The sequence below is a fragment of the Paenibacillus sp. MZ04-78.2 genome (assembly GCF_024213375.1).
GTDB lineage: Bacteria > Bacillota > Bacilli > Paenibacillales > NBRC-103111 > Paenibacillus_G.
Genome location: NZ_JANAVJ010000023.1, coordinates 1 through 57671, shown reverse-complemented (window position 1 = coordinate 57671; position 57671 = coordinate 1). Strand labels below are relative to the sequence as shown.

Annotated in this window: 51 protein-coding genes, 1 tRNA gene and 3 pseudogenes (1 of these 55 running past the window's edge); 33 read left to right on the top strand and 22 right to left on the bottom strand. The window is 53.8% G+C overall.

Annotated elements, in window-relative coordinates:
• Positions 1–272, bottom strand: partial view of a hypothetical protein gene (locus tag NLX71_RS16630; RefSeq protein ID WP_254364930.1) — the 5' end (the start) only. It extends 5671 nt beyond the left edge of the window; only the first 272 of its 5943 coding nucleotides appear in the window; the start codon lies at positions 270–272; its stop codon lies off the left edge, out of view.
• A gap of 384 nt (positions 273–656) precedes the next feature.
• Between NLX71_RS16630 and NLX71_RS16625 the strand changes: the two are divergent.
• Positions 657–722, top strand: a pseudogene (locus NLX71_RS16625) (histidine kinase dimerization/phospho-acceptor domain-containing protein); the annotation flags it as partial.
• A gap of 43 nt (positions 723–765) precedes the next feature.
• Here NLX71_RS16625 and NLX71_RS16620 read toward each other — a convergent pair.
• From NLX71_RS16620 to NLX71_RS16595, 6 genes and pseudogenes are all read right to left on the bottom strand, one after another.
• The gene (locus NLX71_RS16620; RefSeq protein ID WP_254364929.1) at positions 766–1365 is read right to left on the bottom strand and encodes a short chain dehydrogenase; all 600 of its coding nucleotides are present in this window, start codon (positions 1363–1365) and stop codon (positions 766–768) included.
• Between the two features lie 125 nt (positions 1366–1490).
• Positions 1491–3299, bottom strand: a complete 1809-nt coding sequence (locus NLX71_RS16615; protein ID WP_254364928.1) for a cadherin-like beta sandwich domain-containing protein — start codon at positions 3297–3299, stop codon at positions 1491–1493.
• A gap of 382 nt (positions 3300–3681) precedes the next feature.
• A pseudogene (locus NLX71_RS16610) lies at positions 3682–4762 on the bottom strand (RNA-guided endonuclease InsQ/TnpB family protein).
• Positions 4734–5132: an IS200/IS605 family transposase gene (gene tnpA, locus NLX71_RS16605; RefSeq protein ID WP_254364927.1), complete on the bottom strand. Its 399-nt coding sequence runs from the start codon at positions 5130–5132 to the stop codon at positions 4734–4736. The pseudogene NLX71_RS16610 and the gene tnpA overlap by 29 nt, the downstream one beginning before the upstream one ends.
• A 372-nt stretch (positions 5133–5504) precedes the next feature.
• A complete protein-coding gene (locus NLX71_RS16600; protein ID WP_254364926.1) occupies positions 5505–5849 on the bottom strand; it encodes a spore coat protein in 345 nt (114 codons plus the stop codon).
• 24 nt (positions 5850–5873) lie between these two features.
• A complete protein-coding gene (locus NLX71_RS16595) occupies positions 5874–6170 on the bottom strand; it encodes a ferritin-like domain-containing protein (protein ID WP_254364925.1) in 297 nt (98 codons plus the stop codon).
• Between the two features lie 192 nt (positions 6171–6362).
• Between NLX71_RS16595 and NLX71_RS16590 the strand changes: the two genes are divergently transcribed.
• Together NLX71_RS16590 and NLX71_RS16585 are read left to right on the top strand one after the other, a co-directional pair.
• Complete coding sequence (locus tag NLX71_RS16590) at positions 6363–6677, top strand: MGMT family protein (protein WP_254364924.1); 315 nt, start codon at positions 6363–6365, stop codon at positions 6675–6677.
• Between the two features lie 49 nt (positions 6678–6726).
• Positions 6727–7365: a TVP38/TMEM64 family protein gene (locus NLX71_RS16585; RefSeq protein ID WP_254364923.1), complete on the top strand. Its 639-nt coding sequence runs from the start codon at positions 6727–6729 to the stop codon at positions 7363–7365.
• A 52-nt stretch (positions 7366–7417) separates the two neighbouring features.
• Here the strand turns inward: NLX71_RS16585 and NLX71_RS16580 are convergent, their stop codons facing one another.
• Complete coding sequence (locus tag NLX71_RS16580) at positions 7418–8002, bottom strand: PspA/IM30 family protein (protein WP_254364922.1); 585 nt, start codon at positions 8000–8002, stop codon at positions 7418–7420.
• A gap of 44 nt (positions 8003–8046) precedes the next feature.
• Complete coding sequence (locus NLX71_RS16575; RefSeq protein WP_254364921.1) at positions 8047–8271, bottom strand: PspC domain-containing protein; 225 nt, start codon at positions 8269–8271, stop codon at positions 8047–8049.
• 245 nt (positions 8272–8516) lie between these two features.
• Between NLX71_RS16575 and NLX71_RS16570 the strand changes: the two genes are divergently transcribed.
• Positions 8517–9884 (top strand): sodium-dependent transporter, encoded by a 1368-nt coding sequence (locus NLX71_RS16570; protein ID WP_254364920.1) that lies wholly within the window; start codon positions 8517–8519, stop codon positions 9882–9884.
• A gap of 241 nt (positions 9885–10125) precedes the next feature.
• Here NLX71_RS16570 and NLX71_RS16565 read toward each other — a convergent pair whose 3' ends face one another.
• The 5 genes from NLX71_RS16565 to NLX71_RS16545 form a co-directional block, all read right to left on the bottom strand.
• Positions 10126–11073 (bottom strand): iron-hydroxamate ABC transporter substrate-binding protein, encoded by a 948-nt coding sequence (locus NLX71_RS16565; RefSeq protein ID WP_254364919.1) that lies wholly within the window; start codon positions 11071–11073, stop codon positions 10126–10128.
• 250 nt (positions 11074–11323) lie between these two features.
• Positions 11324–12385 carry an NAD(P)/FAD-dependent oxidoreductase gene (locus NLX71_RS16560; protein ID WP_254364918.1) on the bottom strand — a complete coding sequence of 354 codons (1062 nt, stop codon included), beginning with the start codon at positions 12383–12385 and terminating at the stop codon, positions 11324–11326.
• Between the two features lie 23 nt (positions 12386–12408).
• Positions 12409–13413 (bottom strand): ABC transporter substrate-binding protein, encoded by a 1005-nt coding sequence (locus tag NLX71_RS16555; protein WP_254364917.1) that lies wholly within the window; start codon positions 13411–13413, stop codon positions 12409–12411.
• Between the two features lie 70 nt (positions 13414–13483).
• Positions 13484–14335 carry a helix-turn-helix domain-containing protein gene (locus NLX71_RS16550; protein ID WP_254364916.1) on the bottom strand — a complete coding sequence of 284 codons (852 nt, stop codon included), beginning with the start codon at positions 14333–14335 and terminating at the stop codon, positions 13484–13486.
• 326 nt (positions 14336–14661) lie between these two features.
• On the bottom strand, positions 14662–16152 hold the full coding sequence (locus NLX71_RS16545) for an RtcB family protein (RefSeq protein ID WP_254364915.1): 1491 nt from the start codon (positions 16150–16152) through the stop codon (positions 14662–14664).
• A gap of 267 nt (positions 16153–16419) precedes the next feature.
• On the opposite strand from NLX71_RS16545, the gene NLX71_RS16540 reads away from it, so the two are divergent.
• The 10 genes from NLX71_RS16540 to abc-f all read left to right on the top strand — a co-directional run bounded on the left by NLX71_RS16540 (position 16420) and on the right by abc-f (position 29209).
• Positions 16420–17100, top strand: a complete 681-nt coding sequence (locus tag NLX71_RS16540; protein ID WP_254364914.1) for a futalosine hydrolase — start codon at positions 16420–16422, stop codon at positions 17098–17100.
• Positions 17097–17936 carry a 1,4-dihydroxy-6-naphtoate synthase gene (locus tag NLX71_RS16535; RefSeq protein ID WP_254364913.1) on the top strand — a complete coding sequence of 280 codons (840 nt, stop codon included), beginning with the start codon at positions 17097–17099 and terminating at the stop codon, positions 17934–17936. The genes NLX71_RS16540 and NLX71_RS16535 overlap by 4 nt, the downstream gene beginning before the upstream one ends.
• 63 nt (positions 17937–17999) lie before the next feature.
• The gene (locus tag NLX71_RS16530) at positions 18000–18584 is read left to right on the top strand and encodes a YdeI/OmpD-associated family protein (RefSeq protein WP_254364912.1); all 585 of its coding nucleotides are present in this window, start codon (positions 18000–18002) and stop codon (positions 18582–18584) included.
• 348 nt (positions 18585–18932) lie between these two features.
• On the top strand, positions 18933–19607 hold the full coding sequence (locus tag NLX71_RS16525; protein ID WP_254364911.1) for a YceI family protein: 675 nt from the start codon (positions 18933–18935) through the stop codon (positions 19605–19607).
• Between the two features lie 314 nt (positions 19608–19921).
• Positions 19922–22084 carry a LuxR C-terminal-related transcriptional regulator gene (locus tag NLX71_RS16520; protein ID WP_254364910.1) on the top strand — a complete coding sequence of 721 codons (2163 nt, stop codon included), beginning with the start codon at positions 19922–19924 and terminating at the stop codon, positions 22082–22084.
• A gap of 199 nt (positions 22085–22283) precedes the next feature.
• Positions 22284–23858: a methyl-accepting chemotaxis protein gene (locus tag NLX71_RS26855; protein ID WP_254364909.1), complete on the top strand. Its 1575-nt coding sequence runs from the start codon at positions 22284–22286 to the stop codon at positions 23856–23858.
• A 10-nt stretch (positions 23859–23868) separates the two neighbouring features.
• On the top strand, positions 23869–24297 hold the full coding sequence (locus NLX71_RS16510) for a chemotaxis protein CheW (protein WP_254364908.1): 429 nt from the start codon (positions 23869–23871) through the stop codon (positions 24295–24297).
• Positions 24298–24333: 36 nt separating this feature from the next.
• Positions 24334–26901 carry a chemotaxis protein CheW gene (locus NLX71_RS16505; protein WP_254364907.1) on the top strand — a complete coding sequence of 856 codons (2568 nt, stop codon included), beginning with the start codon at positions 24334–24336 and terminating at the stop codon, positions 26899–26901.
• A gap of 113 nt (positions 26902–27014) precedes the next feature.
• A complete protein-coding gene (locus NLX71_RS16500; RefSeq protein WP_254364906.1) occupies positions 27015–27158 on the top strand; it encodes a hypothetical protein in 144 nt (47 codons plus the stop codon).
• A gap of 101 nt (positions 27159–27259) precedes the next feature.
• Positions 27260–29209, top strand: coding sequence for a ribosomal protection-like ABC-F family protein (abc-f, locus tag NLX71_RS16495; protein WP_254364905.1), 1950 nt, complete (start codon positions 27260–27262; stop codon positions 29207–29209).
• Between the two features lie 259 nt (positions 29210–29468).
• Here the strand turns inward: abc-f and NLX71_RS16490 are convergent.
• A tRNA-Asp gene (locus NLX71_RS16490) sits at positions 29469–29545 on the bottom strand.
• A gap of 443 nt (positions 29546–29988) precedes the next feature.
• Here NLX71_RS16490 and NLX71_RS16485 point away from each other — a divergent pair.
• Positions 29989–30423, top strand: coding sequence for a DUF1641 domain-containing protein (locus NLX71_RS16485; RefSeq protein WP_254364904.1), 435 nt, complete (start codon positions 29989–29991; stop codon positions 30421–30423).
• A 36-nt stretch (positions 30424–30459) separates the two neighbouring features.
• Positions 30460–31638 (top strand): NAD(P)/FAD-dependent oxidoreductase, encoded by a 1179-nt coding sequence (locus tag NLX71_RS16480; protein ID WP_254364903.1) that lies wholly within the window; start codon positions 30460–30462, stop codon positions 31636–31638.
• A gap of 187 nt (positions 31639–31825) precedes the next feature.
• Here the strand turns inward: NLX71_RS16480 and NLX71_RS16475 are convergent, their stop codons facing one another.
• The 3 genes from NLX71_RS16475 to NLX71_RS16465 form a co-directional block, all read right to left on the bottom strand.
• Positions 31826–33358, bottom strand: a complete 1533-nt coding sequence (locus NLX71_RS16475; RefSeq protein WP_254364902.1) for an MDR family MFS transporter — start codon at positions 33356–33358, stop codon at positions 31826–31828.
• Positions 33359–34018: 660 nt separating this feature from the next.
• Positions 34019–34705, bottom strand: coding sequence for a queuosine precursor transporter (locus tag NLX71_RS16470; protein WP_254364901.1), 687 nt, complete (start codon positions 34703–34705; stop codon positions 34019–34021).
• Positions 34706–34930: 225 nt separating this feature from the next.
• Positions 34931–35284 (bottom strand): c-type cytochrome, encoded by a 354-nt coding sequence (locus NLX71_RS16465; protein ID WP_254364900.1) that lies wholly within the window; start codon positions 35282–35284, stop codon positions 34931–34933.
• A 229-nt stretch (positions 35285–35513) separates the two neighbouring features.
• Here NLX71_RS16465 and lplA point away from each other — a divergent pair, with 229 nt between their 5' ends.
• The 5 genes from lplA (at position 35514) to NLX71_RS16440 (ending at position 41531) form a co-directional block, all read left to right on the top strand.
• Positions 35514–36500, top strand: coding sequence for a lipoate--protein ligase (gene lplA, locus NLX71_RS16460; RefSeq protein WP_254364899.1), 987 nt, complete (start codon positions 35514–35516; stop codon positions 36498–36500).
• 128 nt (positions 36501–36628) lie between these two features.
• The gene (locus NLX71_RS16455) at positions 36629–37504 is read left to right on the top strand and encodes a GNAT family N-acetyltransferase (protein ID WP_254364940.1); all 876 of its coding nucleotides are present in this window, start codon (positions 36629–36631) and stop codon (positions 37502–37504) included.
• A 329-nt stretch (positions 37505–37833) separates the two neighbouring features.
• Positions 37834–39054 (top strand): multidrug effflux MFS transporter, encoded by a 1221-nt coding sequence (locus tag NLX71_RS16450; protein ID WP_254364898.1) that lies wholly within the window; start codon positions 37834–37836, stop codon positions 39052–39054.
• Between the two features lie 246 nt (positions 39055–39300).
• Positions 39301–41181, top strand: a complete 1881-nt coding sequence (locus NLX71_RS16445) for a hypothetical protein (protein ID WP_254364897.1) — start codon at positions 39301–39303, stop codon at positions 41179–41181.
• Positions 41182–41384: 203 nt separating this feature from the next.
• Entirely contained in the window at positions 41385–41531 is a 147-nt protein-coding gene (locus NLX71_RS16440) for a dockerin type I domain-containing protein (RefSeq protein WP_254364896.1), read from the top strand.
• A 267-nt stretch (positions 41532–41798) separates the two neighbouring features.
• On the opposite strand, the gene NLX71_RS16435 is transcribed toward NLX71_RS16440, so the two are convergent.
• Together NLX71_RS16435 and NLX71_RS16430 are read right to left on the bottom strand one after the other, a co-directional pair.
• Complete coding sequence (locus tag NLX71_RS16435) at positions 41799–42464, bottom strand: NAD(P)H-dependent oxidoreductase (RefSeq protein WP_254364895.1); 666 nt, start codon at positions 42462–42464, stop codon at positions 41799–41801.
• Between the two features lie 146 nt (positions 42465–42610).
• Positions 42611–43450 (bottom strand): annotated as a pseudogene (locus NLX71_RS16430) (sensor histidine kinase); the annotation flags it as partial.
• Between the two features lie 166 nt (positions 43451–43616).
• Between NLX71_RS16430 and NLX71_RS16425 the strand changes: the two are divergent.
• The 11 genes from NLX71_RS16425 to NLX71_RS16375 all read left to right on the top strand — a co-directional run bounded on the left by NLX71_RS16425 (position 43617) and on the right by NLX71_RS16375 (position 54979).
• Positions 43617–44009 carry a Fur family transcriptional regulator gene (locus NLX71_RS16425; RefSeq protein WP_254364894.1) on the top strand — a complete coding sequence of 131 codons (393 nt, stop codon included), beginning with the start codon at positions 43617–43619 and terminating at the stop codon, positions 44007–44009.
• Positions 43988–44824, top strand: coding sequence for a response regulator transcription factor (locus tag NLX71_RS16420; protein WP_254364893.1), 837 nt, complete (start codon positions 43988–43990; stop codon positions 44822–44824). Before NLX71_RS16425 ends, NLX71_RS16420 begins: the two co-directional genes overlap by 22 nt.
• 133 nt (positions 44825–44957) lie before the next feature.
• Entirely contained in the window at positions 44958–46415 is a 1458-nt protein-coding gene (locus NLX71_RS16415; RefSeq protein ID WP_254364892.1) for a catalase, read from the top strand.
• Between the two features lie 337 nt (positions 46416–46752).
• Positions 46753–47532, top strand: a complete 780-nt coding sequence (gene pdaA / locus NLX71_RS16410) for a delta-lactam-biosynthetic de-N-acetylase (RefSeq protein WP_254364891.1) — start codon at positions 46753–46755, stop codon at positions 47530–47532.
• Positions 47533–47800: 268 nt separating this feature from the next.
• Entirely contained in the window at positions 47801–48148 is a 348-nt protein-coding gene (locus NLX71_RS16405; protein WP_010500265.1) for a hypothetical protein, read from the top strand.
• A 215-nt stretch (positions 48149–48363) separates the two neighbouring features.
• Positions 48364–49446 carry an ABC transporter substrate-binding protein gene (locus NLX71_RS16400; protein WP_254364890.1) on the top strand — a complete coding sequence of 361 codons (1083 nt, stop codon included), beginning with the start codon at positions 48364–48366 and terminating at the stop codon, positions 49444–49446.
• Between the two features lie 140 nt (positions 49447–49586).
• Complete coding sequence (locus NLX71_RS16395) at positions 49587–50519, top strand: nucleoside hydrolase (protein ID WP_254364889.1); 933 nt, start codon at positions 49587–49589, stop codon at positions 50517–50519.
• A gap of 30 nt (positions 50520–50549) precedes the next feature.
• Positions 50550–51371, top strand: a complete 822-nt coding sequence (locus NLX71_RS16390) for an ABC transporter permease (RefSeq protein WP_254364888.1) — start codon at positions 50550–50552, stop codon at positions 51369–51371.
• A gap of 5 nt (positions 51372–51376) precedes the next feature.
• Complete coding sequence (locus tag NLX71_RS16385) at positions 51377–52165, top strand: ABC transporter permease (RefSeq protein ID WP_254364887.1); 789 nt, start codon at positions 51377–51379, stop codon at positions 52163–52165.
• A gap of 15 nt (positions 52166–52180) precedes the next feature.
• Positions 52181–53242 carry an ABC transporter ATP-binding protein gene (locus NLX71_RS16380; RefSeq protein WP_254364886.1) on the top strand — a complete coding sequence of 354 codons (1062 nt, stop codon included), beginning with the start codon at positions 52181–52183 and terminating at the stop codon, positions 53240–53242.
• 21 nt (positions 53243–53263) lie between these two features.
• The gene (locus NLX71_RS16375; protein WP_254364885.1) at positions 53264–54979 is read left to right on the top strand and encodes an adenine deaminase C-terminal domain-containing protein; all 1716 of its coding nucleotides are present in this window, start codon (positions 53264–53266) and stop codon (positions 54977–54979) included.
• Between the two features lie 191 nt (positions 54980–55170).
• On the opposite strand, the gene NLX71_RS16370 is transcribed toward NLX71_RS16375, so the two are convergent.
• Both NLX71_RS16370 and NLX71_RS16365 read right to left on the bottom strand, forming a co-directional pair.
• Positions 55171–55782: a DUF4062 domain-containing protein gene (locus NLX71_RS16370; protein ID WP_254364884.1), complete on the bottom strand. Its 612-nt coding sequence runs from the start codon at positions 55780–55782 to the stop codon at positions 55171–55173.
• A gap of 141 nt (positions 55783–55923) precedes the next feature.
• On the bottom strand, positions 55924–56502 hold the full coding sequence (locus NLX71_RS16365) for a DUF3238 domain-containing protein (protein WP_254364883.1): 579 nt from the start codon (positions 56500–56502) through the stop codon (positions 55924–55926).
• 496 nt (positions 56503–56998) lie between these two features.
• On the opposite strand from NLX71_RS16365, the gene NLX71_RS16360 reads away from it, so the two are divergent.
• Positions 56999–57415, top strand: a complete 417-nt coding sequence (locus NLX71_RS16360; RefSeq protein WP_254364939.1) for a hypothetical protein — start codon at positions 56999–57001, stop codon at positions 57413–57415.
• The last annotated feature ends 256 nt before the right edge of the window (positions 57416–57671 follow it).

Genomic DNA, 57671 nt, shown 5'->3' with positions numbered 1-57671 from the left:
TCCTGAAGCAGGGAGGATGAACTTTTACTTGAGGGTCTAATAAGATCACTTAAGGTTAAATTATTTTCCGCTCTCGTATGCTTAACTTGAATACAAAGTGAGCGACCATCCTTATATTTCACAACAACATCATCTAATTTGTTAATCGTTCTGGCTTGAAAGACGACCGCCTCAATACCCGAATCTGTGTCGAGCATTTCCAGAACATACTTGAGACCTAAATAAGACTCATACCAATAAGGATCGTGTGAACCCGAGTCGTAGTTTTTCAATTAGTAGTCACCTCATTAATGTCAAAACCCTATAATTAAATTCAACAATAACTGGACCAATCCTCCAAAATTTCCTTATATACTGGTGAAAAATACATTTCGGCTGCAAAAAAACAGCTTTGATGATAATGACTTAAAGCCAGAAAAATGAAAAAGACGTTGGGTGGTCAGGACCAGCGTCTTTCTAAGTTCTTTAATCTTTACATCATCAGTCATATTTTTACGGCAACCAACTGCAAACTCCCTTATTGCACTCTTACTTAAGAATTCGTATTGGCCTACGATCCCTTATATATTAAGGCTTGGCGCTCTTAGTTTCATTTAAAACCAGCAAGCAAAACATTTTCGATATGACTCGTATGCGGGAACAGAACGCCGAGCGACAGCAAAGATCAACTGGTCCTGAATTTGGCGCATGATTTGCGCACACCGCTGACTTCGGTGATCGGCTAAGCCAAACGCTATCTATTTTTGCAATCGATGTGAAATAGAGTTAATACACTTCGTAGCACTGGCCGGTCTGTTTGCCTTCGATGCTCTTCTGATACGCGGCGGCCGCTTTGCTGGCGGGAACGGGCACGAATCCGGCGAAATAACCGGCATAAGCGTTCCACGATTCTTCCAGCACATTCGGACTGACGGTGTTAATCCGGATGCCCCGCGGCATTTCAATCGCAGCCGACTTGACGAACGCCCGGATGGCGCCGTTGGCCATCGCGGAAGAGGCTCCTTGCGGGATGGGGTCATCCATTAAAATGCCTGACACCAGCGTAAAGCTGCCGCCGTCATTGAGATATTCCAATCCGAGCAGAACGATGTTGATCTGGCCCTTGAGCTTGCTATCAATGGCAACCTGATTATCCTCCGGGGTCATATCGGTTAGAGGAAGAAACTTGGCGCTTCCCGCCGTGACAACGACCGCATCGACTTTTCCTACCGCTTCGTACATCGCCGCGATGCTCTCCGTTGATGTCATATCTACGGTCACATCGCCACCGCGCCGCGCCGCTTTTATAATCTCGTGGTTATCCTTCAATCTGTCGACAACAGCTTTGCCAAGCGTGCCCGTAGCGCCAACAACTAATATTTTCATCGGTTAACCGCCTTTCCAGACATATTTGTGTAAATTTTACCATGCCCTTCATTCAATTGCACGCTTCCGGATGATCACAAAAACAGCCGCCCCCGATGCCGGGAAACGGCTGCTTTCTATGGTTGCTACGGCGAAACGAATTTCGCCCCGATCTGTCTCAATACGATCGCCACATCTTCATGGGTAAATTGACCGTCTCCGTTCAAGTCATTGTGCCCGTACGGCGAGTTCAAATACGCCAATACTTCACGGATGTCAATCCCGTCGCCGTCAGTATCCAGATCGGCCAGTCTGCGCAGCATTTGCTGCATGGCGTCTCCGTAGACGACCCTAAGGCTTACGGCCGCATTTGTCTCCCCGCTAAAGCTGCTTACCGCGCCCGCTTGGATTCGGAGTTTCAGATCATCTCCCGGCTGGAACAGGCCGCTCGCGGTGAAGCCTACTTCAGCGGCTCCCGGCGTGTAGACGACATCGGTTACCGACAGCGCGGCGTTGCGGCTCATATTGGTGACGCTGAAATAGGTCGCATCCGCGACGGACCGCAGCGGCTCGGAAAAGGTCAGCCGCACCTTCATTCCGTCCATGACCATCTTCGTCAGCATCGGCGTTCCGGCTTGAGTCACGCGAATGGTGTACAGCCGGGTCGTCCCGTCCTGTGCGGTGACCAGCACTTCGATGACATTCGGTACGCCGGAGATTAAAGGCAAGGCCGGGCTATCCATGCCGCTCTGAACGGAAACGTAGCTGCCGCCGTTGACGCGGACCTGAATCTTAGCGACCGGGTTGCCATCCGGCAGGACGGGCTTCACCGTGAGCGATGGGACGGAGCGGCTCACCGTCATGGAATAGTCCGTCACCTGGCTGGAAAAGTCAAGGTGTCCGGGCGAAACGGATAAGCCGGACAAGCTCGCGTCGCTATTTTTTAGTCTCGTTACGCTGAGCGTATATATTTTTTCCTCGGACGGGTCCTCGGCCACTACCTTGATCTCCAGCTTATTGCTGCCCACCTTCAGAGGCAGCAGGGCAGTCGGAGAGCCGCTCACCGCCTGTATGTAGCTTCCTCCGTTGGCGCGAACGTAGACGGAGGCGTTCACATCGGATAACACGGGCGCGACCGCCAAGCTGGACGTGGAGTACGGGACATCCGCCAGAACATACCCCATGAGATGCGGTTGAAAAGGCAGACTTAACGTGCTCCCGAATATGGTTAAGGCGCTCAGCTGTGCATTCGTGCCGGGGGCAGCCCGCACGACCGTTATCGTATACGTTTTATTGGCCGTTTTATCGTACGATGTAGTCTGCACGGTGATCGTATTGCTTCCGACGTTCAAAGGAATGGGGCCGAATGCGGCTCCGTCGGATGCCGCCGTTCCGTTGATCAGGAAGGTGGCAGCGGGGTCGTTTAACAACCCGGTGAGCGACAGGCTGTTCGTTGCGTAAGGCACGCTTGCCGTGTAATTCGTTGTCGTAGACTGGAAAGGCGGGATTAACGCCGCTCCGCTTACACGCAAATCGCTCAAATCCGCATCGCTCGTCGCCGGGAAATATACATGGACCTTATACGTTTTGATCGTGGATGAATCGGCCGAGGTGACTTTGATTTGAAACGTGTTCTCTCCCCGGTTCGTCGGGATATAGCCGGTCGACGTATTGTTGGCCAGCGTGATCCAAGCGCTTCCGTTCATCGAGTACGCCATCGTTGCCTTGGAATTCGCAGGGCTGGCGGCCGTGTAGAAGCCTTGTTCGGAGCTGCGCATCTTCAGCCGATATTCCGTCACGGACGGGGAAAAATCGGGCGAGAGCGCCCCTGCGCCCTGTTGCATGCTCATCAGATCGGCATCTGCATCGCTAACCGCCGCCTGCGTCTGCCAAGGGAAAATAACAATAAGCATCATGGCCGTAAAAACGAACATCAAAAGCTTTGCAATTCGCACAAAACGTCCTCCTTCATGATGACAACCACCATTGTAAAAAAATGTATGGCATTCTCGTTGCCGCGTTTCGAATGATTAGGAAAGCAGGAGGTTTCCATACTATGACCGGGTCAGCCTTCCCGGTAGTCCTCAGCAACGAATGTCTTATTGAATTCCATTAAGCTCGGGACAATTGACATTTGTCTACGGCCTCCTTGCCGCACGCTAGATTCTTATGTTTAAGTCTAGCATCAAATGCAGGAGAATGAATATTGAGCCTCCGACACGGCTAAAGCCGTGGGATTCTTAGCTAGTTAACGCACGCAGGCCATTTCTGTTTTGTGCTGACTGCTAAGTTAAGAGCTAGCTCATTAGCTCATCCTAGATCAGAGCGTATAGCTATCTAGGCTGATAGACTGTTACCATCTATCACAGGTTGGCGCATAATGTTGATGGCTCCAACTCTGTCGCGGTGTGCGCGATACCCGCATGAACACTCATACGTCCGATCCATTGCCTTGTTCCGTTTCTCGCAGTTGGGACACGTTTGGGAGGTGTACGCTGGATTGACTTCGATGATGTTAATCCCGGCCAATGCCGCCTTGTATGCGATAAACGTTTGCAATTGATAGAACGTCCAATTATGCAAGTTTTTTGCGTTTTTACGACTTGTTCTTGTCGTTTGGCGAAGGTTCGTCAGCTTTTCCAGCTTGATGACCGATACTTGTTCTTCGATCGCCATGTTCACGATCTTACGGCTGATTTTGTGGTTTTGGTCTTTCATGTAGCGATGTTCTTTATTTTCTTGCTTACGGATCGCAGACAGCTTCTTTAACTTGCCCATCTTTCTTCTGCGCTCTTTGTATTTGCGGCGTATGTACTTGTTCTGTCTGCCGTTGCCAACAAATTTCATCTTCCCTGTTGAGGTGACAACAACGGCAGGGACTTTTAAGCCCAAGTCTATGACATCGCCGGTTGCTTGTTCTGTCTTACTTTCAACAGAAATTTGTATGTACCACTTGCCCGACTTCTCAACCACTTTTTAAGAGGCCCAGCTTCCCGCTGGATAGCAACCGTTGTTCGCGTTCCGTTACATGAGCCGAAATCTTGAGCCGCTGTACGTTCCCATCCAACATCACAGGAAATGCAACGCTATGGTCCCCAAGTGAATAGTTCTGGTTATTGACGTAGTAGGCTCTGCGCTTTAGAAGCGGACGTTTTCCTTGCTTTTTCGTCTTGTTATGAATGCTTCGCGCATCTCGAATGGCTTGGTTCTTTACGGCGGATGGAAGTTTGGCATCGACATCCTTGGAGGTGAGCTTTGGAAATGCGCCCGATGCTTCCGCTTGTTCGGTGAGGAGATTGACCGTTTTGATGTATTCGTCCCCCATCTTCTTCAGCAGGGAAACATCGTTTGGGCATATTCGAATTTGAGCGGTTACGGTTTGCACGGTTTCACCCCCTTTTCTTTTGTTCTTCAACATAACGCCGGATGGTTTCACTCGAAACATTCCCTGCCGTGCTGACAAAATACGAACGTGTCCAAAGGCTTGGCAGATGCTCCAAGTGCTTAAATTCTTGACGCAAACATCGCGAGGTCGTACCTTTCAATTTTGCCATAACGTCCGCTGGAGAATCCGTTGGCAGCACGTTTAAGAATAGGTGCACATGATCTGGCATGACTTCCATCGCAACAATAAGCCAATCGTTTTTCTGGCATAGCTCTTGCACAAGCTCTTTAAATCTCGCTTCGACTTGACTCACAAATACCTTTCTTCGGTATCGCGGGCAAAACACAAAATGATAGTTGATGAGTGATACGGTTGTGGTCGTTCTTCTATATTCTTGTCCCATATACCAATTGTATCAATATTAACAAAAAACTGCAACAACATGAAGAAATGTAGGACAATGAAGCTGTCTAAAGACAGCCCTTGTCCTAAGCCGATTCATCCCATGCCTAAAGGCAAGGGCTTTCTCGGCTAAAATCTGTTTAGCATTGCTGTAAAAGTCTTATATTTTTTATTCGGTTATTGTAATACTATGAGCAGTAGAGCCATAATAGCTTTCGATAGCATTCAATCCTAGAGGAGAGGACGCGGATCATCCACCGGGACATCCAAGCGCCTAGTGAGGCGGGCGCGAAGCTGTATCAATTTCTCAAGTAAACAAAAATGAAGCTCCCGCCGCAAAAGGCAGGAGCTTTCCTGACTCATCTGGTACACGTTAGTAAGGGAACTGCGAGGAATACCCGCTAAACTGCTGCTGCGTTTGCTGAAGCTTCTGCTGCTCCTCGGCCTCCAGCTTATACCATCCGTTCTGAAACATCAGATTAAACAACTCGCGGGCGCTTTGATGCGTTTCCGTCAAAATCTGGAGCATATCAGCATGAAGCTGCTCGTGGCTGGCCTCGCGGACGGCCACGTTGAAGTTGTCGGTCAACAATTTGCATGTGGCCAGTCCGTCGTTGAGGAAGTCCCGGTCGTTCATCTCCGGTCCTTTGACCTGCGGCAGCTGTCCGGTTTGCGGGTTGGCGATTTCGTTAGGGTTCTGGACTTGCTGGCTTGGCATTGGCTCTATCCTCCTTACTTGAGATTATTGGGACGCCTGCTGCGGACGGGGCAGATTGGCCATCGCGGCGGTATTGTCCACCTGCAGATGAGTAAGCAGCTTTTCATAATGACGCTGATGCATCTGACCGGCTTTGTCGAGCGCTTGTTTGATTTGCGGGTTGGTCGCCTGCTGGGCAAAAAAGTGAAATTTCTTAAAAGCCGAGAGCTCCCAAGACAGCGCATCCTTCAGGTAGAGCAAATCTTTCGTTGTAATCACGCGCGGCGGAGCGGGAATCGGCGGCTGTGTCTGCTGAGCGGGAGGGGTCATCGTCGCTGGCATAAGATCACTCCTTTTCGGGTCAATTGGCGTACATGGTATAGAATGAGCTATTCAGGGCCAAATATGCTTGGCGGAAAATGGAGGTTTTTCGCGACGAACTTGCTTCAAGGAGGCATTTCCATTAACATTTGACTTTAAGGAGAAATCGGCCGGTTGATTCCATGATGTGAGGTCCGTGAAGGGAGGTAGCGGATGAGCCCTTTTACGCAGCGGGTCCTTGAGATCATTCAAGAGATTCCGGAAGGACAGGTGATGACTTATGGTCAAATCGCCGGGCTGGCCGGCAGTCCGAGAGGCGCCAGACAAGTCGTGCGCATTCTTCATTCGTCAAGCGGCAAATACGGGTTGCCCTGGCACCGGGTGGTCAACGCCCGAGGAGAAATTGCGATCCGGCAGGAGGAAAGCCGCATGCTCCAAATGTTGTATCTGCGGGATGAAGGCGTCGAGGTCGCCGATAACGGACAACTGGACTTGGACCGGTGGCGCTTCATTCCGCATGGCGAATGACAGCTAATGCGGCACAGATCATCATCATGCCATTTACGGGAGAAGGTTCATGTTCAAAAAAATAAGTTTAGCCCTCCTCTACGCCGTCGTGGCTTATCTTATTTACAGGTACGGCGAAGAGATCGTGGCGTGGTTTCAAGCCCCCAACCATATCGCCCTGGTCATCGTTGCGGCAACGGCTATGGCCTTGTTTCCGGTCATCCCCTATCCGGTTGTCGGCGGGGTCATTGGCGCGGCATTCGGGCCGGTGCTCGGTGCGGCGATCACATGGACGGGCTCGACGGCGGCTTCGATCCTCATGTTTTTATTTGTCCGTTACGGGTATCAGGAATGGGGCGAGCGGATGCTGTACCGCTACGAGCGTCTCAGCAAGCTCACCGTTCTGTTCGAGCGAAACGCCTTTCTGACCATTCTTTTCACAAGGCTCGTTCCTTTTATTCCGTCCATTATCATCAATGCGTATTCCGCCTTGAGCCGCGTTTCCTTTGGGTCTTATGCTGTGGCGTCCGCGTTGGGCAAAATCCCGTCCATGCTCTTGTTCGCATTCGTGGGCAATACTTTGATGTCGGAGCCGGGAGCGGTAGCGCTCACCATTGCCATTTACGGGGGTTTCCTCGCGGTCACGCTATGGGTTTATCGGCAATGGAAGCGAAGCAAGGAGCCGGTTCAGAGCAACCGGGAGGCATGAAAAAGAGAGGCGCCGCTTGCATTGCGGCCCTCTCTTTGTGGTCTATTAACGATTACCGATGAGCGGCAGGCCGGCGGGTAAGCTCAGCCAGCGCTTCCGACTGCATAATTCTTTCTTCGATCCGCTCGAAGCCGCGAACGGCAGTGCCGCCCTCGAAGCTGTACAGGAAGCGGGGCGCCGAAGGCTTGATACGGGCTTCCACTTTCTGTGCGCGGGCTACAAGCTCCGTCCGCTTCTCCTGCATAGCCGCATAGGCCGCTTTCGTTTCTTCCAACTGCTGCGAGAGCTCTTCCAAGCGCTGCTTGGTGGCTTCGTACCACTCCGAGCATTCCAGCGATTTGTCCAGATAATGCAGCTTCGTTTCGACCGCTTGGCGGGCTTCCGCTTCGCGACCGGCGGCCATCGCTTCAGCCGCATTTTTCTCGCATTGGGCGGCCAGCCGGTTATAGGCGTCGATTTGCATTTTCAGCGACCGTTCCGCGCCGGACTGCTTGTTCAGCGTCCGCTGGACCGCGTCGATTTCCTCTTTCATGGTACGGAGGTAATGATTCAGCATCATTACCGGGTCCTCCAGCTTGCTCAGCGCTTCGTGTGCGGCGGCTCTCGATAGATCGGATAGTCGCTTTAAAACTCCCATAATTGTTCATGCTCCTTTTGTTGTATTTTATCGTTTGGCGTAGATTAGTAGTTAGAATAAGAGTTGACAGCGTAGTCGTCGTAAGGCGCTTTCGGGACAAGCAGGCTAAGGATAAAATAAATCAGCGTGATAGTCCCGAAGCTGCAGAAGGCAGCGATAACGACCAGCAGGCGGACGAACGTCGCGTCCAGGCCGAAATATTGCGCGAGGCCTCCGCAAAGGCCGGTCAGTCTGCTGTTACTGCGAGAGCGGAATAATTTTTTGTTCATAAAACATGCTCCTTTCGAATTATATATCTTTCATTTTCATTTGTTGTTTGGTCTGTGCTTGCTTCATGTCTTTATTGTAGTCCGCTCGCGTTTTTGTGAAAACCGACCTGTGGCGGTTTTTAAACTGGACCTAAGGAGGGGGAGCTATTCTACCTAAGTCGAAATAAATGTAAAATTTTTCCTTTAGACATTGCACGTAATTTGTTTATACTAGTGCTATCCTATAATAGTTGGGGAGTAACAATATGAGAAATGATCAAGGTTCTGAAAACGTTCCTAAAGTCAAGGGGGAAAAGGGGGAAAGGTTTACGTCAAGCGGCTTCATTCTGGCCGCGATCGGGAGCTCGGTAGGGCTCGGCAACATGTGGAAGTTTCCTTACATTACGGGCAAGCATGGGGGAGCCGCATTTTTTCTGTTATTTATTGTTTGTTTGATCATCGTAGGGCTGCCGGTGCTGCTCGCCGAGATGACGATTGGGCGGGGGGGCCGGGCGAACGCTTCGCTTTCTTTCTACAAGCTGACCAACAAAAAGATATGGGGCTACTTCGGATTTTTGTCCGTCTTTACCGCTTTTTTGATCATGACCTACTACGCGGTCGTTGCCGGGTGGACGCTGCATTATACTATGGAATCGTTTACAGGATTGTTGTACCAGCCAGGCGCAGATTATAAAGACAAGTTCGTCACGTTCGCGGCCGGGTACTGGCCCGTGTTCTGGCAAGCCGTCGTCATCATCCTCAGCGGCTGGGTTATCGCGAGGGGCGTCTCCGGGGGGATCGAGAAGTTCAATAAGATTTTGATCCCGGGCTTCCTGATCATTTTGCTGGTACTGATGTTCCGTTCGCTTACGCTTCCGGGCTCCGGCGAAGGGGTACGGTTTTTCCTCGAACCGGATTTTTCCAAATTGGATGCGGAGTCCGCTCTCATTGCATTAGGGCATGCTTTCTTCTCGTTGTCGCTCGGGATGGGCTGCATGCTCACATACGGATCGTATGTCGACAAGAGGCAGTCCCTCGGCACCGCGACGCTGGCGATCGGCTTCGGGGATCTTGTATACGCTTTTATTGCCGGGCTCGTTATTTTCCCGACCGTGTTCTCTTACGGACTGAAGCCCGGCGAAGGCGTGGGGCTGGCGTTTATGGCGCTTCCTGCCGCATTTGCCCAGATGCCGATGGGTGCTATTTTCGGAGGGTTGTTCTTCCTGCTGCTCGCAATCGCCGCGCTGACTTCGGCTGTCTCCATCCTGGAGGTTCCGGTCGCGTATGCGATGCACCGCTGGGGCTGGACCCGGAAGAAGGCGGCTATCCTCATTTCTGTCACATGCTTTGTACTTGGCATTCCGTGCGCCCTCTCGGTCGGCGGCGTGCTCGGGTCCTTCACTCCCGGCGGAAAGTCCATCTTCGATTGGGTTGATTTTGTGACGGCTTACGTATTTATGCCGATCGGCGGCTTGGTCGTTACGCTGTTTACCGGCTACGCGTGGAAATTGGCTGGGGAAGAAGCGGGTCTAAACGGCTTCTGGTACCGCGCTTGGATGTTCCTGCTGAAGGTCGTAGCGCCGATTATGATCATTCTGGTGTTCCTGTATTCCGTCGGCCTGCTGTCCTTTTAGGGTGTTATACAAACAAAGAAGAGGAGGGCGTCTGCTCTCCTCAGGCTGTCGAGAAATGTAGAGTAACAAATTAGAGGGAGCAGAACTTAACAGAGGCGATTCTTATGGATACGAATCGTTAAGTAGACGTTGGTGCGGGTGAATAAACGATAACTCCTGAGCTCTGTTTCTTAACAAAGTAGAAGGACACCCGCATAAAGGTGCCCTCTAAAGATTTCAACGTCTTGTAGTTTTCGGCGGGCTACTCTTTACCCAGGAAGCCTTTCTTGAAAATACCCAGCAAATGCTCAAGTGTTATCGGATCACTATAGGTAGAGGCCTTAGCGTCGATCTCAATGATACGGTTGTTCTTGACGGCCGGGATACTCCTCCATAGTTCCGAATCCATGAACGATTTATCACCCTCCAGGTCTCTGCTAATAACAATGTAATCGCCTGCATATTCCGGCAGAACTTCTTGAGATAGCATATGGTAGCCGGGCCCAAGCGCATCTTTCTTGACACTCTCTGGCATACGCAACCCCATCGCTTGATACAGGATTTCTGTGCCGCGCGCCCACTTATCCCCAAATACATAAAAGGTTTTCGTATCCGTCTCAAGCACCGATACGGTGATGTTATCGCCGAGCCTGGATTTGATTTCCTTGCCTGTCGCTTCCGCACGCTGCTTGAAATCGTCGATCCACGCTTTCGCTTCCTTTTCTTTGTTAAGCAGCTTTCCGATCTCTAGTTGTTGTGCCAAATAATCCCGCTTGCCCCACGTATAAGCAACGGTAGGCGCAATTTTACTTAGCTCAGCGTTATTTTTCATTTGTGTGCCCATAATGATCAGATCCGGGTTCAGCGCTGTGATTTTCTCCAAGTTCTCGTCCGATACGTCCTCAATAACCTCCAGCTTCTTCGTAAACAAAGGATTCTTGTGCGTCCATTGATCCACTCCGACCAGTGCTCCGCCGAGCGCGAGCACATTCGGCGCATTCGTCAAGGCTACAATCCGCTGCGGATTCGCTGGAACCTCCACAGGACCCAATTCGGACTGATACGTTACCTTTCCAGACTCCTTGGAGTCTGCCGCCGGTGCAGCGGCATTTTTAGTATATGCGCTCTCCTTATTATTGGCTTGGCTGCCGCATGCGCTGGATATGACCATCAACAGCAGGATGATGGGGATTAACAGCTTCTTATTCATGTTCAGTTCTCCTTGTGTTGGATTGCAGAAAACAAGCATTGATAATGGGTATCTATTGAATTGGTACAGTTCATTACAAATGCTGGTACCATTATTATAGAAGCCGGATTTCTGCATCGTAGAAATCCGGCTTGAAATTTTCTGGTACAAATCTGCGATCTGCTGAAACTTCCGAAGCTGGGATGGGTGCGCTTTGCCAAGTCCCGTGAAATCGAAGGACGGATCTTGTCTGCTACGGTGCGCCATTAGCTCAGGTGGTGGGAGTGTTCAACAATTGCTTAATCAGATCACGGTTTCTACTCTGAAAAATGTCATTGTGGGAAGAAACCATTCCGCTTGCCTTCGCTTCCGGCTGAATGTACAGCTTGGCCTGGTTGACTGCATTTGCCGCGTCATGAAACGCTCCGGCAATCAAATGCACTTTCCCTTCGTACGAAATAATATCTCCCGCCGCAAAAATCCCCGGCTCGGTTGTAGCGCTGTTTGTCTGACCGGCCAGAAAGTATTCATTCGCCATCTCAAGCTTCACCTGGCTATTTTCCAACAACGATCTGTCCCGTTCATAGCCGTGATTGATAATCACTTCGTCAATGTTCAGCTCCTGTACTTCGCCCGTCTCATGGTTGGTCAGTTCTACCCGCTCAATCTTCTCCTGGCTTGAGGCCGCAATCAGCTTTGTTATCGTCGTGTTCAAGAAGCATTTGGCCGAGCTGTTCAGCAGTTGCTTCACTTGCGCCTCATGCCCGGAGAGCGTGTCTTTGCGATAAGTCAAATACACCTGCTTGGCGATCGGTTCCAGCTCGTTTGCCCAGTCGACGGCCGAGTTACCTCCGCCAGAAATGATGACGATTTTATCCTTAAACCGTCTCAGTGATTTGACGGTATAGCTCAGGTTGGATACCTCGAATTTCTCGGCGCCCTCCAAATCAATTCTTTGCGGCTCCAATATTCCCCCGCCGATGGCAAGAATGACGGTTTTGGTGTAATGCTGCTCGCCCGCAGAAGTATGCAGGACGAATACGCCGTTTTCGCCACGTTCAATCCGCTCTACTTTTTGATTCAACACGACGGCAGGATCGAAGGTTAACCCTTGATGGACGAGCTGCTCGATCAGCTTCTCACCGAGCGTTGGCGTCAGGCCGCCGACATCCCAAATCATTTTTTCCGGATAAACGTGGACTTTCCCGCCCAGTCTTGGCTGATATTCGATCAGCTTGGTTTTCATTTCTCTTAGGCCGCTGTAAAAAGATGCGAACAGCCCAGCCGGCCCTCCGCCGATAATCGTGACGTCAAACAGTTCCTCGTTTTTCATCCGTGACCCTCTCCCTTGCTTCCCTATTTTGCCAAAATATTTTTCACGATCGTTTTGACCCCCAGCTCTATTCCCAACGGCCCACCCGCCGCAATCGAACTGTCCAGGGCGTACTTATGCCCGTTCTTAACTGCTTGAAGCGAGTTCCAGGCAGAATCGCTTTCCAGGTTTTTCAGATAGCCTTGCAATTTTTTCGACGAGCCTCCGATGTCGGCAACAAACATATAATCGGGGTTCATCGCTGCCAGCCCTTCCAGAGAGATCTGCTCCCCTTTTGTCGACATGTTTACGTATTTGCTTGGCGGGTTTAAAGCAAGACCGCTTTCCTTGTTGAAAACAAACTGTGTGGTAAAGCCCCAGAATTGCTTGTCACCCAGCATAATCACACCAAAGGTTTTGTCGCTGAATGTTTTCAGCTGTTCTTTGGAATCGGCAATCAATGTTTCAATCCGTGAAATTTCATTCTCAGCCTTTTGCTCTTTGCCAAAAATTTTTCCGTATTCTCGCAGCGCGCCTTGCCAATTGTTTTCATTGCTGTCCACCGTTACAACCGGGGCTATCTTCTCCAGCTTGTCGCCGTAGCTCCCGTACCGACCCGAGACCATGATGATGAGATCGGGGCCGATTTCCACCAGCTTTTCCAGATTGGGACTCGTCATGGAGCCGATATCGGTAATCTGTTTGTCCTTGTATGGAGCGAGGGACTCCCATTCCTTCAGAACATTCAGGTCTGTCGCCGCTACAGGAGATTCATCCAGCAAAAACAAATGCTCAAAATTGCGGAAGAACAAAAGAGCCACTTTCACAGGTTTCTTTTCCAGTACGATCTCGCGTCCAAGAGCATCTACATACGTTCTCGGCCATTTTCCCGTTTCCTGATCGGCTTTTTTGGGAGTGGCAGTTCCCTCTTTTGCTGGGGCTGTGCTGTTTACTGCTGAACTGTTGTTAGGCTCCGGCGTTGCGGCACAACCGGCTAAAATACCTGCCAAAAGTGCGATAGAGACGAACAGTCTCATGAGTGTTTTCATTCTGACTCCTCCGTTGTGACTTGAGTTTTGCTTGACCAATTAAGCTATGGTCAGTTTAGCAAAACGCATTTTAGAGAGGAATGGAGCCATCCTGAAATCCATATGGATTATTCCTGAATCGCCCCCGGAACTCGGCCGGAGAGACGCCCACCTGTTTTTTAAAGATACGGCTGAAATATAATGCATCTGCATAGCCGACGCTATTCGCCACCTCGCCGATCGGCGCGTCGTTAGCCAGCAGGCATTCCTTCGCCCGATTCAGACGATAGGCCATCAAATACTTCCCGGGGCCCATGCCCGCGTACTTCTTGAAGACATAGAACAAGCGATTTTCATTGATGTCATTTTGTTCAGCCAAAGCACGTACGCTAAGCCCGTCCATATAATGCTCGTGTATGTAGCAGGATACTTGCTCGAATAACGCTTGCTCGCCATCGTTGCTTTGGTTGCGTACACAGACAAACAGTTCCTCCAAGACGCAGCGAAACAACGTTTCGGTCTGAAAGGCGGAAATCCCGCCCGGCTCACCCGAAGAGCGCCACAAAAGCTCAAGCAGCTCCGTCAACCGGGGGCTTTGTCCCGGGGTAAGCTGAAAATGCGCTTTGGACAAGGAAAATCCGGACGGCTCGGGCGCGCATACCCGGTATAAAACAAGCAAGTACTCCCATCCGGTGTTGCCGAGAACCTTCCGATTCAGTGGCATACGGGCGCCGCCGTGCACTACATGGCCCAGAGCAAGCGTATAGGACGTTCCGCTGAAATCAAACTCGGCCTTTCCTCTTAATGGGAAAACAAAGCCTGGGAAAGGCTCCGTATAGTCATCGCAGCTCATGCCCGGATCACGCACATAGCGACAGACTTGTTCCACTTGAAAAGAGGTCCGTGCAAAATGCTCGGCAAGCTTGTTGATGTCCATCTTCATTTCACACACCTCCTGCAATCAAGTGCCACTGCTCCATGTGCTCATCTGCTCCACTCCGCTGGGACGAACGATTGCGTTCCTCCTGCTAAAGTCACACAACTTCATTATACTTGCGTTGATATTGATAATCAATCTCATTGTAGGCCCCAACGAAACAAACCCAAAGAGAGCCAAAAGCCAAAGAACGCGGAGAGACGTATTGCACGCCTGACCGCGTTCGTAAATTCGTTATCGCAAAGCCCAGGAATTTCCCCCATGATCGGGGAGATTCGAACGGGCCGGGAAATCGTACATCTATGTTGTTCCCTCCGGTTTCAGTTGAGGGATTATCCTTTGATCGTAAGCACAGGTTCAACCTCGGCAACGATGGTAGCCATGCCATGCTCCTCGTGAGTCTCGATAATCGGATTGATGTCCTTATAAGCGTAGGGTGCTTCCTTCTTGAGTTCATCCTCCCATTTCTTGAGAATATCCTGGCGCGACTTGATATCATTACGGTTAGGATCAATGGGTGTTATGACATGGAAATTATCCAAGAAGTCGCGAAACGCTGCATCGTCCACTTTGAGCGAGTTGCCGCGCGAAAGTTTTCGACCGGCACCGTGGCTCGCGCTAAACAGACTATCGCGATTGCCCATTCCTGACAGAATGTAGCTCTTAGCGCCCATGGAGCCGGGAATGAATACAGGCTCTCCGGTATAATGAAAAGGTGTATTCGCCATCTGCTCGGCAGACTTTGCCGTGCATGAGCCTTTGCGATGAATGAACCCTTCGACTCCATCTACATTTTCTTGCCAAACAAAGTTATGAGGCGCATCGTAGAGTAGCTTGAAATCGAAGTCGCCGATCACCCCTCGAAGCGCTTTGTTAAACATAAGACCCAAAAAAAGTCGATTGGCGAAAGCGAAGTTGGCGGCGTTGTGCAAAAGTGACCAGGTTGTGATCCATTCCGTCATAAAACGCTCCGAATGAGGCAGCACATAAATGCCGTTATCGGGATGCTTCAGTGAATTAGGGTAGATGCTCTTCAGAATTTCCCGAATGTTCAAGCCTGCATGATGTCCGATAGAGACGGAACCCGTATGAATCATGACGACAATCTGGTCTCTCTTCAATCCCCAAGCGTTAGCGATGGCATGGTTGCGAATGTTGACGACCTTCTGAACCTCGACGAAATGATTGCCTCCGCCGATCGATCCGATTTGACTATCATAGGAGATATCGTCGCTGCCCAAGTAGCTTTCCAAGCCAACGACCTCTTCCGTAATAAACGAGCCTAACCGATTTACTTTGTGAAGATCCTCTTCCTGCTGTCTCGCATCGTAGAAGGCCCACAGACCGTTGTCTCCCAGCGACTTATGCGTATCGAGAATGCCGATAAGCCCTTCCTTCAAAATGGACTCGCGATGCTTCTTGGTCATCGAAATATGGCGTCCGCCTTCGAAAAAAACATGGCGAAGCTCTTTCTCGATCTGCTTCCTCTGACATCTGATGTCGTCCTCGTTCAACGAAGTGGTATACAGCCGCATGCCGCAATTAATATCGTTACCAACGGCTTGGGGGATGATGAACCCTTTCGTAAACATCGTCGTGCCTATCGGAATTCCGCTGCCTTTGTGGAAGTCGGGCGTAATGGCTACTTCCTGCATGGCGGCCGCATCGTCGCTAAAGTAGTCAGGGACGTACGCTTTAAGCGTCGCGACCGATTCATTAACCTTGAGCAATTGATCAAGCTGCTCGATCGCGTTTTTTTCAATCTTCATTTCATCGCTAACGAAAAACTTGACGTTCATATTGTTGCTATTGTGAATTTTCAAATGTTCCATCCTTTGTCCAAGAATTTGTGATATGGGGTACTTCGTTAATATGCATATACATAGGGCATCATCCTTTTTCTTGTAATGGGTAGAGTATAACATCCAACAGGGATTCTTGGGAAACCTGTTCGGGTTGACACTGCCGCCGACTACGGTAGAAAGTTTACTTCATTCCATATTAGTATTAAAGTAAACAGAAGAAAGACTGAACGTTTTCGGAAAACAATTGCCCCATGGAAAAAGGGTGTCGTGAAGGAGAAGGTAACGATGGGTCATGAAATCAACGCCAGCCGGGAACAGGCGGGGCTGCGCGTATTAGTGATAACGGCCGTTCCGGCCGAGAGGGATGCCGTGCTGCGCGGGCTGCGCGGCGACGCGAGGTTCGATGTCGTGGCCGGAGGCGTCGGCCCGGCCGCGGCGGCGGCAAGCGCCGCGAAGGCTTTGGCTGCGGTCGAGTACGGCTTGGTCGTCAGCGCTGGGATCGGCGGCGGCTTTCCCGGCCGGGCGGAGATCGGCTCGCTGGTGGTGGCCGACGCAATCGTCGCCGCCGATCTGGGCGCCGAGACGCCCGAAGGCTTCCGCAGTGTAGACGAGCTAGGCTTCGGCTCCAGCCGGATCGCGGTCGACGCCTCTCTCGCTGCGCGGTTGACGGAGGCGCTGCAAAGAGCCGGGCTGCCGGCGCATACGGGACCGGTGCTCACGGTGTCCACCGTGACCGGCACGGCGGCGACCGCCTCGGAGCTGGCGGCCCGGGTGCCGGGGGCGGCGGCCGAGGCCATGGAGGGCTTCGGCGTAGCGGTCGCCGCCCGAGATCGCGGGATACCGGCGCTTGAGCTTCGCGCCATCTCGAATGCGGTTGGCCCGCGCGACCGCGAAGCTTGGCGGATCAAAGAGGCCCTGGACGCGTTGGAAGCGGCGGGCGCAATTTTACGGGAGGTGCTACGATGAAGATCGCTTTTTCCCCTTGCCCGAATGATACGTTTGTGTTTCACGCTTGGGTTCACGGGCTGGTGCCTGGGGCGCCGAAGCTTGACGTGACGTACGCGGATATCGATATTACCAATCGGCTCGCGGCGGAGCCGGGAGGGCCGGACGTGCTCAAAATTTCGTTCGCGGCGCTGCCTTGGGTGCTGTCCGAATACGCGCTGCTTCCGTGCGGAGGCGCGCTCGGACGAGGCTGCGGGCCGCTGGTGCTCACGAACAATCCGGCGGTCAGCGCTGAAGGCCCTGTCGCTTTGGCCGGCCGACGGGTCGCGGTGCCGAGCGACCGCTCGACCGCGTACTTGTTGTTCCGCTTGTGGGCGGCGCAGCAGGTTCCGGGCGGGGTGGGCGAAATCGTCGTGATGCCGTTTCACGAGATCATGCCTGCGGTGCGGGACGGTCAAGTGGATGCCGGGCTGGTCATCCATGAAGCCCGGTTCACGTACCCTTCGTACGGCTTGACCCTGCTCTCCGACCTTGGCAACTGGTGGGAGGCGGACACGGGCCTGCCTATTCCGCTAGGAGCGATCATCGCCCGCCGGTCGCTGGATCGCACGGCGATCGCCGAATGGACCCGCGCCTCGGTCAAGTACGCCTGGGCGCATCCTCAAGCCTCCCAAGACTACGTGATGAGCCATGCGCAGGAGCTGTCTCCGGAAGTGGCCCGCGCGCATATCGATCTGTATGTGAACGAGTATACGGCGAATTTGGGCGAGAGCGGCCACGGCGCGGTGGAGGCCCTGCTTGGCCGGGCGGCCAAGGAAGGGCTGGTTCCGTCCTTCGACTTGTCCCTGCTGCGCTAAGGCGCGGGCGCGGGGCGAACGAACCGACGGATACATTACATGGCCCGGGAGGCGAAAGACGTAATGTCCAAGAAAGAGAGCGAACTGCCGATCTTATTATTTGCAGACCAGCCGTCTTGGGAAGCTTGGCTGGAGCAGAATCATGCCGCATCGACCGGAGTAAGGCTGCGCTTGGCGAAGAAGCAAGCGGATGTCGTGACGTTAACGTATCAGGAGGCGCTGGAAAGCTCCTTGTGCTACGGCTGGATCGATAGCCGGAAGGAAGCTTACGACGAGAGCACCTGGCTTCAGCGGTTTACGCCGCGCGGGGCGAAGAGCATCTGGTCCAAGGTCAATAAGGACAAAGCGGAAGCGCTGATCGCCAGCCGCCGGATGCAGGCTCCCGGCCTCCGGGCCATTGAAGCCGCGAAGCAGAACGGGCAGTGGGACAAGGCGTACGAGTCGCAAAGCCGCGCCACGGTACCCGACGATTTGCAAAGCGAATTGGACCGTAATCCGCAAGCCAAGGCTTTCTTCGAATCGCTCGACAAGCAGAACCGGTTCGCCGTGCTGTTCCGAATCCACAGCGCGAAAAAGGCGGAAACACGGGCGAAACGAATTCAGCAATTCGTAACGATGCTGGAGCGCGGCGAGAAGATTTACCCGTAGAAGCGAATGAGCGAGGCCTTCGGACCCCGAGGGTCTCAAAATTTTTAATTTTATTTTAATGTTCGCTTCAGTTAAAATTAAGGCAGACCGGATACGATAGGCCACGAGAACGGAGAAGGTGTGTTTTTTCGCTCAATTACACTACGTAATGTAGTGCAATTGGTGCCAAAGATGCTATACTGATGAAGCGGACTCGATGTTTTTTTTGGCATCAGGCGAACGGGGATTTTTATCATCAATTACACTACGAATTGTAGTGTGACTTAGGAGGCCGAGGAGCCAAGCGAATCTGCCCATGAAGGAAACGGGCTGCATTGCAGCTAATATGACAGAGGAGGAATAATCATTATGAAACTGAAGTTGGTCGCTTTTGCCGTAGGTGCTGTCGTCATTGTCGGAGGAGGCTATGCCGCTTACGATTATTATGCCGGGAACCATGTGGCGGTACAGAACGTGATTCCTGCGAACGCTTCGGCGTCGGCCGCCGGGGGAGCCGTTGAAGCAGGCAAGCTGGACGGGCAATGGAAGATTAGCCCGGATTCCAAAGCATACTTCTCGGTAACGACCTCCAAGGAAACCGTGAACTTCGAAGGCAGCGCAGTGAAGGGAAGCTGGACGCTCCATTCGTCCGATCCGTCCAAGATGAAAGCCGAAGCGGCGCTCGACCTCCAATCGATCTCGTCCGGCAACTCGCAGAGGGACGAGCATGTCAGAGGGGAGAAGTTTCTGAACGCTGCTGCGAACCCCGAAGCCAAATTTACATTAAAGTCAATCGAGAACTTCCCTAAGACGTGGAAAGAGGGAGAGAAGGTTTCTTTCGACATGGCCGGCACGCTTACCGTGAATGGCAAACCCAAGGACGTCACGTTCAAGAGCGATGCGGTTTACAGCCAAGACGCCATTCGCATGGAAGGCAACACGGTCGTTACCTTCGAAGATTTCGGCTTGAAAAATCCTCACGCGGTTGTCGTATCCACTGAGAACAACGTGACCGTGCAATTAAGGCTCATCTTGAAAAAGTAGACTGCCCGTACACCGCAATCGCGCATTCGTTGGCTGCAGGACACAAGCTAAAACGGCCTGCAGCCACGAATCGGCGCGTTTTTTTGTGCTCACGTATCCGTTCTCAGCAGCTGCCTTCCACCGTTGTCTTCATCCTCCATAAAACATGGAAGATATGCTTTTAGACCATCCAAAATATGACCGATTTGTGTCCTTTTCATCTTGTCAGAGCGATTTCCTTTGATTATAGTGTGAGCATACCGGAGAATAAGAAACCTAGACGATCTTGCCTTTCACTACATACAGCATGAAGACGCAGATAGGACGGATAATCGATGTGGAAAACGCAAATCAAGAAATTGCAACGTGTACAGGATACTTATTCCTCAATCTGCGGACTTTCGATATTCATTACCGATGCGGACGGCGCTCCGCTGACCCGGATTTCCGGGGATCAGGCGCTGGCGCGTAAAATATGGGGACAGCCGCAGCCCCCCCTACAGGAGCGGCTTGCCGCGATCATTCGCGAAATCGGCTGGAAGCTGAGGCCGGTCGTGTATCAGTATTTGCGGGGGCCCAAGATGATCGTCATGCCCTTCAGGGTCGGAGAGCAGCCGCCTTTTTACGTCTGGTCCGGCATGATCGTTGAGAAGTCAAGCCGGGACTTGATCAGACGCATTATTGAAACCGATTTCGCAGACGACGCCGACGATTGGCGCCGGGTCTTGGACCTGGTTCCCGATACCCCGGAATCGTTAAAAGACGAGCTGGTCGATAAGGTAGCGCAGTTTGCGGACATCGCCTCCACATGGCTCGAACAAGCCAATAGCGGCGAAGCGCATGCCCGCGACTTGGAGCGGCTTCACGACTTGTTCGGGCAGGCCGGAGCGGCCGAGCCCGCCATCCTCCAATCTGCGGCCGAGCGGCTGATGGCCGCAGCCAAACTGGATTTCGCCGGGTTCGCCGTTTACGGAGAGGACGAGCGGCTGTGTATTCGACATATGGTTGGCGTGGAAGGCTGCGAGAAGCTGATCGGCTCCCAAGCTTGCTTGGGAGAGAGCTTTCTGGGTCAGATCGGGCTAACGGGCAAAATGAGGTACTGGGAAGATGTGACCTGGGACCCGCGGAGCGGCTTCTTTACGGACAAGGGACTTCACCCCCAAGCCTTCGTCGGCTTTCCCGCGAAAATAAAGGACCGGATGATCGGCGTCTTGTTCGGAGGACGGCTTGCCCCGGGCGGCGTCGCCTCCGAATCGATCGAACTGGGCCGGCTTATTGCACACATAGCAGCTTCCCATCTCCATATGGTCCGGCTTGAGGAAGCGGCCAGCCAGCAAATGGCCCGGTTGTCCACGCTGCTTGGCGTCGCACAAGCGATTGTGGACGTGAACGAGCTGCGCAGCGTACTGTGTATGCTGGCCGATGTGTCGCATCATCTCATCCAGGGCGCGTTTTCCTGCATTTTGTGGAAGGAACCGGCGGTGGGAACCGGGCTGCAAGCGATCTCCCGGGGCATGACCGTGGAGCAGATCGAGCATTATGCCAAAGACGCGGCCGTCCGGCAGTTTGCGAACCGTCCCGAGGGAGCGCTGCGCCATCCGGCCGTGTTCGAGGCGGACAACGGAGTTGTCGTATGCGAGATTCCTCTCGTTTGTTCGGGCGAAGTGAAAGGGATTCTGGGCGTGGGCCTGCATAACGAGAAGGAGGTTGCGGTTTACCGTCCTTTTCTGACCGCCTTGGCGCTTCTTGGAGAGATCCGGCTGCAGCATTTGCAGGGGACGGCCCGGCTTAAGGACCGGGAGCGGACTGAGCTGCTGCATTCGGCCATAGCGGAGTGGAACGAACCGGTCTACCGCGAGACCGTGCAGGCGCAAGAGCTTGCCCGCCGGTTTGCCCGGAAATTGCGGCTGCCGGAAGCGGAGATCGAGGAGCTTAGTGAAGCCTGCATGCTCTCGGGCTGCGAGCCGGCGTTTCTGGAACGGATGGCGGGGAGCCATCCGGGAGCGAAGCTTTTGCGGGATGCCCGCGAGCTGATGCGGGAGTTTGGCCCCCGGCCGGGAAATGCTTTTTCCGTGAAAGTCCAGATTCTGTCCTTGATCCTGCTGCATGTCCGGCACCGGGAGAATCCAGCGGCCATGCCGTATACGGCGGTCGAACCGGCGCTGAGGCAAGCTTTTGCCGCTTTCGTCCAAGGCCAGGAGGTGATCGAAAGCCTCGTAACCTTGCGGGAGGCGAGTGAGACGATCGATGCCGATACGGGAAAGGACCTGCCTGCCCCGGGGCTGATGGAGTCTCATATCCCTCTGACGCCGAGGGAACGCGAAGTGTTCAACCTGATTCTTCGCGGGTTAAGCAATCTGGAAATCGCCGAAAAGCTGTTCATCAGCACCCATACCGTAAAAAACCATATTACGAAAATATACGAAAAGCTCGGCGTCAGCGACCGGACTCAGGCGTTGGCTAAAGTATACTTAACCGGCTTGCAAGTTAAAATATAACGTCCCATTCACCTGCCGTACCGAAAGGCGGGTTTTTTTGTGTCTATAGGAACCGGTTCCTTATTATTGGTTCGAATTTGGACGAATTTTGAGAGAAGAAGGTGATACTTTTATCCTAGTTCTTCAGGCACAATGAAAGTGACATTTGTTAGCCTACGGAAACTCAATCTAAAGCCGCTAATCGAGGGAGGACGAAACCGTGAAATTATCAGTTGGCAAGAAAATGTATGCCGGTTTTATTATTGTGCTGCTGATCGCAGGAATTATCGGTTGGACCGCGATTCATCAGATGCAGAAGATGAATGAGGAAACGACGGAGATTACATCCGTTTGGATGCCGGGTGTGGAATCGATCAATAACATCAACTACTTGAAGGAATTCGTGCTCACGACGACGCTCTCGCACATCTTGTCGCCGGATCAAAGCACGATGGAGTCTTTGGAGAAAACCCGAAGCGAGCTTCTGACGAAGATTGACCTGGAATTCCAAGCGTATGAGAAAACCATTATTTTGGAGGAAGACCGCAAGCATTTCGATGCGATTCAGAAGGCTTGGAAAGCGTTCATCCCTCTGAACGATAAGACGATTAAGGAAAGCCAGAATCATAACGAGGCCGAAGCCTACGCTTCCTACTTGCAGAGCCAGGAGGCGCTCAAGGGTCTGTTCGCAGACGTAGTAGCCCTCGTGAAGCTGAACCATGACGGAGCCGTGCAATCGAGCAAGGATTCGAGCGACGCTTACGATTCCGGCTTCCTGATGACGCTCATTTTCCTAATAGCAGGCCTTGTCATCGGCGCGGGTATAGCGGTGTTCCTGACGCGCTCCATTACGAAGCCGCTGGCGCTCGTTACCGACAGCATCAGCGAAGTATCCCGCGGCAATCTGACGATTGATTCCGTTCAAGTTGCGAGCCGGGATGAGCTCGGGCTGTTGGCCCAGTCGACCAACGACATGATCGTCAGTCTGCGCCGCCTGATTACGAGCGTGCTGGAATCGTCGCAGAACGTCGCCGCCGCCTCGCAGCAAATATCCGCCAGCTCGCAGGAAATCGCGGGCGGAGCTTTGAGCCAGGCTACCGCCGCGCAAAGTGTGAACGAATTGTTCCGCGAGCTGTCTATCGCCATCGACTCGGTAGCGCAAAACGCGGAAGCTTCGGCGGATTTATCGACGCAGGCGAAGGAGATGGCTCAGGAAGGCGGCACGACCATTCATTCGACGGTCGCGGCCATGACGCAGGTCGAGAAGCAGATGTCGCTGCTTCAGGACGATTCCGGCAAGATCGGCCAAATTATTGCGGTCATCGACGATATTGCCGATCAAACCAATCTTCTTGCGCTGAATGCGGCCATCGAAGCGGCCCGCGCAGGGGAGCAGGGCAAGGGCTTTGCCGTCGTCGCCGACGAAGTCCGCAAGCTGGCCGAACGAAGCGGCAATGCGACCAAAGAAATTGCATCGATTATTAGCGGCATGCAGAAAAATACGCTGCAAAGCGTCGACGCGGTCAGTCATGCGGTCGCTCTGGCGCATAAGATCGGCACGGCATTCGAGCAGATCGTCGCCAAGGTTAACGAAACGGCGGTTCAGGTGAATGAAATCGCCGCCGCCAGCGAGGAGCAAGCCGCGCAGGCCGGAGAGGTGCTGGGAGCGGTCGAGACGATTGCGGCGGCCAGCGAGGAAGCGGCGGCTGCGGCGGAAGAGACCGCTTCGTCGACGCAATCGCTGGCCAAGATGGCAGAGGAACTGAACGGTTCCGTGTCTGCTTTTCGCATATAGGTGATTGCAGATGTCGACGGTAACGGAGCAGGGACCATTTGTCGAGATCGGGATCGGGAAAGAAAGATATGCGATCCATATTCACGAAATCCATGAAATTATTAAAATGCAGGAGATTACGCCGATTCCCGGCGGCCGCCCGAACTTGCTGGGGGTCATCAACCTAAGGGGAAAAGTAACCCCTGTTGTCAGCCTGCGCAGCCGGTTCGGACTGCCGGAGGCGCCGTTTACGAAATCGAGCCGGATTGTCGTCATCCGTCACGAAGAGATGATGGTGGGACTCGTGGTCGATCAAGTGTTTCAGGTGACCGCCATCGACGACATCCAGCCGCCCCCGGACCGGGCGGGCGGAGCGGAGCACCCCTGCATCTCGGGCGTAGGCAGAGCAGGGGCGGGGCTTGCGGGCATTTTGAAGCTCGAACGCATTTTGTTCGGGTGAGGCGGCACTTTCGGAGCAAGGAAGGAGGTTTTCAAGGTGAGCTTTAATACGGAGGCCTACCTGGGCATTTTTCTCGACGAACTGGACGAGCAGCTGCAGGTGCTGGACGAAATGCTGCTGAAGCTGGAACAGGACGGGGACGATATGGAGACGATCGGAGCCATCTTCCGCGCAGCTCACACGCTCAAAGGCTCCTCGGCGGCGATGGGCTTCGACCGGATGAAGGAGCTGACCCATCAGATCGAGAACGTGTTCGAGCTGATACGGAACAGGCAGCTGGCCGTGGACTCCTCGCTGATTACGCTGCTGTTTCAAGGTATCGATTATATCAAGGTGTTGAAGCAGGCCATTGTCGAAGGGCAGCCGGAAGAAGCGGACATCGGGCCGCTCGTCGAATCGTTGGACGGCATCCGGCGCAGGGCGCTCGGGGAGCCGGGGGAGACCGAAAGCAAGGCGACCCCGAAAAACGAGGCCCATGACGTGTGGGAGCAGGTTGTCAAGTTTCACGAACATGAAAAAAAGGCCATCGTTCATGCGCTGCAATCAGGGTTTCAGGTCATGACGCTGTATGTCAGGATTACGCCGGACGCCGTGATGAAATCGGTCCGGGCACTGCTCGTCTACACGAAGGTGAAGGAATCGGGGGAAGTCATCGCCGTATCCCCGCCGACGGAAACGATTGAGGACGAGCAGGCGTTCCAAGGCACGCTGCTGCTGACGCTGATTACGGAAGAAGACAAGCGGTCGCTCGCCGAGACGCTGAATCATATCTCGCATATCGATTCCTATCACATTACGATGATTACGCCGGATAACCTGGACAGCTTCTGCGGGGGGACGGAAGCCGCTTCCGCCGACGCGTACACGTCGGAAGAAGCGGCCCCCGCAGCGCCGGTCAGCGCAAGAACGGAGCCGGATGCCAAGATCAAGGTGAATCCGACGGTGCGCGTCGATGTGGATCGGCTCGAAAATCTGCTCAATTATGTCGGAGAGCTGATTATCGACAACACTCGTCTGATCGAAGTGAAGAACCGGCTATCCCGGCAATTCAAGGAAAACCCGGACGTGGCCGTGCTACACGACATCTGCAACCATCTGAGCCGCGTCGTCGGCGAGCTGCAGGACGGGATGATGAAGACGAGAATGCTGCCGATCGAGCAGCTGTTCAACCGGTTCCCGCGGATGGTCCGGGATTTGGCCCACCACATCGGCAAAGAGATCGATTTCGCCATCGAAGGAAAAGAAACCGAGCTCGACCGCACGCTGATTGAAGAGATTAGCGATCCGCTCATCCATATTTTGCGCAATGCCGTGGATCATGGGCTCGAAAGCCCGGAAGAGCGAGTGAAAGCGGGCAAACCGGCCAAGGGTCGGCTGCTGCTCAAGGCCGCCCATCAGGAGAATCAGATCGTCATTTCTATCCGCGACGACGGCCGGGGGATCGATCCGCTCAAAATTAAACAGTCGTCGATTGCCAAAGGCTTTGTGACCGAGGAAGAAGCAAGCCGGATGACGGACAAAGAGCTGATGTTCCTCATTTTCAAATCCGGCGTATCGACGGCCGAGCGCGTGACGGACTTGTCGGGCCGCGGGGTCGGAATGGACATCGTCCGTGCCCATATCGAGAAGCTGAACGGCCTGATCGACATCGACAGCTCGCCCGGCGTGGGCACGGTATTTACGATCAAGCTGCCGCTGACCTTGGCGATCATTCGTTCGCTGCTGATCAAGCTGGGAGCCAGCACCTTTGCGCTTCCGCTTGTGAACGTCATCGAGATCGTCCGTTTGTCCGCCGAGGATATCGAGACCGTCCAAGGACAGGAGGTCTGCGTCATTCGCGGGATCGTTTTCCCGCTCGTACGGTTGCATCGGCGCTTCCGGATTCCGCAGGACGATACGCCGCGCAGGCTCCTTGTCGTTGTCGTCGGCCTGGCCGAGAAGCGGGTATGTCTGGTCGTGGACGAGACGGTCGGCAATCAGGAGATTGTCATCAAATCGCTCGGTCCGTTTGTCGGAGAGGTGCCGTATATCGCAGGCTCGACCATCCTCGGCAACGGCAATGTGGCGCTCATTCTGGACGTCGGCTCGCTGATCAAGGAAGAAGGCTCGCTGCTTTTGACCAAACAGAGCGAGATGCAGAAGAAGGACGCGGTCCAAAGCGGGGAGTCCCAATATGTCGCCTTTAAGCTGGCCGGCGAGCAGTACGGGCTGGACATCCGCAAGGTGAAGGAGATTATCGCGATTCCTCCGGTGACGAGGATGGTGAACGCCCCCTCGGAGCTGCTGGGCATTATCAACCTGCGCGGAACGGTGCTGCCGGTTTACGATCTGCGGCAATGCTTGCGTCTGCCGGAGGAAAAGACGACGGCAACATCGCGGGTTATCGTGATGGAGGCGGAAGGACGGGACGTAGGGATCGTGATCGACGAGGTGACGGAAGTGCTGCGCGTCCGGGATGCCGGGATCAAGGCCGCCGGCTCCGTGATGCGCATCGACGACCGGTACCTTCGCGGAATTTATCAGCAGGACGACCGCTTCTTTATTTTGCTCGATATGGACCGTTTGCTGGAAGGCGCTGCAGTCGGGGAAGCCGTACAACTATAATCGTGAGACGTTGCTTCAGTGCTAGTCCAGACGGAGACTCCTGATGAAGCTTGCAAACCGCTCGTCTGATATGTTAGAGTTGTAAATAACTAGAACAAGGAGGTGAAGGTAAGATGAATCACGAAATGGTGAACAACCGTATTAGCCAGCTGATGGTAGTTTTGGCTGGCCTAGTGCATGCTTTTTCCGTCAACGGGAGAGGTCTGTCCAAAAATGCCTATACGGTTTCACCATTCGCGAAAATAATCCTACCTTAACCGCAAACGGATGCTAGTCCGAAGAGCCGTAGGGATTTTTTCCTGCGGCTCTTTTTGTTGCATTTGCATGTAGGTAGGATCATACAAGGAGGACACTTAAGATGATCGTTAACTGTCAAAATATAAAAGCGTACCATGGCGCACAGCTTGTTCTTGAAGATGTAAACTTAGACATTCGGCAAGGCGAGCGCATCGGACTGATCGGCCGCAACGGCAGCGGCAAATCGACTTTATTGCAATTGATCGCCGGGCGGCTTCGTCCCGACGCCGGCCAGCTTGCCATCCGGAAAGGAACCAGCATCGGCTATTTGACACAAATTCCGGCAGAGTTCGAAGGCCGGACGGTATATGACGTACTGGCTCTCGGCCATCAGGAGCTGCTGGAGTGCCGCTTGAAGATGACGGAGCTGGAGAAGCTCATGTCGGAGCCGGATGCTGCCGATGGCCCGGACCGGTTGGCCGGGTGGCTGCAGCAGTACGCGGCGCTGCAGGAGAAGTTCGAGCGCGAGGGCGGCTACGAGTTGGATGCCGTCATTGAGCGGGTCGCTGACGGCCTGCGGATTGACCGCGGCAGCTATACCCAGGCGTACGCCACGCGATCGGGAGGCGAGAAGACCCGCATCAATCTGGCCTCGCAGCTGATTCGCAAGCCCGAGCTGCTGCTGTTGGACGAACCGACGAATCACCTTGATTTGCACGGGGTCGAATGGTTGGAGGACTATTTAACCCAGTACGACGGTTCGTGTCTGATCGTCTCGCACGATCGGTATTTTCTGGACCGGGTCGTTACGAAGATCGTCGAGCTGGAGGACGGCGAGTCGCAGTCATACCTCACCAACTATACCGACTATATGAAGGAAAAGGAGGCGCGGCTGCTTCAGCAGTTCGCCGATTATCAGGAGCAGCAGAAGAAGATCAAGAAGATGGCGGAGGCGATCAAGCAGCTGGAAACGTGGGGGCGGATCGGCGGCAACGGGAAGTTTTTCCGGCGGGCGGCTTCGATGCAAAAGGCGTTGGACCGCATAGAGAAGCTGAAACGGCCGGTGCTGGAGGCGAAAAGCGCCGATTTCGAGCTCACGCAGGCGGACCGCTCGGGCCGCAAGGTGGTGACGCTGGAGGGCATCGGCAAAAGCTACGGGAGCCGGAAGCTGCTGGACGCGGTCGACGGAGCGCTGGCTTACGGAGACAAGGTTATGCTTATAGGGAAGAACGGGGCGGGAAAATCGACCTTGTTCAAGCTGATCCTCGGCGAGGAAACCGTCGACGAGGGGCGGTTCGAATGGGGCGCGCGCGTGGACATCGGCTATTTGGCCCAGCAGGAGTACCCGGATGGGCCGAAGAAATCGGTGCTGGACTATTTTCGCAGCGAAGCGGGTCTGGAGGAAGGAGAGGCCCGGGGAGTTCTGGCCAAGTATTTGTTTTACGGCCCAGATGTGTTCAAATCGGTCAATCTGCTGTCGGGCGGGGAGTGGACGAGGCTGAGGCTGGCACTGCTGGTGCTTCGCAAGCCGAATCTGCTGCTGCTCGATGAGCCGACGAACCATCTGGACATCGCCTCGCGGGAAGCGCTGGAGGAAGCGCTGGAGACGTTCCCGGGCACCGTGCTCGCCATCTCCCATGACCGTTATTTCATCAACCGGATGGCCGGGCGCATCTGGGAGTTAGACAATGGCAGGATTACCGTCTATCTGGGCAACTTCGACGAGTATCAGGAGAAGCGGAAGCAGCGTGAGAATACGAGCGAAAATGCTGTGGTTCAGGGCAGGTCCGCCGCCTCTCCTCCTGTGGCCGTGAAGACAAAGCCTGCGGCGCAGAGGAGGCCGAACGGAAGCGGGAAACCGGCGGACCACAGGCAGGAGCGCGACACGCTGGAGCGGTCCATTGCCCAAGTGGAGGAACGGCTCGCCGCCTTGGATGCCGCTATGCAGGAGCAGGAGGCGGGTACGGATGCCCGTTCGCTTAGCGAGCGATGGGCGGAGCGGGAAGCCGTGCAGGAAGAGCTTGACCGCCTCTATGAGCAATGGATGGCGGCGGGAGAGGAACAAGGGTAAGCAGGGGCAAAGACGAAGGACCGTTCCACGTCGGTGAAGGAGGCGTGGAACGGTCCTTTTTTGGATAAACTGAATTCAGACAACTGTCAGTCAGAAGGCCGAGTGTCTCCCGGCCGATGTGCATCGGCCCCGAAGGCGTCGGGGCGAACCGTCCGCGTCTCATCGAATCACCTCGCAGGTATACAAAAAAGAGCAGGATCTCCCCTGCCCGGTTGTTTATGTATGATGAATGTGATCCCTTGCTAAGAAGTATATCAAATGGCGGAGCCGACGGGATTCGAACCCGCGGTCTCCTGCGTGACAGGCAGGCATGTTAGGCCTCTACACCACGGCTCCGCGTTAGGGACAAATATGATATTAACACGACCACCCGATTTTAGCAAGCAGCTCGGGGAGAAGAATAGGCCGAATGAAGGAGGCCGTACCTGGTCCCGGAAAGTAATCCGCGGCCGCTCGTTTCCCGGTTCTATCGGTTCCTGACTACAAATGGACACATTCCAGAAATTGAACGCTAGATAGTCACAAAATATTCACAAATGTCGAAATTTGTTTTTCCACGGCCCCCACTTCGGAGGTATAATCTATAAGTATATAGGGTTCCGTTTCGACCTGATCATGCTTTCGAAAATGTGAAAATTGTAACAAGCGTGAGGGGAGGCCTCCGAACGGGCTTCTCCTTGTTCCTATATTTTCGAGAAAAACATGATGTTTGCATTGCCTGACCAGGTATCGACACAATTAACGGACTTCTATTCCAAAGTAAAGGAGGACGTTCTCTAATGTCAGTAGCATCCACTCAACAAGCGGTAGTTGCAGCCGAGCCCACCCGGGAATCCTTGGATGTGCTTGATCAGTTGATGAAGCCCGAGGTGCAGGAATCTTTGACGGTGTTGGTCGAGAATTTGCCGAAGCTGGCGGAAATGGTGACCATCCTCACCAAAACGTACGATTTGGTGCAAAATGTGGCCACGGACCAAGTATTTATCGACGACATCAAAGGCGGCGTTGAAGAATTCGTGAAGCCGATTCAGGATAAAGCCAAAAATTTGGCTTCCGCGGCGATCGAAGCGAACGACCGTGCGCAAGAAGAATCTACAACGATCGGTCTGTTTGGGTTGCTCAAAATGCTGAAAGACCCGCAAGTACAGAAGATGTTCCGTTTTTCTCAGGCATTCTTGGAAGTTTTGGCTGAGCGCCAGCAGCAGCGTCAATAATAATAGGAAAGCTGAATCAAGGAGCGGATGAACAGGATGGCTAAGCAAATTTTGATACTAGGCGGCGGCTACGGCGGATTGCTGAGCGCCCTGACGGCCCGGAAGTACATGACGGCGGAAGAAGCGACGATTACGGTCGTGAATCGTTTTCCGACGCATCAGATTATTACGGAGCTGCACCGACTGGCTGCGGGCAACCTGGCGGAGAAAGCGGTAGCGCTGCCGCTGGAAAAGCTGTTGCGCGGCAAAAACGTCAATCTTCAGATCGATACGGTCGAAGAGATTCGCCCAGACCAGAAAGAAGTTCTGATGGCCAGCGGCAAAACATACGATTACGATGTGCTCGTTATTGCTCTCGGCAGCGAAACGGCGTTCTTCGGCATCCCAGGTTTGCAGGAGCATAGCTTCGTTCTGAAATCCGTGAACGACGCCAATCGCCTTCGCGCGCACGTGGAAGCTCGCATCGACGAGTACAGCCGTACGAAAAACAAAGCTGACGCAACATTCGTTGTCGGTGGCGGCGGATTGACGGGCATCGAGCTTGTCGGCGAATTTGCGGACATGCTGCCTAAGCTTTGCCGCAGCAAAGGCGTCGACTTTAACGATATTTCCCTTTATACCGTGGAAGCGGGTCCGTCGATTTTGGCCGGCTTCGCACCGGAGCTCGTCGAGCGTGCGAAAACAAGCTTGGAAAAGCGCGGTGTGAAGTTCTTGACCGGCGTTGCGATTACGGAAATGCAGGAGACGACGGTATTCCTGAAGGACGGCAGCTCCATCGAGACGAACACACTCGTATGGACCGGCGGCGTACAAGGCAACTCTGTTGTGGCTAACTGTGGTATCGAAGTCAACCGCGGCCGTGCCACGGTAACGGAAGGCTTGCAATCCACGTCCCACAAAGACATCTTCCTCGCCGGCGACAGCGCGGTCGTTATGGGCAACGAAGGACGTCCTTACCCGCCGACGGCGCAGTTGGCTTGGCAAATGGGTGAGACGGTCGGACATAACATTTTCGCTTCCTTCAACGGTGCGCCGATGGATACGTTCACGCCGGTATTCTCCGGTACGCTGGCGAGCCTTGGCCGCAAAGACGCGATCGGCACGGTTGGCGGAAACCAAACGCGCCTCAAAGGTCTTCCGGCTTCGCTGATGAAAGAAGGCAGCAACATTCGCTATTTGACTCATATCAACGGCCTGTTTACTTTGGCTTATTAAGACAATCCATAGCATGTATGCCAAAAAGGCACCCACCGGGTGCCTTTTTGGTTTGTTTGCGTCAGGAGGACGGGAGGCGCGAAGGGGGAGGGCAGGGCCGCTGGCAGTGGAAGTTCTGGGACAAGCTTTGGCGTAGGCGCACAAGAAGCCTGTACCTCCATAAGGGGTCACAGGCTTCTTGCGCGTATCAATGGGAGGCCGTGTGGCCTTCCGATTCGGCTGCGGGGTCCAGCTTCTCCTTGCTCATCGCGAAGGCCGCAACCAGCGCCAAACCTGCCGGAATCACGCTCCAAGCAAATGTCAGGACGACGGAGGACGACAGCCCTTCCGTGATCGTGCTCAGCGCTTGCGGAGGGATCTGGGCGCGGGTGGCCGGGTCCAGCAGCGCATGAGGGTCGCTGAAGTCGACGCCCTGCGGGACGGTGGCTTGACTGCTCCCCGGAAAAGCCTCCGTCAGCTTCCGGGTCAGCGCATGGCTTTGGATGATGCCGAACAGCGTGATGCCGAGCGTCATGCCGAGCGAGCGAAGAAAATTGAGTGTAGACGTCGCCGCCCCGCGCTGGCTGGCCGGGAACGAATGGATCGCCGCGTTGCTGAGCACGGAAAAGGAAGCTCCGATCCCAAGGCCTGTCAAGATCATGTACAGCGTGACGATAAAACGCGGCGATTCCGGCGTTAAGGTCGTGAGAAGGGCGAGACCCAGCACAAGCAGGACCAGTGTCGGAATCATGATCGACCGGAACGGTATCTTCGTCATCAAGAAGCCGCCCAAGGTTGCCGTAACGACCGAGCTGAGCATCATCGGCAGCAGCATCAGGCCGGAATAGGTGGCTGTTCCGCCAAGCACGCCCTGAATGAAGATCGGAATGTAGACGGAAGCCGTAATGAATGCCGCCCCGCTCATGATTGCTACGGCATTGCTTGTGGCGTAAAGCCGGTTCCGGAACATGTCGAACGAAATGATCGGCTCTTCGGCGCGTTTTTCGACGAACAGGAACAACAGGGTAAGAATCGCAAATCCGGCGAACAAGCCCAGGATTTGAACCGAGCCCCAGGCATACTGCTTCCCGCCGAGCTCCATCGCGAACATGAGGCAGACGACGGCTCCGACCAGCGTTATGGCGCCCCACCAGTCGATCCGCTGCTTCGAATGAGCCTGGGATTCTTTATAGAAGAACGCAATCATGCCGAACGAGATTAGCCCCAGCGGTAGATTGATATAGAAAATCCAGCTCCAATGGATGTAATCGGTAATATAAGCCCCGAGCAGCGGACCGAAAATGCTGGACATGCCGAATACCGCGCCGAATAGCCCCCCGAGCTTTCCCCGGTTCTCTGGCTTGACTGTGTCGAACATGATCGTGAAGGCAATCGGCACCAAGGCCCCGCCGCCAATCCCTTGGATCGCTCGGTAAATGCTTAATTGTTCGATCGAGGTTGCCGTTCCGCAGAGGGCGGAGCCGAGCATAAAGACGATGATCCCGAAGACGAAAAAACGTTTGCGTCCATACATATCGGATAGCTTGCCGAAGATCGGCATCCCTGCCATTTCCGCCACCATGTAGGCGGAGGTCGCCCAGACGAATTTATCGAATCCGCCGAGCTCGCCGACAATCGTTCCGATCGCAGTCGCCATGATAGTATTGTCCATCGAGGCTATCAGGATTGCGAGAAGCAGCCCCGTTACGACCATCCCGGTTTTGTTGTTTGTTTTGCTCATGAGTTGATGTTTACCTCCGGTATGAAGTTCTAAGCTTTATAGATATACTATACCTTAGTTCCGCTGACAACTGGATGTCAGGATTCAGGGATTGGATATAAATTTTTTTGGGAGCTACCGGATGACCTATTATTCAATACTGAATTCATAGTGAAGTGTATCAAAATTGTATTTCTAGAAAATGCTATATTAATAGAGTTTTTATGCTATAATTCCACTAGGATAACAAGTACGGTGGAATGACCTGCGGTAGCTGCCTCTAAGGAGGTGATTGCCCTGGTCACATTTGCTACGTTATACACCGCCTTAAAGATACTAGCGACGTTCCTAAGCCTTTGGTTTAGTGGTCGGAAGCTGTACAAATGGCTAAAACGTAAGCGGCGCAAATGAAAAACCACCGATTAGCTTGACCGGCCTTCGGTGGTTTTTCTCCGCTTATTAAAGTTTCACTAAAGCGCGCCGTGGGTTAGCGTCACAGCTTGTTATCCAGCAGACCATGATGTGCGACCAACACTTCATGGTCTCTTTCTTATCGTTGCCAGAATCCATTGACTATAGTCTTAATCATACCACGTATCCCCTGAATGCGCCATAAATAATACTTCCTATTTTCCATTAAGCTTAGCTTCCAGCAGCGGATAAAAGCGCCTTTATCACGAATCAAGCCCTGTCTTCCTTGATGCGGAAGCTGCGGGCGATGTAGAGCACCGGCGTTGAGGCGACGGAGATGACGAATTTGAATAAGTACGTCGTCAGCAAAATTTGCAGCCAGATGTCCAGCGTGTACACCCCGGCGAAAGCGATGGTGCAGAAGACCAGCGAGTCCACAAGCTGGCTAAGCCCCGTGCTGCCGTTCGTCCGAATCCAGAACTGGTTGTACACGGGAAACCGCTTCTTCAGATAGCTGTATACCCGCACGTCAAGGAACTGGCTGATAAAATAGGCGCATAAGCTGCCGGCAGCCAGCCGCGGCATTAAGCCGAAGATCTTCTCCAGCGAGCTCTGCGCGATGTCGCTTTCCTGCGGCGTAAACACGAGCGACATCTGCATGATGACCGTTGAAGCGACCAAGCTGAAAAAGCCAAACCATACCGCCTGCTTGGCTTCTTTCGTCCCGTACTTCTCGTTGAGCAGGTCCGTCGACATGTAGATGGATGTGTAGACGGTGTTGCCGAGGGTCATCACGATGCCGAGTAGCTCGATCGTTTTGACGACTTGGATGTTGGCCAGCACAGTGGCGAAGCCGATCCAGGCGTACAGTCCTTTCTTCCCGAAAAAACGATAGCAAAGCAGAAACAAAGCAAAATTCACGACAACAAACAAAATTCCCCATGCCAAATTAAACACTTAACGTTTCCTCCCCTTAGTTTTGATAACGCGGGATGGTCTCGAACCGCGGATGGGCCGGAAGCCCAATCGAATAACAGAATAGCAGAAACGTTCGGGAAAAGGAATGGAACGATTTTACATAAAAATCCCCTGAAGAAGCCGCAGTATCGTTCAGGGCAGCCGGTTCAGGGGATTTTCCATTGGCAAAGCATACCCCGGTTCCGTAGAGGGGGCCTCTTACTCTTACTTCTTAGCGGCGAGCCAATCGCTGACGGCGCCGGTATCGGCATCGGACAGCTTGCCTTTGAACGCAGGCATTCCTCCTCTGCCATTGGCAACAATGGCCGCGATCTGGTCCCTGGAGTACTTGCCGCCTACCTTCGTCAGGTCAGGGCCGACCCCGCCTTCAAAATTGGCGCCGTGACAGCTGATGCAATTTTGCTTATAGATCGCTTGCGCATCCACGGTAGCGGTTCCGCCTCCCGGGGCGGGGGTTGCGGCTCCTTGATCCACGGGCGGCGGCGTTTTGGCGGGTTGATTACAAGCAGACAGTGAAACGGCAAGGAGAAGGGCGACGCATACGAATGTTTTGTTCATCTGGCGGGCTCCTTTGTAAGAATGCTGGAACTTGTCGACCGAGGACCCCCGGCCATAATCAAACTCCCATCCCTGTGCATTCAGGGATGTCGAACCTAGGTTTTCCTGCGAGGTTTTTTTTCATGCACAGGCCGCGGCGGACAGGGCACTCGATCCCAACTGCGGCCCTTGCTATAATAGAGCTGGAACGGGGAGCTGTCCGTTCGAACAGGAGAAGGGGGAAAAGCCCATGCTTTTCATTGACAATAACGGCATTACCGATCCCGCATTGAACCTGGCGCTGGAGGAATATGCCCTGAAGCAGCTTCCGGCGGACCATGATTATTTGTTGTTTTATATCAACGAACCGTCGATCATTATCGGGAAAAACCAGAATACGGCCGAGGAAATCAACCGGGAGTACGTCGAGGCCCGCGGCATTCATGTCGTGCGGCGTCTGTCCGGCGGCGGGGCGGTATACCACGATCTCGGGAACTTGAATTTCAGCTTCATTACGAAGGATGACGGCAAGTCCTTCCACAACTACCGCAAGTTTACCGAGCCGGTGATTAGCGCACTGCATCGGCTTGGCGTTGAGGCGGAGCTGACGGGACGCAACGACATTCAAGTCGGGGAGCGGAAAATATCCGGCAATGCGCAGTTTGCTACCAAAGGGCGGATGTTTACCCACGGCACGCTGCTGTTCGATTCGCAGATGGACCATGTCGCATCTGCGCTAAACGTCAATCCGGAGAAGTTCAAGTCGAAGGGAGTGAAGTCGGTCCGCAGCCGGGTGGCGAACATTGCGGAATTTTTGAGCGGGCCAATGACGATTGAGGCGTTCAGGCAGCATTTGCTGGACTCGATCTTCGAAGGATCGGAGGTTCAGCGGTATGAGCTGAGCGCAGCCGATTGGGAAGCGGTACGGCAGCTTGCGGACGAACGGTACCGGAGCTGGGATTGGAACTACGGCCGGTCCCCGGCGTTCAACGTTCACCGCGTGAAGCGCCTGTCTGCCGGCACGTTCGACGTCCGGCTGTACGTGGAAGCGGGAGTAATCCGCGAGGCTGCAATATATGGCGATTTCTTCGGCCAAGGGGATGCGTCCGAGTTTGCCGCCAAGCTGGAAGGTGTCCGTTACGATACGGCTGCGCTGGCTGGGGTGCTGGATGATGTGAATCTGCAGCACTACTTCGGTCAGGTGACCAAGGACGAGTGGCTGGAGCTGCTGTTATAAGCGGTGGATTTTGGCTGGATGCTTCGGGAAAAAATGATTGTAAACCAATCATTATCCGCTGGAGCCTTCTCTACGACTGTATACTGAAGATAAAATGGTAACGAAGTGGAGGAAGCGGATTGAAATTGATGGAGAAACAAGGACTCTCGGAGCAAGAATTGCGCGATATTCGGACACTCGCAGACCTGTGCAACACGAAAGATGGCATTACGCTGAAGCTAAACTGGGACATGCTTTCCGCAAGGCCGGCCGGGGTGACGAACGACTTTTTGATGTATGAAGGGGAAGAGCTTATCAGTTTTCTGGGGATCTACTCCTTCGGGTCGACGGAAGCGGAGATCAGCGGCATGGTGCATCCGCGTCATCGACGGAAGGGCGTGTTCACCAGACTGGCCGATGCGGCGACCGAAGAATGCAGACGCCGCGGGATTCCGAAGCTGATCTTTATATGTCAGGAGCGTTCGGCTTCAGGCAAAGCGTTCCTGCAGGCCCGGGGAGCGGTCTATTCGTTCTCCGAGCACTGGATGGAGATGCGGGTGCCGAACGGGCAACCGCCGCAAGTTCCGGATACGCGGCAAGCGGAAGCGCTGGAGCTCCGATTGGCGACGGCGGACGATATCGAATTGCTGACGGAGCTCAACCGGCAGGGGTTCGATATGACGTTTGAGGATGCCAAAGTATTCGTAGAGACGACTGTAGCGGACGAGAAAGAGAAAACGTATGTCGCGGAGCTGGGCGGTAAGCCGATCGGTAAGCTGACTGTACGTGTGAATGAAGGCGTCGCCTTTATTTTCGGGTTCTGTGTATTAAAGGAGTACCGGGGACGCGGATGCGGGCGGGAAACGTTGGCCCGGACGATAGAGCGCATATACCGGGAAGACGGGACGAGCCGCTTCGAGCTGGAGGTTGCGGCGGACAATCCCCGGGCGCTCGGGCTGTACGAGTCGTGCGGCTTCCGGGCGCTGAACGCGAACGATTATTATACGATGGAGCTCGGCGAATAGGCGAGATCGATCGGCAGCAGAACGCAGGTGCCTCGGAACGAGAGGCTGCTTGCGTTTTTTTCTGAATAAGGGTTAGAAAGCACGGCTTAAACGCATCGTCAGCCGCAGCTGCTGCTCGTATTTTGCATTGACTTTCAAACCTACATGTAACTATAATTGTTACAACAAGGGGCTGCATATTAGGGGGAACATGCCTCTGTCCCAACTACGGATAAGAAAGAGATGTGTCGCTGAATGAATCGGGGAGGAAAGGTTGTGTTTGACCAAAATCGGGTGATGATGCCGATGACGGAGCATGAGGATCGGACGCAGAACGGAGGCTTGGGCCTATGAGCCGGATCGAAGCTTCGGCGCAAGGCTCCGTGCCGTCGCGCCGGATATGGATGGTGTTCATCTTAGGCTCGTTGTCCGCTTTCGGGCCGCTCTCGCTAGATATGTATTTGCCTGCACTGCCGAAGCTGGCGGGCGATCTGAACAGCAGCACGTCGATGGCTCAGCTTAGCCTGACGGCTTGTCTGCTCGGGCTGGCGCTCGGCCAGCTGTATGCCGGGCCGGTCAGCGACGTGCGCGGCCGGCGGCTGCCGCTGCTGATCGGCCTGATCCTCTACGGCGTGTCCTCCGTGCTTTGCGCTATCGCTCCGTCCGCCGAGCTGCTGGTGCTGCTGCGCTTTATCCAAGGGATGGCGGGCTCCGCGGGGATCGTTATTTCGCGGGCGATTGTGCGGGATATGTACTCGGGGACGGAGCTGACGAAGTTTTTCTCGCTGCTGATGCTGGTGAACGGGGCGGCGCCGATTCTCGCGCCCATCGTGGGCGGGCAGCTGCTGGAAGTCACCTCTTGGCGCGGCGTGTTTGTCGTGCTCGGCCTGCTCGGCGTGCTGATGCTGATCGCAGTCGTGCTGGCGCTGCCGGAGACGCTGCCGCAGGAGCGGCGGTCCAAGGGAGGCCTGGGAAATACGCTCACGACGTTCCGCCGCCTTCTGAGCGACCGGATGTTCATAGGCTACGCTCTGGCGCAGGGCTTCGTTGTTGCCGCCATGTTCGCCTACATTTCGGGCTCGCCCTTCGTGCTTCAGGATATTTTCGGCGTGTCGCCGCAGATGTTCAGCGTTTGCTTCGCGATTAACGGCTTTGGTATCATTCTCGCAGGGCAGGTCGCGGGGCGGCTGGCCGGACGGGTCAGCGACAAGCGGCTGCTAGTTAGCGGGCTGGCGCTCGCTTCCGTCGCCGGTGTGGCGCTGCTGCTTGCGATCGTGTCGGGAGCCGGGCTGTATGCGATTCTGGTGCCTCTGTTCTTCGTTGTATCCAGCGTCGGGATCGTGTCCACGGCTGGCTTCTCGCTAGCGATGCGCAACCAGAGCGAATCGGCGGGAAGTGCCTCGGCTCTGCTCGGCGTGCTGTCGTTCATCTTCGGCGGGATCGTGGCGCCGCTGGTCGGCATCGCAGGCAATCAGACCGCTGTGCCGATGGGGATTGTGATCGCCGCAGCCGATGTCAGCTCTGTGCTATGCTATTGGCTGCTCGTGCGGCGGTATGAAAAAAAGGCTTGATCGTTTGCGGTCCTCCGCAATCTTTGCGACCTTCCAGTGTGGGAAGGTCTTTTTTGCGTTTCGCGCAGAGAAGGAAAGGGGCGTTAGTTCGATGCTTGCTTGCATGCAGCGTTACGGTTTGTATCTAAAATGAAAAAATAGTTTCTAAAATTTGCTTAATAATACTCGTGTTTAAATCGTTTTGTGAGTAAAATAGCAAAACAGATACAAAATGTATCCAAATTGTTGGGGGGTGCTATGCCTACTATGTCAACTATATCCTTGAATGTTCGTCGTTTTATCATTGCTCTGTTGTTCATTATTTTACTTGTTTCTCATCCGGCGTACTTGCCATTCTCGGAATCGGCTGCGGCGGCGGATTCTCCAATCCGCATTACCGGGTATTATCCGGGGAGGGATGAGCTTGTCGGGGACGAGTTTCGCGTAGCTGCCAGTGTGGACAGCACGTACGAAGTCAAGCAGCTTTCCGCCGAGGTTGAAACGGTCAGGGTGGACTTGACCCAGCCGGATTATCCATTCTGCACTCGGATAAGATGCTACGATTGGACCGGCCAGCTTCGGATTGCGGGTCTGTCCAAAGGCAAAAAAACGGTTACGCTAACCGCTATCGATTCCAGAGGGAATAGGGATACGAAAAGCTTTCAAGTGATTTACGACGAGAAGCCTGTTATCCATATTGCCAGCCCGCTGAACAAAGCGGTGGCGACGCCCAAGCTGCGGATCCAAGCTTCTTGTACGGACGATGATGTCGCAATTGGCTGTACGTCGCTAACGGTTAAGATTGGGGGGTTAGAAAAAACAATTAACGGTGTAGACCGGATCGATGAGGAAGTTTCTTTTGCTTCGTTGGACGGGAGGACGATCCGGCTGGATTTTTGGGCAAAGGACTCTAGAGGGCAGGAGACCCTGAAGCAGCGGGATATCAGTATCGATTCCAGCGATAAGCTTTCCCGGATGGATACGGTTGACGGAATAGCGATTCTGGATATTAGTCCGGACCGTATCTTGTACGCCAAGCCGGATAAGGATAAGCCATTTACCGATTACGTACAACTGGAAATCAAAAATCGGCTAACGGGCCAAGTGACACCTATTCCTACCTTGCGGGATAAAGCGCCTAATAACAATTCCCCGGGTTATTTAACCCCTCAAGGCGCAATCTTTATTGCGAATGACGTGGAAAATCATCACAACAACGTGGTGGAGTGGCGAGACGGACAACTGCTTGTACTGGGCAAACCGGATTCTATCGGTAGCTTGAAAGTTAAAGGGGATTATGCCTTATTCACTAACGCTTTAGGGGACTATGTAGTTGACGGATACACGCTAGTACTCCGGAACCTGGTTTCCGGTACAAACCAGGAAGTGATTCCCAAGGGGCGTTTTGCCGGCATAGATGTAACGGCTAACGGAGAAGTTGTTTTCTCGGCAACGATGAATCAAGGCACTCACAATATTTATAAGTGGGCCCAAGGCACCCTAACTCAGATTACAAATGATACGGTTAACAGCAATATCAATCCGCTAACCGACGGAAGCTCGATTGTATATGCTCGTCGAATAGATCCTAATCCAATGAAGCAAGCCGAATCCATCATCGTTCAGGGTCCGGCAGGGTCTCAGACCTTGAGTACGTTCGACAAATCGACGATGGAAGGCACCGACTATCAGATTAATCAAGGATGGGTCGCTTTTACAAAGGAAGAAGGATCGAAACGAATTCGACAAACCTGGGTTCAAGCCCCGGATGGCACGAAGCGGCAAGTATCCGATCTCGGTTCCGATAGCAGTATTGTTACGCTGACGAGCCGCGGAGACGTCGTTTTTAAAAACTCCCAGAAGTTCATAAAAGATAATCTGTACTTGAGCGAAAATCCCGCTGCCGGTCGGGGCGACTACATGTATATCTCGTCGGGTCTGTTAAAGCCGCTATGGTTGCAGGGAAAATGGATCGGGGCGATCAACGGGACATTGTTCGCCGTCCGTACGGGAACGGCCGACTCCACTCCGCCGACTTGGCCGAAGGCAAGCCGCTTGAATGCCTCGGATGTGACGTCAAGCAGTGTCCGCTTGTCCTGGAACGCCGCGGAGGACGATAAGGCAGTGACGGGCTTACAAGCTGTATAAAGGCGCGGATTTAATCGCAACCGTCACAGGGACGACGTATGACGTTGTAGGGCTGACGCCTGCGACGGCGTACCGGTTCAAGGTGGAAGCGGGGGATGAGGCAGGCAACTGGAGCACAACGGGGCCAGCTGTGGACGTCACGACGAAGCCAAGGCCGGTGAAGGATACGCCGCCGCCGGCAGTCGTTGCGATGAGCCCGCATCATGGTCAGATGGTGTATACGTCTCATCTCGCAGCATAGCGGCACGCGCGCCGGACAGCCGGGATACGACAGCATGTACGACTTGAACAACGACGGCGTCATCGACAACACGGACTTGCAGTATGTGGCGAATAAAGTTGCGGGTTGACCGCTTGATTGTTGAAGAAGGATAGTATGTGCGGGGATGTGAGCATAAACGATAAATCGCGCAGCTTCGCTCCTTTTCGACACTGAAAAAGCGTTTCACGGGGAACATTGTATAAAAAAGTCCTTTCCGGTCGAACGAAAGGCGGCGGACCGGTAACGGCGACGCCGGTACGTCCGCTTAGAACAAACAACCCCTTCTTCCGCTGCGGATCGAAGGGGTTGTCTATAGGGCAAACCGATTACCCGCGAGAAGACGCCAGGCTCGGAATCAGTTCACCCACTGCACGACTTGCTCAAGCGATTGTCTTGTTTTGGGCCGGGGTTCGGCCACGCGGTAGCCGAAAGCGGCCATGCAGGAAATGCCGAAGTTGCCTTGAAGAATCCCTTCTTCTCGAAGCACCTGCTCTACTTTAGCCTTGTCGAATCCTTCGATCGGGCAAGAATCGATGCCGATTTGTGCGGCTGCCGTCATCATGTTGCCCAAAGCAATATAGGTCTGCCGGGCTGCCCATTCGAACATCACGCGTTCGTTGTCGAGCAGGTCGAAATCTACTTCCAGAAACTTGTGATAGATATTGGTAAAGTAGGCGCGGATCTCTTCCGGGTACTGCTTGACGTTCGTCAGCATGTTTTGAATATAGTCGGAATCGGCGACCATATCGGCTTTCGTGCGGGAGAGGATGACGACAAAATGGCTGGAGGTCGGCAACTGCTTGGACGCTCCCCAAGTGACTGGCAGCAGCTTTTCGCGAATTGCGGGATTCTGCACGACGACAAATTTCCACGGCTCAAAGCCGAAGGAGCTTGGCGACAGCCGTCCCGTCTCCAGAATGAACTGGAAATCGGCGTCGCTGATCTTTTGGCTGCTATCGAATTCCTTGCACGCATGTCTGAACTGAAACGCCTCTAAAATTTGCTGTTTTCTTGCTTCCATTGGTAACGCCTCGCTTTCAATGATTTCGATGAGTTCCTGTTTAGCATTATAACCTCCAGCATCCAAATACGTAAGTACGCACATTTTTGTTATATAGTTCTCATTTGTATACTGTGATGGCAAAGAGGCCGCGGGCAACATAAGGGTTAAGATGCGGCGGCCTTCGCTTCCCGGACAAACTCGACGCGCACCTTGAAATAGTCTCCGTCGATGTCGATGCGAAGCTGTCCGCCTTGCAGCTCGACGATGCTTTTCGCAATAGCAAGCCCGAGGCCCGAGCCTTCGGTATTCCGCGACGGGTCCCCCCGCTTGAACCGCTCGAAAATTTCGTCCACATCGAAATTAAGCTCGTAGGCGGCTACGTTGCTGATCGTGAAGACGACTTTGTCCGCTTCTTCGGTTAACGTGAGGTGAACCCGGGTATGCGGCATCGCGTATTTGAGCGCATTGCTGATCAGGTTCTCGAAGACGCGCCATGTCTTGCGCCCGTCCAGCGGAGCGGTTACCTTCGGGTTTTCCACCCGGACGCGAAAGGTGAGCGTGGAAGCCTCGATTTTATCGCTGAATTCGGCCAATGCCTGCTCCAGCAGGTCGGTGACATTGATGTTTTCCACCGCCAGTTCCACGGACCCGCTTGCCATTTTAGACGCTTCGAACAAATCGTCGATCAGCACCTTCAGCCGCTGCGTTTTCCGGTCCAGGATCTCGACATAGCTCGCTACGGTCTCTGGTGGCAGGTCCTTATGCTTGAGCAAATCGACATAGTTCATGATTGAGGTGAGCGGCGTTTTCAGATCGTGGGATACGTTCGTAATCAGCTCGGATTTCAACCGTTCGCTCTTTGTCTCTCGTTCGACGAAAGTCTTAATGCTCTGCTTGATGTTGTTCAGCAGGTGCGCCAGCCGGGCCAGATTGCCGCGGCCCTTCTCCTCGATCGTATAGTCGAACCGGCCGGAGGCGATGGCTTCCGCGCCGGTCAGGATGCGGAGAGACTTTTATCAAAAAAGCTACCCGTTTTCTTACGAATTTCTTACGAAGGGAAATTGGAGAACCGCGCAGGCTAGTTCCGGCAGGTTTATTGCTTCCCCGCTATTGACCTTCACCTCAATTAAATTTATACTAAGTCTAAATACTATTCAAGGGGTGAGCCTGATGAGCAGATTGAATTTAACCACGCAGCGCAAAACGATTCTGGATCTGATCCAAAGCTGCGAGGATCATCCGACGGCGGCCGAGATTATGGAGCGGCTGCGTACGAACGGCCACCAATTTGCTTATGGCACGGTGTACAACTCGCTTCGGTACTTGACGGACGCGGGGCTGATTCGAGAACTTAAGCTAGGGGAGACCGCCTGTCGTTACGATGGACGAACGGAAGACCATTACCATATCGTGTGTAAAAAGTGCGGGCGGGTCGATGAAGTGCTGTCCGCGCCGCCTGCCGAATGGATTCGGGAGGTTGCCGCGAAAACGAACTACGACGTGCATCACAGCCAAGTCGTCTTCGAGGGGGTATGCAATTCATGCAAACATCCGAACGCATAATGAAGCCGCTCATGCAAGCGGGTTATTCGCAAACGGAGGGCGCCGGAATGGCCGACGCGGATCGGCTTGCCGAACGCCCGGCGGCGTCTATGGCTTCAAGCACAGGAGAGACGGGCGGGACGAGGCCTTTCCTGTGCATCTCAACGAAGCGCGTAGCCGTCATCAGTCCGTTCCCGGGCTCGCTGCATCCGCTGATCAACGGACTGGCGGGCGAGTGCTACGACGTTCTCGTATTTCACCGGTTCGAAGCCCAGGTCATGAATGCGTTGGCTGTCGATCTGTTCGTGTTCGACGTGACAACAGCGGACTGGGAAGGCGTGGCCGGCATTCGGGAGGCGTTAGCTTCCGATCCGAAGAAGCAGGCCCGTTCGGTGCTGCTGGTCGGCGAGCGGGAGATGGCGGATAACGGCTTCGCCGGACTCGGGGAGCTGCTGCCGTGGCCGACGGGTCTACAGGAGGCGATGTACCGTATTGAGTGCAAGCTCAGCGGTCTGGCCGATGCGGAAGAAGGGAACAGCGTCGGCAGCTTCAAGGATTTGCAGATCGACATCAAGAAAATGACGGTCCAGCGCGGCGGTGTTCGTATCGAATGCACGAAGACGGAATACGAGATTTTGCTGATGCTACTCGAAGCGCAAGGGGCCGTGATGTCGCGCGACGAGATCATGGACCGCATCTGGGGCAGCTCGTTTGCCGGCGGCAGCAACGTCGTCGACGTTCATGTGAAAAGCTTACGCAAAAAACTGGGCGACAATCCCGCCGCACCGCAGTACATCGCAACGGTGCGCGGGGTCGGGTACAGGCTGGCCGACTAACAAGTCGGCCGCCCGCTTCATCCGATCTTCATGAAAAACTCACGGGATGCTCATGATTCCGTCATGCAGCGATGGTACAATGAGGTCATAACTTAGATCAAGTCTAAATATAAATGGAAGGTGAGATCAAGATATGAACCATCGTTTGACGACCAATCAAGGCGCTCCCGTGGGAGATAACCAGAATTCGCGTACGGCCGGCCGCCGCGGACCGACACTGTTGGAGGATTACCATCTACTGGAGAAGCTGGCCCATTTTGACCGGGAGCGTATCCCGGAGCGGGTCGTACATGCTCGCGGCGCAGGAGCGCACGGGGTATTCCGCGTCGAGCAGAGCATGAAGCCTTACACGAAGGCGCATTTTCTGCAAGAGCCCGGGCAGGAGACGCCCGTATTCGTTCGGTTCTCCACCGTGATCCACGGTACCGGCTCGCCGGAGACGGCCCGTGATCCGCGCGGATTCGCCGTGAAGCTGTATACGGAAGAAGGCAATTATGACATTGTCGGCAACCATTTGCCGGTATTTTTTATCCGCGACGCGCTGAAATTCCCGGATATGGTCCATTCGCTTAAGCCCGCACCGGACACCAATATTCAGGACCCTGCAAGGTACTGGGACTTCATGACGCTGTCGCCGGAATCGACGCATATGCTGACCTGGTTGTTTTCGGATCACGGCACCCCCGCCAATTACCGGCAAATGGACGGCTTCAGCGTACATGCGTTCAAATGGGTGAATGCGGAAGGGAAAGTAACGTACGTCAAATACCACTGGAAATCGCTGCAAGGCGTTGTGACTTTGTCGGCTGACGAGGCCCAGGACGTGCAGGGCAGGGACTTCAACCACGCGACGAGGGATTTGTTCGAACGGATAAGGGAAGGGGACTTCCCGCAGTGGGCGCTGCATGTGCAGCTGATGCCGCCGGAGGACTTGGACCGGTGGGGCTTCGACCCGCTCGACGCGACGAAAGTATGGCCCGAGGATGCGTACCCGCTGCACCGGATCGGCACCATGACGCTGAAGTGGAACCCGGATAATTTCTTCGCCGAGGTCGAGCAGTCCGCCTTCTCGCCGAGCGCCTTGGTGCCGGGGATTGAGCCTTCCGAGGATAAGCTGCTGCAAGGCCGTCTGTTCTCCTACCCCGATACGCAGCGGTACCGGCTCGGCGCGAACTATCTGCAGATTCCAATCAACTGCCCGTATGCGCTGGTCCGCAACGATCAGCGGGACGGAGCGATGAACGTGAAGCAGGATAAGTCCACGGTCAACTACGAGCCGAACAGCGCTTCCGGCAGTCCGCAGGAAGACCCGGCCTATGCGGAAAGCGAAGCGCCGCTGACAGGCCCCGCGCTCCGGCAAAAAATCGAGAAGACCGAAGATTTCACGCAGGCCGGCGAGCGGTACCGCAGCTATACGAAGCAGGAACAGGACAACCTGATCCGCAATCTGGTCAACGATCTGAAGCAGACGAGCCAGGACATCCAGCTGCGCGCGATCTGCAACTTTTACCGGGCGGACGCCGAGTACGGGATGCGGCTCGCGCAGGGGCTCGGTATCGAGATCGAAAGCTTCCTTCCGCGCTCGAACTAATGGGCAGGCAGACATCGCGAGCATAGGCGCAAGGAGCGCACCGAAGGGGTGAAATGGAAACGAAGTCCCGTCCGTGGAGAAAATGCCGTCGAATGCTGCCGTAGAACTTTGTCCTTACCGGTTTACATGCGCTGAGAAGCTTTGCCTTGTCCATCTTGGCCGGAGCTTAGAAATACGACCCCTTTACCGCAGGCAGATGCCTGCTGAGCAAGGGGTTTTTGTGTGTTCAGCCGGACAAGGTGGGCGGCAAGCCGATGCGTATTTATGCACATAATTTTCGGCAGACGAGGGATAATGACTCCTAGCTGACAAAAACAAGAAGGAGTGAGCCCAACCCTTGAAACGTATTGCAATCGCCACCATCCTGCTGGCCGGTCTGCTGGCCGCCGTCCCGGTCCAAGCGGCTGCCGCAGGGGACGGCGCCTATCATTTCGGGTTCAAGAAGAGCAAGAACGGCAGCCGTCCCTCCATCAACGAAGAAGGCTTTAAGCCCACTGTGGAGAAGCATGGGGCTATTTTTCTCGGGGATACGACGCAGAAGGAGCTGTATCTCACCTTCGATAACGGCTACGAGAACGGGTATACCGCCCGCGTGCTCGACGTGCTGAAGGAAAAGAAGGTCCCCGCGATCTTCTTCGTCACCGGGCATTACATCAAGGATCAGCCGGAGCTGCTGCGGCGCATGGCGGCCGAAGGCCACTTGATCGGCAACCATTCCTGGAGCCATCCCGATATGACCCAGATTTCGAGCGACAAAATCAAGGACGAGCTGGAGAAAGTAAAGGCGGACGCGACCCAAATTACCGGACGACAAACGATGACTTATCTGCGCCCGCCACGGGGCATTTTCAACGACCGCAGCCTCGCCGTAAGCAAGGAGCTCGGGTATACGAGCGTGTTCTGGTCGGTCGCGTACAAGGACTGGGATACGAGGGCGCAAAAGGGGGCCGACTACGCCTACAACCAAGTCATGGCTCAGCTCCACCCCGGGGCCGTTATCCTGCTGCACACGGTATCCAAGGACAACGCGGACGCGCTAGGGAGAATCATCGACGGGGCCCGGCAGCAGGGCTACGAATTCAAAAGCCTGGATCAGTTGACGGTCAAGTCTTACTAGCGGAGGGATGTCGGAACGTCCCGTGCCGTGCGGGGAGCCGCTCCCGCCGCAGCAAGCGTCTCGGAGCGCGAGTTTCGGCGGGATGAAGGCTTATTTGCCGTTCCGACTCACCTCTTATTCGGGAAATGACTATTTTTTTCTAACTAAAGGCATTTCAAATCGCTTTTATCGCAAAAAATCCGAACAATCACTTGCGGAATCGTAAATTCTTATGTATTATTAAACTGCGTCTCATCACAAAAAGCCGGTTGCTCTTGAAGGTGAACGAATGCCCCTGATCGACACGAATGAGAATAAAAAGAAGCTGTGCCACCTGTACAACGAAATCTCGAAGAGCTTGTTCGGCTTCGGGACGACATTGCTGCGGGTTACGATCGACGACCGGATCATCACGTATTATGCCAAGCATCGTCGTTCGCCGCGCTCGGATGCGCTCGAAGGTGAAGCGCCTACGTTGAAGCACGAGGTCGACTTTTACATGTCTTCGATTTATAAGAAGAAGCTTCGGGAGAAGCTGGAGCAGGAGTTCGGGCTGGAGATCGAAGCGCTGCTGAGGGATTACGACCCGGCGACGCAGTGGGCGATTACGAACGTGATTCTGCACGAACCGAAATAACAGGCCGGAGCCGCGGCGTTGATCTATCATCGAGCGGACCGCATGCATTGCCATAGATGCCGCTTATCTTTGTTTACGAAGAAAAAGCGCTCTTACGTAGAAGACTTATTTCTATTTAAGGGCGTTTTTTCTTTTTTAAAATAGTATACTGCTAAACGTTTCTACAAATCTTAAATCATGGATACAGGGATGTTTCCCACTGGAGGATGAACACGATGATGAAAAAACGAATGATTCGCAGCTTGCTTTCCGTTTCGCTGATTGGATTGGCTCTGACCGGATGCGGCCAAGCGGGAGGAAACAAAGAGCAGGGCGCTGCGCCGGGAGCGGGCGGCGGGGAGCCGACCAAGCTGGTCATTTCCACCTGGGGCTTCTCCGAGGACTTCTTCAAGAAAGAAGTATATGCGCCATTCGAGAAACAGCATAACGTGAAGATCGTGCTGGAAATCGGCAACAACGCCGAGCGCCTGAATAAAGTGAAGCAGGGCAGCTCGAGCGTCGATCTGATCTATCTCTCGGACTATTACGCGCAGCAGGGCATCGAAGCGGGGCTGTTCGAGAAGATTGACCGCAGCCGCATCACGAACCTGAAGGATATTTACGACATCGCCAAAGCGCCGCTCGGCGAGGACTACGGTCCAGCCTACACGATCGGCCAGTTCGGCATCGCCTATAACCCGAAAGCGGCGGGTAAGGAAATCAAATCGTGGAGCGATCTGTGGAGCCCCGAGCTGGCGAAGAAGCTGACGCTGCCGAACATTACGTCGACGAGCGGCCCGATGATTCTGGATGCGGCTTCGACCGTGGCCGGCAGCTCGACGTTCAACGTGGATCAAGCGTTCGAGAAGCTGAAGACGCTGAATAAAAGCGTCGTGAAATACTACGGCCAAACGTCGGAGTTCGTGAACATGTTCGCCCAAGGCGAAATCGCCGCCGGACCGATCATGGAAATGTACGTGAAGGACTTGAAGGCCGCCGTGCCGGATACGAAGTTCGTTACGCCGCAGGAAGGCGCATACGCGATTATGAACACGGTGAACGTCGTGAAGGGCAGCAAAAACAAGCAGCTGGCGGAAGACTTCATCAACTGGCACCTGAGCAAGGAAGTGCAGGAGAAATCGGCCAAGTCCAAAATCGATTCGCCGGTGAACACGACGCTGCAGCTCAAGCCGGAGGAAGCGCAAGGCATTACGTACGGCGCGGACGTGGTGAACAAGCTGCGTAAGCTGGATATGAAGTTTGTCAACCAGAATCTCAAGGGCTGGATCGACCGCTGGAACCGCGAAGTAACGCAATAAGTAACGCAATAAGTAACGCAATAAGTAACGCAATAAGCAACGCGATAGCATGACCATAATCGAAACGCTGGACAAGGGTATATGATCCACATGTACCCTTGTTTTCTTATCGGGAGTAAGGAAAGGAGCTAACGGAGCGCATGAAACGAAAAGTAATCCTCGATGTCGATACGGGAGTGGACGACGCGTTAGGCATTCTGCTCGCAGTCAAGAGCGGGCAGTTCGACGTACTCGGCATTACGACCGTCAACGGCAACGTATCGCTGGATCAAGCAACAGCCAATACCTGCAAAATTTTGCAGCTGCTGGGCGCGGAAGCGAGTATCCCGGTCATCCGGGGGGCCGATCGGCCCTTGCTGCGTCCCCATTATTTCGAGCACCGGATTCACGGGGCGGACGGCCTCGGCGGGGCGCTGGGGGACATGGAGGTCCGCCGAGGCGCGGCCGAGGGGTTTGGGCCGGACTACATCATAGACCGCGTACGTGAAAACCCGGGCGAAGTGACGCTGATTATGACAGCCCCGCTGACCAATCTGGCGCTCGCGTTGACGAAATATCCCCCCCTTGTACACGACGTGAAAGAGGTCGTCGTCATGGGCGGCGTCGTCGCGGGCTTCGGGAACGTGACCCCGACGGCGGAATACAACATGTATGTCGATCCGGAAGCGTCCAAGCTCGTGCTGCGTGCCGGGTTCCCTTCCCTGACGCTTGTCGGGCTGGATGTGACCCGGCGCGCGCTGCTGAAGGATGAACATATCGCCGCTCTCGGCGATACGCCGATCGGCCGCTACGTGAAGGAGAGCACGGCCGATTACATGCAGCGCTACGCCGAACGCAACGGCGTCCGCGCCTGCGCGCTGCACGATCCGTTGGCCGTCGGGGTAGCCTTGACCCGCGAGGTGATCACGACGAAGCCCTATTACGTCGATGTGGAAACCCGCAGCGAGCTGTGCGACGGCCAGACGGTCTGCGATTTTCAGAACCGGCTCGGACAGCAGCCGAACGTTCAGGTCTGTACCGATGTGGACGCGGACGCCTTTCTCCGGCTGTTCGTGCAGACGCTGAGCCGGTAGCCCCCAATCCAGGAACAGGAGAACCGTTCGATGAAGAAATCGTATCTGTATTTGCTATTGCTGCCGGGACTGTTGTTCCTGACGGTATTTATGGCGGCTCCGATCCTCATTACGATCGGGTCCACCTTTTTCCAGAAAGGGACGGTGACGTTCGATGGGTACCTGCACTTTTTCAAGGACCCGTATTTTCTCAAAATTTTGCTGACCACGTTGCAGGTCAGTCTGGTGACGACGGCGATCTGCATTCTGCTCGGCTTTCCGGTCGCGTACTATATTTCCCGGCAAAGCCTGAAGAAAAAGAGCGTGCTGCTTGCGCTCGCGATCTTCCCGCTGCTCACCAGCTCGGTCGTCCGTTCGTTTAGCTGGATGATCGTGCTCGGCAAGAAGGGGCTGCTCAACACGGCGCTGCTCGCGCTGGGGATCGTACAGGACCCGCTGGATATTTTGTATACGCCGACCGCGATGATGATCGGTCTGATCCATCTGTTTCTGCCGCTGATCATCATCACGCTCGTCGGGGTGATGGAGAACATCGACGCCGATCTGATCAAAGCGGCAGAGAGCCTCGGGGCGTCCCGGTTCACCGCGTTCCGTAAGGTCGTGATCCCGCTCAGCGTGCCGGGTCTCATTATCGGGAGCATTCTCGTCTTCGTCGGCAGCTTGACCGCGTACACGACTCCGGCGCTGCTCGGCGGGAAACAGCGCGTCATCTCGACGTTCCTGTACCAGAACGCGATTACGCTGAACGATTGGTATTCGGCTTCCGTCATCGCGACGATCATGATGGCGATTACGTTCGTGGTCATCAGCCTGATGAACAAACTGGCCAACACTTTAAATCCGAAGGGGTAGAAGGGATGAAGGAGAACAACCGGGGCCTCGGCCTGTTTACGCTGCTTGTCTATATCTTTTTGCTCGGTCCGCTGGTCATTATCGCCTTCGCTTCGTTCGAGCCGGGAACGGTGCTGAAATTTCCGCCGCAGGGCTTTTCGCTCAAGTGGTACGAGAAAATCTTCGAAGTGGAAATGTTCATGAGCACGTTCAAAACGTCGATCATCGTCTCGATCCTGGGCAACCTGTTCGCGCTCTTGCTTGGCGTGCCTGCGGCCTATGCGCTCAGCCGCTTCGATTTCAAGGGAAAAGACGCCCTGAACAGCTTCTTTATTTCCCCTATACTCATCCCGGGCATCGTGCTCGGGTTTACGATGCTGAAGTATCTGATCGTCACGTACCATCTGCCGATCTACACGGCGCTGCTCGTCGGTCATACGGTCATCATGCTTCCGTTCATTATTCGCGTCATCGCCTCCAGCTTGTCGAACTTCGACTTCGCCATCGAAGAGGCTGCGCTCAGTCTCGGCGGCGGACGGCTCGGGACGTTCTTCAAGGTCGTCCTCCCGAACATCAAGTCGGGGATTATCGCGGCGATTCTGATCGCTTTTCTGGAGTCGTTCAACAATGTGGACATTTCCGTCTTTATGACGGGCCCGGGCATCAGCACGCTGCCGATTCAGATGCTGACCTATGTGGAAAATTATTTCGATCCGACCATCGCCGCCATTTCCGTGCTGCTCATGCTGTTCACGGCGGTGTTCATGTTCCTGATCGAAAGGCTGATGGGCCTTTCTTACTTTACCAAACGATAACGGAGGCTCGTACCCATGGCATTGCTATCCTTGGAAAATGTGTCGGTCGCCTATGATCACCAATATATTTTGCAAAACTTCAACCTGACGGTCGAGAAGGGGCAGCTCATTTCCCTGCTCGGCCCAAGCGGCTGTGGCAAAACGACGACGCTGCGGCTCATCGCCGGCTTCCTCGAAGCCAAAGACGGCAAGTTCATGCTGAACGGCAAAGATTACACGCGGGTACCGGTCAACAAGCGGAACTTCGGGTTCGTGTTCCAGAGCTACGCGCTGTTCCCGCATCTGTCCGTCTACGATAACGTCGCCTTCGGCCTCCGCCTGCGGAAGGTGCCGGAAGCCGAGATCAAGCAGCGCGTGCTTCGCATTCTGGAGGTCGTGAGCTTGACGGGCTTCGAGCAGCGGTTCCCCAAAGCGCTGTCCGGCGGGCAGAAGCAGCGGGTGGCCATCGCCCGCGCGCTCGTCATCGAGCCGGACCTGCTGCTGTTCGACGAGCCGCTCAGCAATCTGGACGCGAACCTGCGCGTGAATATGCGCGTCGAAATTCGCCGCATTCAGCAGGAGCTCGGCATTACGACCGTCTACGTCTCGCACGATCAGGAGGAGTGCTTCTCGATCTCCGACCGCGTCGCGATTATGAACAAAGGCATTATCGAGCAGTTGGACCGGCCTTCCACGATCTACAAATACCCGAAAACCGAATTCGTCGCCCGGTTCATCGGCTTCAATAATTTCATCGCGTTCGAGGAACGCCGCGAAGCCAGCGATGGCATCGAGCTCAAGGTGAAGGGCTATACGTTCCATGCCGCCCGACAGCCGGGTGCGGAAGGAACCGCAAGCCGGAAGGGCGCGATTCGCCCGGACGATATGCAGCTTGGCACCGCGGAGGAGATCGGACACGGGCCGAACCGGGTGAAGGGCAGCGTCAAGGTAAGCACGTTTTTGGGCAGAAGCTACCAGTACGTCGTGGAGACGGAGCTGGGGGATTTTACGGTCAACAAGGAAATGGAAGTCCCTTATAACAGCGGGCAAGAGGTGCATTTGCTGTTCCCTGCGGACAGATTGGTTCTTGTAGACTAACGACTTGGAGGTACCGGCATCATGCGAGTGGATTTACTGATCGAGAAGGTACACGTATACAACAGTTATTTTAAAAGGTTCGTTCAAGGCAACGTCGCCGTCTTGGACGGAGCGTTCCTCTATATCGGCGGGCGCGGGACGGAGACGTTCGAAGCGGGCGAGATCGTGGACGGCCAAGGCCGTTACATGATCCCCGGTCTGGTTGACATTCATCTGCATATCGAGAGCACGATGATCACGCCGGAGACGTTCTCGTATGGGCTGATCCGCAGCGGCGTGACGACCATCGTGCCTGAGCCGCATGAGATCGCGAACGTTTTCGGCCTGAACGGCGTGAAGCAGATGATTGAAGCCAGCCGCGACTGCGTGGCGGACATGTTCTACGCGATTCCGAGCTCGGTTCCGGCCACGTCGATGGAATCGACCGGCGGCACGATCGAGATCGAGGATATGGACGAACTGCTGCGTACGGAAGACATCATTTGTCTTGGCGAAATTATGAACTACGTGGACGTTATCACGGACCCGGATTGCAAAACGAACCGGATTCTGGCGCATATCCGCAAGCATTATCCGAAGCTCGTTATTGAGGGGCATGTTCCGAAGCTGCTCGATCTGGATCTGCACCGGGTCATCTATGCCGGGGTCGATTCGGACCATACGCATCAGACGATCGAAGGGATGGAAGCGCGCATCGGCGCGGGCATGTTCATCGAGATTCAGGAAAAATCTATGACGGACGAAGTCATGAACTATTTGATCCAAAACGACGTCTCCGAGCACTTCTGCTTCGTCACGGACGACGTCATGGCTGATTCGTTCCAGCGGCGCGGCCATCTGGACCATATCGTCCGCAAAGCGATTCGCATGGGCATGACGCCGGAGAAGGCGATCTACGCCGCGACGTTCACCCCGGCGCGCCGGATGCGGATGCACGACCGGGGCGCCATCGCCCCCGGCAAAATCGGCGACTTCGTGCTGCTGTCGGACCTGCGGGAGCTGACGATCGATCAAGTGTACAAGCAGGGCCGCAAGGTGTACGACGTGCGCGAGGCGTATGTTCAGAAAGAACACGGCCACGCATTCCCGGCGCACTACTACCATAGCGTGCAATTGCCTCTGCTGACGGAAGCGGACTTTGTCGTGCGTCCGGACGGCGCGACGGACGGCCGCCATGCGTGCCGCGTGATGCTGGTCAAGGACGGCTCCACCTTCACGGAGGATGCGCGGGGCGAGGTCGAAGTCCGGAACGGCGAGCTATGCTGGCAAGAAAGCCCGTACGCGCTCATCGCGACGTTCGAGCGGTACGGCAAGAACGGGAATCGGGCGTACGGCTTGATCGGCGGCGATACGATTCAGCGCGGCGCGGTGGCGACGACGTATTCGCACGACAACCACAACCTGCTTGTGGTCGGGCATAGCCCGGCCGATATGGCGCTTGCGGCTAACGAAGTGATCCGCGGCCAAGGCGGCTTCTGCGTCGTGGAAGCGGGCCAGGTGCTGGCGCACCTGCCGCTGCCGGTCGGCGGCATCCTGACCGAAGCGCCGCTCGACGAGACGGCGAAGGAAGTGGAGAAGCTGCGTAAAGCGATGGAGTCGCTCGGGTACAAGCACTACAACCCGATCATGTCGATCAGCACGCATACGCTCCCGGTCAGCCCGGCGCTCAAAATTACCGATCTAGGCCTGATCGACGTGAACGCGGGTAAGGTCGTGCCGCTGCTGGTCGAGGCGTAGCTGATAGCATATTGAAACCTCTTGTATGACGAAAAAACGGCTCTTGCCGCCAAGCTGCGGTCAAGGGCCGTTATGTTTGTACAGGTTCCGCAAAACGTTCATTGCGAAGCTCAAAGGATAATTAAGACTCAATGTCACCGTCCCCCTTCGTCTCTGACTCCAGTTGGAACGAGCCTGATCCCGGTAAGTTATCAACTTTGGCTGGTATCGGGCAGAGTTTTCTTTAACTCAGCATGTAATCTAGCATTCTCTCTCAACAAGCTTGCATTCTCTTCCAATAACTTTTGTACGTCTGGTATATTCTTGCCGGAAACCCAGCCATCCAAATCATTTTTTCCTTTATACTCTTTCAATTTTTCATGAATGACCCACCTAACGTGCCATTCTTCCGCAATATGAAATATGGATACATCTTCTATTACGGATTGCTTAAACTCTTGGAACTTCTGATAGTCTGCCGCTATTACAAAGTCGTATGGCTTTTGTCTTAATGCTTCATCTGTTAAAACAAGAGCGAATCTTGGTTTACCTAGTTCGCCGGCATAATCATATTCCCAATGCGTATAACTCTTCGAGTCATCGGGAAGCATTGTTCCATAGATTCCTCCGAGAATGAGGATATATACATCGGATTCATCGATCCATCTCCTAATCGTTTCCATTGGACTTTCCAAAAAGAATGGCTCTATTCCAATTCCAGCAGGAATGTGACCAGCTTTAAGTACAGCTTCTACAGCGACTTGACGTTCTGCAACTAGGTCAGCAAAAGTAGACGATATGAAGATTTGCAATTTTTTTCTCATGGGCCACCTATACTCAATGAAATTAATATAAATCATACCGTCGGCTCACTTTATTTGTCAATTTCGGCGCTGGGTCTTGAGTTATAATGTGGGGTAAATAAAAGATCAAGCTCCTTTTACAAGGAACTTGATCTATAAAAATTATTTTGTAAAGTTTACATTAATATCCATTGGATCAAACAAATGCCCAAGTGTCTTCTTATAGAATCTGTAGAGTTCTACAGGAGTTTCTCCATCGATTCGTTTATAAATCTCATGATTAGGATAACCGTCGTGCTGTCCAATAAACGTTACTTGCCCACTATTTCTATCAACAGAAATGTTGTATTCCCAGTCAATTGGAGGAGAGCCTGGAATAGCAGGATTATTTGACGAACCTCGGATATATAAAGACGCAGACGTAGGGGTTAAAACTGTGTTGTTATACGTGATGTTCTGGTCACTAGTCAACGGAAAACTCTGAATTGTTTCCGTTCCGGTTCTCCAATCTAAGGTTTTCATCCTAGTTGGTCCCACCGCTTTGTATACGTTAATTAAGGAAGTGTTCCAATTGATTACAATATGTTGGACCTGTTTAATTAGTTTATTATCATTTTCCGTCCAGTAGGTAAAATCACGGTTATTTCCTTCAAAAAAATAATGGTAATAAGGGTCGGTATGAGAGTGAATCCAATCTTCATTAATAAACGCTGCTACGCGTAACTCCATAATATTTGCCATTTGCACCATCTCCTATTTGGATTAAGATGAGTGATAAGGGCGCATAACATAAAGGTCGCCCACCCTAAAATGTTATGTTGATATCAATCACCTTCACCAATATAGGTAATCAGGTTTGGTTTTCTACAACCAGACGTTGAATTTTTCAATAGATTATTGCAATCCGTTTAGTGATAATAAAGTATTAGATCGAAGCCAAATTCTACACCTACTGTTCGATCTGCTGGGCCAAGTAATTGACATTCAGCGTCAGAAGCAAAAAAGATACCTAAATAAACAAAGAAATCGCAATCGCACTAATGGAGTGTTCACTTTTGTTTGATGATATGCGGAATGTGGTTTTAGTTACAAAATAATGTTATATTAACACTTATTCTCTTTATCGTATTGTCCATCACAAACTGCACTATTCTACATTATTAGTTATAGGGAGGGATTAAACATTAATATTAAAATGCGCTCTACATTAGTAGGTCTTATTTATGGTTTGGTGACTATGTTTTTTTTGAGTTTTATCATTACTTTGTTCGTGAATACTGCAGCTGGTGGCATGTCATTTGGGGGATGGATGTGGTATTTATTAACATCTATTTTCCCTGTCTCCATTATTGCCGGTATTTCAGGTTACTTCCAGGCTTTCAGAAACGTTCGTTTATGGGTATATTGGATTTTATGTGCTTTTCTAGGTTTTCTAATTCCCCTATTCATGGGTTCAGTTGGTGCTGCATTGATGCTGATTTTAGAATATGGCTTTGAGAGTGTGATGTACTCGTCAGCGAATAAAATCATGCACGATTACTTTAAACTAGCACCCAAATATGCCTTAATGGTACTACCAGTTGTGACCCCTTTTTTGGCTCTTTGGCTTAAAGGAATGCAAACTTTGCTGGCATACGTTGAAAATAAATTATAAGGCGTTTTATACGAATTTCTCAATGATTACAAAAATAAGACCCCAACTCTTGTATTTCCCCATGTCCATTAGAAAAACAGTATAAGGGGCAAGTAAAGGGCCTATTCAAAAGTAGTTATATCTGCTTTTGAAGGCTCTTTTTTTGCGGAAATTTCGGAAAATTTTATGTGGTTTAACGTCACGCCTGTTGATTAACCAGATACTGGTTTTTTGAGGTTTGACAAATAGACATGTTTTTCCAACACTTTGGTAGTGG

Coding starts and splice junctions, on each gene's coding strand:
- NLX71_RS16485 (WP_254364904.1), top strand. CDS start 29,989: ATGTCAGTAGCATCCACTCAACAAGCGGTAGTTGCAGCCGAGCCCACC.
- NLX71_RS16375 (WP_254364885.1), top strand. CDS start 53,264: ATGCGAGTGGATTTACTGATCGAGAAGGTACACGTATACAACAGTTAT.
- abc-f (WP_254364905.1), top strand. CDS start 27,260: ATGATCGTTAACTGTCAAAATATAAAAGCGTACCATGGCGCACAGCTT.
- NLX71_RS16540 (WP_254364914.1), top strand. CDS start 16,420: ATGGGTCATGAAATCAACGCCAGCCGGGAACAGGCGGGGCTGCGCGTA.
- NLX71_RS16535 (WP_254364913.1), top strand. CDS start 17,097: ATGAAGATCGCTTTTTCCCCTTGCCCGAATGATACGTTTGTGTTTCAC.
- NLX71_RS16395 (WP_254364889.1), top strand. CDS start 49,587: ATGAAACGAAAAGTAATCCTCGATGTCGATACGGGAGTGGACGACGCG.
- NLX71_RS16425 (WP_254364894.1), top strand. CDS start 43,617: ATGAGCAGATTGAATTTAACCACGCAGCGCAAAACGATTCTGGATCTG.
- NLX71_RS16370 (WP_254364884.1), bottom strand. CDS start 55,782: ATGAGAAAAAAATTGCAAATCTTCATATCGTCTACTTTTGCTGACCTA.
- NLX71_RS16500 (WP_254364906.1), top strand. CDS start 27,015: ATGAATCACGAAATGGTGAACAACCGTATTAGCCAGCTGATGGTAGTT.
- NLX71_RS16560 (WP_254364918.1), bottom strand. CDS start 12,385: ATGAAAAACGAGGAACTGTTTGACGTCACGATTATCGGCGGAGGGCCG.
- NLX71_RS16440 (WP_254364896.1), top strand. CDS start 41,385: ATGGTCAGATGGTGTATACGTCTCATCTCGCAGCATAGCGGCACGCGC.
- NLX71_RS16590 (WP_254364924.1), top strand. CDS start 6,363: ATGAGCCCTTTTACGCAGCGGGTCCTTGAGATCATTCAAGAGATTCCG.
- NLX71_RS16550 (WP_254364916.1), bottom strand. CDS start 14,335: ATGAAGATGGACATCAACAAGCTTGCCGAGCATTTTGCACGGACCTCT.
- NLX71_RS16475 (WP_254364902.1), bottom strand. CDS start 33,358: ATGAGCAAAACAAACAACAAAACCGGGATGGTCGTAACGGGGCTGCTT.
- NLX71_RS16380 (WP_254364886.1), top strand. CDS start 52,181: ATGGCATTGCTATCCTTGGAAAATGTGTCGGTCGCCTATGATCACCAA.
- NLX71_RS16445 (WP_254364897.1), top strand. CDS start 39,301: ATGTCAACTATATCCTTGAATGTTCGTCGTTTTATCATTGCTCTGTTG.
- NLX71_RS16520 (WP_254364910.1), top strand. CDS start 19,922: ATGTGGAAAACGCAAATCAAGAAATTGCAACGTGTACAGGATACTTAT.
- NLX71_RS16405 (WP_010500265.1), top strand. CDS start 47,801: ATGCCCCTGATCGACACGAATGAGAATAAAAAGAAGCTGTGCCACCTG.
- tnpA (WP_254364927.1), bottom strand. CDS start 5,132: ATGGGACAAGAATATAGAAGAACGACCACAACCGTATCACTCATCAAC.
- NLX71_RS16580 (WP_254364922.1), bottom strand. CDS start 8,002: ATGGGAGTTTTAAAGCGACTATCCGATCTATCGAGAGCCGCCGCACAC.
- NLX71_RS16570 (WP_254364920.1), top strand. CDS start 8,517: ATGAGAAATGATCAAGGTTCTGAAAACGTTCCTAAAGTCAAGGGGGAA.
- NLX71_RS16510 (WP_254364908.1), top strand. CDS start 23,869: ATGTCGACGGTAACGGAGCAGGGACCATTTGTCGAGATCGGGATCGGG.
- NLX71_RS16480 (WP_254364903.1), top strand. CDS start 30,460: ATGGCTAAGCAAATTTTGATACTAGGCGGCGGCTACGGCGGATTGCTG.
- NLX71_RS16435 (WP_254364895.1), bottom strand. CDS start 42,464: ATGGAAGCAAGAAAACAGCAAATTTTAGAGGCGTTTCAGTTCAGACAT.
- NLX71_RS16525 (WP_254364911.1), top strand. CDS start 18,933: ATGAAACTGAAGTTGGTCGCTTTTGCCGTAGGTGCTGTCGTCATTGTC.
- lplA (WP_254364899.1), top strand. CDS start 35,514: ATGCTTTTCATTGACAATAACGGCATTACCGATCCCGCATTGAACCTG.
- NLX71_RS16415 (WP_254364892.1), top strand. CDS start 44,958: ATGAACCATCGTTTGACGACCAATCAAGGCGCTCCCGTGGGAGATAAC.
- NLX71_RS16455 (WP_254364940.1), top strand. CDS start 36,629: ATGGAGAAACAAGGACTCTCGGAGCAAGAATTGCGCGATATTCGGACA.
- NLX71_RS16465 (WP_254364900.1), bottom strand. CDS start 35,284: ATGAACAAAACATTCGTATGCGTCGCCCTTCTCCTTGCCGTTTCACTG.
- NLX71_RS16530 (WP_254364912.1), top strand. CDS start 18,000: ATGTCCAAGAAAGAGAGCGAACTGCCGATCTTATTATTTGCAGACCAG.
- NLX71_RS16620 (WP_254364929.1), bottom strand. CDS start 1,365: ATGAAAATATTAGTTGTTGGCGCTACGGGCACGCTTGGCAAAGCTGTT.
- NLX71_RS16585 (WP_254364923.1), top strand. CDS start 6,727: ATGTTCAAAAAAATAAGTTTAGCCCTCCTCTACGCCGTCGTGGCTTAT.
- NLX71_RS16385 (WP_254364887.1), top strand. CDS start 51,377: ATGAAGGAGAACAACCGGGGCCTCGGCCTGTTTACGCTGCTTGTCTAT.
- NLX71_RS16595 (WP_254364925.1), bottom strand. CDS start 6,170: ATGCCAGCGACGATGACCCCTCCCGCTCAGCAGACACAGCCGCCGATT.
- NLX71_RS16365 (WP_254364883.1), bottom strand. CDS start 56,502: ATGGCAAATATTATGGAGTTACGCGTAGCAGCGTTTATTAATGAAGAT.
- NLX71_RS16450 (WP_254364898.1), top strand. CDS start 37,834: ATGAGCCGGATCGAAGCTTCGGCGCAAGGCTCCGTGCCGTCGCGCCGG.
- NLX71_RS16575 (WP_254364921.1), bottom strand. CDS start 8,271: ATGAACAAAAAATTATTCCGCTCTCGCAGTAACAGCAGACTGACCGGC.
- NLX71_RS16565 (WP_254364919.1), bottom strand. CDS start 11,073: ATGAATAAGAAGCTGTTAATCCCCATCATCCTGCTGTTGATGGTCATA.
- NLX71_RS16600 (WP_254364926.1), bottom strand. CDS start 5,849: ATGCCAAGCCAGCAAGTCCAGAACCCTAACGAAATCGCCAACCCGCAA.
- NLX71_RS16555 (WP_254364917.1), bottom strand. CDS start 13,413: ATGAAAACACTCATGAGACTGTTCGTCTCTATCGCACTTTTGGCAGGT.
- NLX71_RS16390 (WP_254364888.1), top strand. CDS start 50,550: ATGAAGAAATCGTATCTGTATTTGCTATTGCTGCCGGGACTGTTGTTC.
- NLX71_RS16420 (WP_254364893.1), top strand. CDS start 43,988: ATGCAAACATCCGAACGCATAATGAAGCCGCTCATGCAAGCGGGTTAT.
- NLX71_RS16400 (WP_254364890.1), top strand. CDS start 48,364: ATGATGAAAAAACGAATGATTCGCAGCTTGCTTTCCGTTTCGCTGATT.
- NLX71_RS16360 (WP_254364939.1), top strand. CDS start 56,999: ATGTTTTTTTTGAGTTTTATCATTACTTTGTTCGTGAATACTGCAGCT.